We start from the raw sequence: 55629 nt of genomic DNA, 5'->3' as shown, positions 1-55629 counted from the left end.
CTGCTGGGCCTGGCCCTGGCCATCAAGTTCACCAGCCCGGGGCCGGTGCTGTTCGTGCAGAAACGCACCGGTTATCGCGGGCGCAAGTTCGGCATGTTCAAGTTCCGCACCATGGTCAGCAACGCCGAAGAGCTCAAAGAGTCGCTGCGCCACCTGAACAAGCACGGGGCAGACGCCATCGACTTCAAGATCGACAAAGACCCGCGCATCACCGGCATCGGCAGTTTTCTGCGGCGCACCAGCCTCGATGAGCTGCCGAATCTGATCAACGTGGTGACCGGCGACATGCGCCTGGTCGGCCCTCGCCCGACCTCGTTCAACGCTTACCGCTACAAGGACAATCACCTCGCGCGTCTGGCGATCTACCCCGGTATGACCGGTCTGTGGCAGATCTCCGGACGCAGCAACATCGACTTCGACCAGCGCGTTGAGTTGGACCTCAGCTACATCGCCGAGCAGAGCCTTCTGCTTGATCTGAAGATTCTGTTGAAAACCCCCTTCAAAGTATTCAGCGGCCACGGAGCAAGCTAATGGACGGTTCAACCAATAAAAGCCTGAGCATCGCCAGCCCCAGCGAATCGAATCTGACTTCGACCGTGCTGGATCTCGATCTGCGCATTCTGTTCCTGACCGCCGCCAACCCCGGCGCCGGCACCACCACCAGCGCGCTGGCACTGGCCAGTCAACTGGCGCAGATGAGCAGCGGCCAGGTGCTGCTGGTCGATGCCAGCCAGTCGGCGAACAACCTCACCCAGCAGATGAACCTCGGCAAGGAGCGCGGCCTGCGCGACCTGCTGTTCAACCCGGGCAACCCGCCGCTGTTGCAGGACTGCGTGGTGCAGGTCTCGAGCCTGCCCTTCCATGTGCTGCCCAACGGCCGGCCGATCCGCACGCTGGAACACCTGACCGCCGAGCGCCTGAGCCCGTTGCTCGACCAGTTGGGCAGCCAGTACCGCTTTGTGGTGATCGACGGCGACGCGGTGTATTCCGCCGCCGACACCCTGGTCATCAGCACTCAGGTCGACGGCGTGGTGTTTGTCGTGCGCGCCGAAGACACCCGCTGGGAAGTCGCCCAGGCCGCTGTGCAACGCCTGACTCAGGCCGGGGCGAAAGTGGTCGGCAGCGTGTTCAACCGGCGCAAGTACTACATGCCCAAATGGCTTTACAAAAACCTGTAAGCGAACGCAAAGGATGACGCCATGAACGCCAGAATGCTTGTCCTGCTGTTGCTGCCGCTTGCGGGCTGCTCCAGCACTTCCGACACCCAGAACATGCCGGTGAATATTCTCACCGCCTCCCCGGCCAACGCCCAGGCGACCGATATGCCGAAGATCGAGCAGACCCTGCGCCCGCAGGATGTGCTGGACGTGATCTTCCATATCAGCACCAGCGGTTCGGACGCCTACCGCGTGCAATCGGGCGACCAGATCGGCCTGAATTTCACCGCCGCCAGCCAGCTCAACGGCAATCAACTGGTGCTGCCCGACGGCACCATCGAACTGCCGGGCGCCAACACCTCGGTGAAAATCGCCGGGCTGACCAGCGAAGAAGCGCGCCAGGAAATCCAGCGCGTCTATCAGCGCAAACAGCTGTTCCAGCCCAACCGCAACCAGCTCACCGTGCAGATCATCAGCCCGCTGAGCAACGAGCAGAACCTGAAAAGCGCCCTCAATCACCCGGCCACCGGCATGAGCCGGGAGATCACCGTCGGCACTGACGGCTACGCGAGTTTTCCGGAAATCGGCGCCGTGCCGCTGCAAGGCATGACCGTCAATCAACTGGAGACCTTCCTCAACAAAAAGTACGCGCAACTGCCGGGCCGCATGACCGTGGACGTGCTGCTCAAGTCCACCGCAGGCAACGAGATCTACGTGCTCGGCGAGGTCGCACAACCGGGCTCGTATCCGATCCGCCGGCCGGTGTCGGTGCTCGAGGCGCTGACTCTGGCGCGCGGTACCAACGTCAAGGCCCGGCTGGATTCGGTAGTGATCATGCGGCGCAACGGCAATCAGGTGAAAGCGGTGCGCTACGACGTCGAAAAAGCCCTGTCCGGCGATGCCCCGCAAATCGCTTACCTGCAACCGGACGACATGCTCTACGTGCCAAAAACCAAACTGGCCAGCGCCGGCGAACTCGCCCGCCAACTGGCTGATGTGGTGCTGTTCCAGGGCGTCGGTTTCAGCTTCGGCTACCGCGTCGACAACAAAGACAGTGACAACTAACTCACAGGTGACCGACATGAACCCAAAGGAAAACTACCTGCATGAGTTCTTCAGGATTTTCTTCGCCAACAAGCAACTGGTGAAGCGCGTCTTCCTGACCTTTGCAGTCATCGCCCTGCTCCTGCCGCTGCTGCTCAAACAGAGCTTCGATATCACCGCGCAGGTCATCGTGCAGTCGAAAAAACTCTCTCAGGGTGACGCCACCACGTCGCTCACGGTGGACAACGCCACGTTCATTCCGCCGTCGCTGGCGGACATGGAAACCGAGAGCAATATCCTCCGTTCGCCAGCGCTGATCCGTCAGACCATCAGCGAACTGCGCGACAACGGTGAATACAGCCCGCCACCCGGGGTGTTCGCCAAGTTGCTTGGCGAACCGTTCAAGCGCTACGTCTCGACACCGCTGCGCGAGTACGTCATCAACCCGCTGCGCAACGGGCTCGGCATGGAAACCGATCCGGTGCGTGACACCACCCTCGACGCCCTGACCCAGCAAGCCGTCGACAGCCTGAAAATCGAGACCCTGCCCGGCTCCAACGTGATCTCGATCACCTACAGCTTCCCGGATCCGCAGCAAGGCACGACGTTTGTCAGCGCCCTGCTGCAGAACTATCTGGTCAGCCGTCAGGCGTTGCAATCGATCGACTTGCCGCAGTCGTTCTACGAGACCAAAAAACACCAGTATCAAGTGCGGCTCGATGGTCTGGAAGGTAACCGCCAAGCGCTGCTGGAAAATGTCGGCGCGGCGGATCCGAAGGAAGAAATCACCTTCCGCCTCAACGCCATCAACACTGAAGAACAGGCGCTGAACCTGTATCAGGATCGCCTGCTGCAAAGCCAGCGTTGGCTCGAGTATCTGAAAACCGCGCTCGCCGCCGCCAGCAGCAGCAAGCTCAACGACTACACCTTCCCCTACACCTTCACCACCACCGTCGACAACGTGGCGTTCGAGGACCGGGAAATCAAACAGATGGGCGAGCAACTGACCAGCCAGGTCAGCCGTTACATGAACGATCTGGCGGTGTTCCAGCCCGGCAGCGAACCGATGCTGTTGACCCGCGAGCAGATCGCCCGCACCCGTCAGCAGTTTCTCAAAGTGGTGAGCAACCGCATCCAGGAACGCACCGCCGACCTGGCCGTGGTCAAGCAGGTGATCGAGCAGAAAACCGCACGCATCGCCGAGTTCAAGAACCGCATCCGCGACTTGCAGCAGACCCAGAGCAAACTGCGCCAGATGGACACCGAGATCGATGCGTTGCACGCAGCGTTTTCGACCTATGCCCAGCGCTTCGCCGAAAGCAGCACCACGCGCTCGCTCAACGATGACCTGTCCAACGCCCGGGTGCTCAGCCCACCGTTCGAACCGACCGAGCCGGCGTTCCCAAAACCACTGCTGATCATTCCGTTCGGGCTGTTCACCGGTTTGCTGCTGGCAATCGCGTTCGTCTACGTGCGTGAGTTCTTCGACCATCGGTTCAAGCATCCGGCGCAAATCAGCCATGAGCTGGGCCTGCCAGTGCTGTTGGTGCTCAACGAAGAAACGTCGCAGCCGGGCAATCCGCACAAGAACTGGACCATGCCGAGCCTGGTTCACTGGGTGCGCAATTGAACGCGGTGTCCACCCCAATCGTCGCCCTGCCGATCATTCACTTGCTCAGCAGCGGCGGCTTCTACGGGGCCGAGCGGATGTTGCTGGATCATTGCCTGGCCACGCCGGGGCAGCACCAAGTGCTGTTCCTCGACGCACCGCCTGAGCTGATCTCGCGCTTTCGTGAAGCCGGGGTGGACGCTCGCGCTTGTGCCGGGCTCGGCGAATTGCTGCGGCACTTGCGTCAGCGCCGTGGCGACAAGCCGTTGCTCAACACCCACAACTTCAAAGGGCTGTTGTTCGGCTGGGTCGGCGCCACGCTGTTGCGCCTGCCGCTGGTGATCACCCAGCACGGCTTCACCCCGCGCAGCCGCAAGCAGAAGTTCTACACCTGGCTGAGCCTGCAACTGTGCCGCACGGCGTCGGTGAAACGGGTGGTTTGCGTGGCGCACAGCATCGCCACGCTGCATCTGAAGGCCAGCGTGAGCGCGGAGAAGTTGCAGGTGATTCCCAACGGTTTGCCAGCAGCACCGGCAATGCAGCCGGTGGCAGAGCGGCAACGCTGGCTGGCCGGTTACGTCGGCCGGTTGAGCAGCGAAAAAGGCCCGGATCTGTTTCTCGATGCGCTGATCGGCCTGTGTCACCAGCATCCGCAACTGGACGCGGTGATGCTCGGCGACGGCCCGGAACGCGAGGCCTTGCAGGCGCGCATCGATGCTGCCGGGTTGCAGCGGCGGATTCGCTTGCCGGGCTACCAGACGGCGATGCAAGGCTGGTGGCAGCAACTCGATGCGCTGGTGATCAGCTCGCGCACCGAGGGCACGCCGATGATTCTGCTCGAAGCGATGCAGGCCGGCGTGCCGGTGGTGGCGTTCGCGGTCGGCGGCATTCCCGATGTCTTGCAGGACCGCCACAACGGCCTGCTCGCCGCGCCGACGGATACCGCCGCCCTCGCCCGCCAGCTCGACACCTTGCTGGCCGAACCGAAGCTGGCCGCGCAGTTGCGCGACAACGCCAGACGCACCCAACAGGAGCGCTACGACCTCAAGGCTTTGGCCGAACGCTGGTCGCAGCTGTACATCCAAACGGCACGGGAGACACGCGCATGATTTTCCCGCTCTCGATCGTCAGTCTGTTCGCCCTGGTCAGCCTCGGTTTGCTGGCCAGTCCCTGGCCGTATCTGGCACCGGGGGCGGTTATTGGTCTGGTCGGTTTCACCGTTCTGTACCGCAAGCCGACCTGGGGCCTGCTCGGCATTGCCGCGCTGGTGCCGTTCGAAGGGTTCTTCAAGGACAGCTCGGTGTCGGGCAGCAAGTTGCTCGGCGCCTCGCTGGCAGTGATCGTGATGCTGCAATTGGCGCTGCACCAGATTCCGTCGCAGCGCCTGCGCAGCAATCTGTGGCACTGCCTGATCGGCTTCATGGTTTTGTATTTTCTCAGCCTGCTCAATACCGATGACATGGGCATGTCGCTGGGGCACCTGCGCGAACTCAGCGTTGGTCTGGTGCTGTTTGTCATTACGTTGTTGATCGGCCGCGAACTGAACCTCGACCTGTTCGCCCGGCTGGTGACCCTCGCCGTCACGGCGACCTGCGCCATGGCGATGTTCTCGGCGAAGTTTCAGGATCAGGGCCGCGCCGCCGGCCTGCTCGAAGACCCCAACGCCTTCGCCATGCTGATCGCCTTCGCCATTCCTCTTGGACTGCTGCTGGTGATCCGCAGTCCGAACCTGCTGCACCGCTTGTTCTGGGGTACTTGCTGCCTGCTGTTGCTCGGTGGCATGACCAAGACCGAATCGCGCTCAGGCCTGGTGGTATTGGCGTTGAGTCTGCTCATCGGCATCTGGCACTACCGCGCGCAACTGACCCACATCCGCCCACGGCACCTGGGTTTCGTCATGCTCGGTGCGGCCATCGTGATTCCGCTGGCGATCTACGCCATGCCGGCCGGTTACATGGCGCGGATCCAGTCATTGAGCATCCTCAGCGCCGGCTCCAAGGCGCAGGACGAATCCCTCGGCCGCCGTGCTTCCTACATCGTCGTCGGCAGCCAGATGATCCGCGAGCACCCGGTACTCGGCTCCGGCCCCGGCACCTTCCCGTTGCATTACGCGACCACCGGTTACGCCAAGGCGTTTTCCGCCAACCGCAAGATCGGCGATCTGTACCGCCGCGCCCACAACACCTATCTGGAAATCTTCAGCGAACTGGGCGTTCCCGCCGGGCTGTTCTTCGTCGGCATGCTCGGGCTCGGTCTGTACAACCTGATCCGCGCGCGAGCGGCGTGGATGCTGCGCGGTGACGGATATCGGGCTGACATGATGACCCACCTGGGGGTGAGCTTTCTGTCGCTGACCCTGTTCCTGATGTTCCTCAGCGCGCCGAACCAGAAATACGTGTGGATCATGCTGGCGCTGACCAGCGTGCTGCGCATCAAGGCCGAGCAGGCGCCACTGACTACGGAGACGCAGGCATGAAGCGGATCAGCATCGTCATCCCGATGTACAACGAGGCGCGGCACATTGGCCGTACCCTGCTCGCCGCGCAGAAAGCCGCACACGCGGCCAATGTCGAGTGCGAGCTGATCGTGGTCGACAACGGCTCGACCGATCAGGGTCCGCAGATTGCCCGGCAGTTCGGCGCAACCGTGCTGAGCTTGCCGGGGCTGTTGATCGGCGCGCTGCGCAATCGCGGCACGGCGATCGCCAGCGGGGAATGGCTGGCCTTCATCGACGCCGACGTAGAAATGCCGGAAACCTGGTTGCAGCCGTTATTCGACATCGAAGCCGGTGGCCAGGCCGATGTGTTCGGCCTGGACCTGCACACCCCGGCCGAAGCGCCATGGTTCGCCACAGCCTGGCAGCGCCGCACTTCGCAGGCGTCGCACCGCGTCAGCCACAGCGTCGATTGGCTGCCCAGTTCCAATCTGCTGATGCGTCGCGAATGGTTCGACAAGGTCGGCGGTTTCAACGAGACCCTGCGCACTGGCGAAGACAAGGAATTCACCCTGCGCCTGCACGAACAGGGCGCGCGCCTGCTGTCGGTCAATGACCTTGTTGCCCTGCACTGGGGTTATGAAATGAACTGGCGCGAATGGATGGGCAAAGAAATGTGGCGTCAGGGCAGCCACCTGCAACTGCTGCGCACCCATGGCATGAGCCTGCGCCTGCTGCGCTTCCCGATGCTGTCGTTATTCGTCTGGCTGCTGGACTTTCTGGCGATTTCGGCGCTGCTCGACGGTTTTCCGCACCACGCAGCGCTAATGGTGACGCTGACCCTGGTGCCGGGGCTGGTACTGAGCGTTCGCCAGAGTCTCAAGCACCGTGATCCGCTCCTGACCCTGCAACTGTGGGGCCTGCACTGGCTGCGCCTGCACCTGGCCGGCGCGGCGTTCATTTTGAGTCTGTGTCAGTGGAACGCAAGGAGGCCTGCCCGTGGCTGAGTTCATTTTCTGGATGTGCCTGTTGCTGCCGGTCTATGCCTACATCGGCTACCCGCTTTTGCTGACGATTCTCGCGCCGCTGTTTCCGGCGTGGCGACACACGCCGGCGCCACCGCTGAACGTCAGCATCGTCATCGCCGCGCACAACGAGGCGCGGCATATCGAGCACAAGCTGCGCACGCTGCTGGCGCAGGATTATCAACCGGCGACGCTGCAGATCATTCTCGCCAGCGACGGCTCGACCGATGACACCGTGGCCTGCGCACACAAGGTGATAGATCCGCGCATCACCGTGCTCGACCTGCCGCGTCAGGGCAAAGCCGCCACGCTGAATGCCGGCGCGGCCCTGAGCAGAGGCGACATTCTGGTGTTCACCGATGCCGACAACCAATGGTCGCGCGACACCCTCGGCCACTTGCTCGCGCCGCTGAGCGATCCGCAGGTCGGCGCTTGCGCCGGGCACATGGTGATCCCGGTTACTGGTGCCGGCCTGAGCATCGGCGACAGCCTGTACCGGCATTACGAAGGCTGGCTGCGCCGGGTCGAGAACCGCACCGGCTGCATGGTCTCCGCTGACGGCGCCCTGCTCGCCCTGCGCCGCGAGTTGTTCCAGAACGTACCGGCCGAGGTCAACGACGATTTCTTCATCAGCACCTGCGCACCGGTGGCCGGCAAGCGCATCGTCTACGTGCCCGAAGCGCAGGTTATCGACCATGGCGTCGACGAAGCGGACAAGCAGTTTCGCCGTCGTCAGCGCGTCACCGTCGGCGGCCTGCAAAGCTTGGCCCAGCGCCGCGAGCTGCTCAATCCGCTCAAGCATGGCCTGTATTCACTGGCGTTGATCAGCCACAAACTGATCCGCCGCCTAGCGCCGGTTCTTCTTCTGCCATTGCTGCTGAGCAATTGCTGGCTGTGGGACGAGCACGCCTTCTATCGCCTGAGCCTGATCGCGCAACTGTTCGGCTACAGCGTGGCAATTGCCGGCCTGCTGGATGCGCAACACCGCTTGCCGAAACCGTTCCGCCTCGCCGCGTTTCTGCTGGTCACCCTCGCCGGGATGAGTCTCGGCCTGTGGCAGTTCCTGCGCGGCCAGCGGTATGCCCAGTGGAATCCGGAACAGAACCGTTAAGAGGACCGAAGCCATGGCGATCAAACAACTGATAAAAAGCACCAGTGGCTGGCTCTACCTCAACTCGCCGGTGGGCCGTCAGCAGTTGCAGGGCGCGGGGGTGATTCTGATGCTGCATCGCGTGCTGTCCAACGACCGCGCCGCCGACCTGCCGCACCGCAATGAACTGTGCGTCGGACCGAAAGCGTTCGAGCATTTGCTGGTGTGGCTGCGCAAGCATTTCGACTGCGTGCCGCTGATGGAAATTCTCCAGCCCAACGCCCTGCGCAGCGAGCGCCCACGGGTGGCGCTGACCTTTGACGATGGCTGGCGTGACAACGCCGTCAACGCCTTCGCGCTGCTGCAGAAACACCAGGTGCCGGCGAGCATTTTCCTCTCCACTGATTTCATCGGCAGCCGCCAGCGCTTCTGGTGGGAAAGCCTCGGCGAAACCCTTTGGGGCAGCCATGGCGATAAAGCCCGCATGCACCTGATCGAATGCCTGCATGCGCGCAAGCATCCGCTGCCGGTGCTGCTTGATGACATCGATGTCGAGCGCCGCAGTCTGGCGCTGCTGCATTATCTGCAAGGGCTGAAAAGCCTGGCTCCGCAGGAACTGGAAGAGCTCACCGACGAATGCCCGAAGGACTCGCTGCCACAGGCACTGGACTGGCATCAGGTGCGGGCGATGGAAGCCTCCGGTCTGGTGCGGTTCGGCCCACACGGCGCCAGCCACGCAATCCTCACCGGTCTCGATGATGTACGCCTGAGTGAAGAAATCCGCCGCAGCCGAGAGGCCTTGAGCAACGGCTGCAATCGGCCTCTACCGGTGTATTGCTACCCCAACGGCGACAACGATGATCGCGTTCGCCAGCAGGTCGCCGATCACGATTACCCGTTTGCGCTGGGCACCGGCACCGGAATCTATCGCGGCGACGGCGATCCGCTGAACCTGCCGCGTTTCGGCGTCAGCCAGCGCACCGCGCGCCATCCGCAATTGCTGTCGTGGCGGATTTACCGGGGAGCGCGGCCATGAGCCGAGGCAACTACCTCAAGCATCTGGCGCTGAGCATGGGCACCAAACTGGCGATGATCGCCTTGCGTTTGCTGCGCAACGTGTTGCTCGCGCGTATTCTCGGCCCCAGCGAACGCGGCCTGTTCGCCCTGCTCAGCACCCTGCCGGATCTGATCAGTGCGGCCACCAGCGGCGGTCTGAATTCGGCGGTCGGTTATCAGGCGGCGAAGCAGCGGCCGATGGGTTTGTTGCTCAGCCAGGTGCTGGTGTTCGGTTGTCTGCTGGCCGGTTTGCTGACTTTGCTGGTGGTGGCGCTGGTGCGCGAATTCGGCACGCAGCTGGACGTGACCATGCAACTGGGCCTGCTCGCCTGGCTGTTGCTGCTGGCGGTGCCGTTGACCGTGTTGAAAAGCGGCCTGCTGACCCTGCACAACGCCTCAGGTGGCGTGGTCGCGTTCAACGTCTTGCGCCTGATCGAATCGCTGGCGCCGCTGTTGCTGTTCGTCGCACTGTTCTGGATGTGGCAGAGCGCGGCGCTGGAGGCAGCGCTGATCAGTTGGCTGGCCGGGATCAGTCTGGTGGTACTCGCCGGTTGGGTCTGGCTGAAGCGGGCGCAGCCATTGCAGCTGCAATGGGATCGCGCCAGCCAGAAGGAGCTGCTGCGCTACAGCGCGCGCAGCCATCCCGATCTGCTGTTCCAGCAAGTGATCCTGCGCTCCGATTACCTGTTCATCGGCGCCCTGCTCGGCAGCACCGCGCTGGGCCATTACGCCATGGCCAGTGCTGCTGCCGAATTGCTGTTGATCGTCCCCGAAGCGGTGACCACACCGCTGATGAAACGCCTGCTGCAACAGGATGAAGGCATGGACAAGGTCACTCCGCTGGCGCTGCGCCTGACCGCGACGGTGATGCTCGGCGCCTGCCTGAGTATGGCCGTGATCGGCGAATGGTTGATCGTTACTCTGTTTGGCGCTGCCTATCAACCGGCGTACCCGGCGCTGCTGGCGTTGCTGCCGGGGCTGTTGGGTCTGTGCTACGCGAGCATTCTGCGCCTGGACTTGCTGGGCAAGAATCGCCCCGGCTCGGTGTCGTTGTTGATGGGCCTGGGCGCGCTACTCAATCTGGCCCTGAACCTGGTGCTGATTCCGGCCTACGGCATCGTCGGCGCCGCCGCCGCCTCATCGATCGCCTATCTGGCGGTGACCGTGGCCATGCTGGTGCTGTATTGCCGTTTGAGCGCTGTGCCGTTCTGGCAAACCCTGATCATCCTGCCCCGCGACGTGCTGCCGATGTGGTCGATGCTGCAGAGGAAGCCCGCATGAAAGGCCTGTACCTGCTGTTCGGTCTCGGCTTGTCGCTGGACGCTTTGGCGGCGTCGATGCGCTGGGGTGAGATTCGTGACGGCAGTCTGTTTCTGCAAACCGATCAGCCTGACAGCGTGACCGTGCGCTGGACCCCGGCGTGGCAAGCGGACGCCAACGAAGAGCAGCTGTACCTGCTCGACGGTCGCGGTAAATTGCTCGGCGAACGCTTGATCAAGGCCAGCGAAACCCGCGGCAGTCAGACCTGGCCGCTGCTGCCCGGCGCGGCGAGTTATCGACTGGAAATTCCCGGCTACAGCTTCCGCCACTACCGCATCGAACACGATGCGCGCACCGTCGCCCTGTTTGCCCCGGCCAAAGTGCACTTCAGTGCCGAAAGCAAAAATGGCGACGTGCTGTATTTCAAAGTTGCAGCCGGTGAGCGCGCAGTGCTCGCCGGCAAATTCCATGGCGGTGTCACCGCGTTGCAGGCGCAGCGGATCGGCGACCACCAGGCGCTGACCCTCGCACTGAAGCCTTATCGCGCCTATTGGCAGTTCGATCAGATTGCATTGCCAGTCAGCCCCCGCGAGCAGGTCTGGCGTCTGCAACTGCAAGGCAGCGGCAAAGCGGCGTTCTGGCTCGACGGCACGGCCAATCTGTTTGCGCAGAATCCGCAGCAACTGCAACCGCTGCGTGAAGAGGTCGCAGAGGTGCGGCTGGTACTGCATGACAAAGTCCTCGGACGCACGCCGGATCTTGGCATCGCTCTGCCTTACGTGATGCCGCCAGCGGCCAGCCACGCGCTGCTCGATGCGCTGAAGCCGACGGCGGCGAGCTATTACAGTTTTGTCGACGTCACGGCGCAGAATCCGCAGTTCGAGGACGCATTCCGCCGGGTGTACCAGCAGCGTTTCGGCATCCGCAACGACATCACCTTGTTGGCCGGCAGTCAGCGCCAGGCCGATCTGCGCGCCGACGTGCAGAGCAACAGCGGCCTCGACGCCTGGCTGGCGAGCACCCGCGCCCTCGGCGGCAACGGCACGCATTACATCGGCTTTGCCGACGAGCCCAATCTCAACTACTCCAGCTACGAGCAATATCTGGCGATTTTCACCAGCATGGCGCGTCAGGTGCGCAGCGACCCGGCGAATGCCCGCGCCGGTGTGCGCATCGCCATGCCGGCCAGCTCGCGACTGGTCAACGGCCCGTTCGCCGATAATGCGGCAGACAAGCGCGGAATCGATTGGGCACGGCGCCTGCTCAGCGAGTCAGCCGACCAGATCGATGCACTGGCCTGGCATGAATGGATGATTCGCGATCTGCTCGCCACCCGCGTCTACCGCGACAGTGTGCGGCGCGCCGCCGAACTGGTCGGCCTCGACGCCAATGGTCAGCCGCGCAAGGCCTTGCTGCTCGATCAGACCAACCTGTCCAGCGGCTCCAGCCTCAGCCCCTACGATCAGGAAACCCACTACACCTCGCTGTGGTGGGCCTCAGTGGTGATCAATGCCTCGCAGGACGGCTTGCTGAGCATGCTCAACTGGTTTCAGGCCGCCGATGAGCCGCAATACCCCAAAGGCATGTTGCGCATATTGGGCGAGGATCGCTTCGAGCTGAAACCGGTCGGTCTGGCCCAGCAATTCATCGCCCGCCACTGGCTGCGCCAAGTGCTGCAACTGGATAACGACGCCTTCGAGGTGGATGTGCTGGCGATGGCCGGCGACGCGCAGCGCACGTTGCTCGGAGTGAACAAAGGGACGCGCCTGCAACGCGTCGATCTGAGCGGCGCCAGGTGCCCGCTGAACCGTGGCGCCCTGCGTTACTTCGGCGCCGACAATCGCAGCCGCGACGCACCGTTTGCCTGCGACAACGGGCGCCTGCGTTTCGAACTGCCGGGACAAACCCTGTTTGCCCTGAGCTGGAGCGCTTCATGAGCCGCCCTTCGATGCTCTGCCGCGCGGGCTTGATGCCGCGCATGGCACCCTCATCAGGAGAAGAGACCATGGATGTTTTGCAAAAACTCAGCGGACATATTCGTCGTAAAGGCCTGCGAGCGACCTTGGGCAAGATCCGCAAACTGTACATTTTTTCCCATCAGCAACTGCTATGGATGGAGCGCGACCTGGTCAGCCCGGTGCCGCCGCACCGCCTCAAACCCTATCCGCCACTGCGCGTTATCAGGATTACGGCGGACAACGCCAGCGCTTTCGCGCGTTACTTTGGTGACCGTGTCGGCACGATGGCCGAGCTGGCCAAAGAGGGCCACACCGGGCACATGCATGTCGACGAGCAAGGCGATGCCGTAGCGTTTATCTGGGGCACGCCGCGGGATTATTTCGACCGGCATTACTACGGCTGCCGGTTCCCGGTGAAACCCGGTGAGTTCTTCGAGTTCGGTGGCGAACTGGCCCGGGCCTACTGGGGTACAGAGCTGTCGGTAGACCTGCAATTGCGTCTCTGGGAAGCCATGGCCGCCCAAGGCTGCCGCAAAGTGGTCGATGTCTGTGAGTCGACCAACATACCGGCGCTCAAGCTGCACCTGCGCATGAGCTATACCGAACAACGGCGGATCACAAATATCTACACGCTGTTCGGCCGCTGGCGCTTCTATCGCGAAACCCGTTATAGCGGTTCGCGCCTGGCGGCGCTGGGTAAAACTTCCCGTCCACCTGTCAACGCAACGGCGGCCTGAACCTATGGTGATGCGATTCGAATGGCGCACGTCCCTGTGCGCCGCCGACTTCCCGGCAACCGCGTATGAAACGCTGCGCCTGGGCGTGAGCGACCATACGCCGTTCAACAATCTCGGCTGGTTATGTGCGGCGGAACAGGCCCTGGGTGAGGATCAGCACCTGCACATTCTGCTCGGTTGGGAAGCCGCAGAACTACGCCTGTGCCTGCCGCTGGTGGCCAGCCGCGAGCGCTTCGCCGGCGTGCCGTTTCGGGTCTTGCATCACTTGGGTTATCCGCTGGCCGATCGTCTGGCTTTGCTGTCGCTGCTCGGCGGCGAGGACATGCACGAGGCGCTACTGCTGATTCGCCAGCGCCTGCCCCATGCGCTGTTGCAACTCAATGAATTGTCGGAGCCTGCGGGTGAAGAAAGTGCCGTCACCGCATGGATGGCGCGCAGTTCCACTGCCGAACGGCGCCTGAGCTGCCGGGTGCCGGTGCATCTGATCAGCGAAGCCGACCATCAGGAAGTCTCCGGCGACCCGCGCTACAAACTGCGCCGGGCTCGCAAACGGATCGCCGCGTGCGGTGCGCAGATCCGCCGGATCACTCCAGATGCGCTGAGCATGGCTGCCTTGTTGCAGACCATCAGCGAAGTCGAGGCGGTGAGCTGGAAAGGCGATGAAGGCGTCGGTATTTTCGCCACACCGCGCAGCCGCCAATGGATCGAACGCGCCTTCACCGCCCTCGCCGGCCAAGGCCTGGTCCGCGTGGTGATGCTTGAGCTGAACGGCCGCTGCATCAGCTATCGCCTCGGCCTGCTCGAACAGGGCCGGCTCTACGATTACAACCTCGCCTTCCTGCCGCAATACGCCGACCTTGGCAGTGGCCGGGTGTTGCTGGAGGAATGGATTCGCTGGGGCCTGGATGAGCACTGGCACTGGATCGATGCCTCGCGGGTCAGCCTGGAAAACTCCAGCCATCAACTGCACGAACGCATGACCGGGCAGCTGGAACACTGGCGCTGGAGTTTCTATTCGTGGCGCCCAAGTGGGCTGGCATTGGGTCTGGCGCTGCGCATCTGGTATCGCTGCAAGCCCGCCGTGCAACAGTGGCGGGCCCGCCGTGCAAACAAAAAACCTGCAGCGCTGGTGCAACCTGTCGCAATCACTCCGGAGGGCGGCCATGCCTCGCCAAGTCATAGTCAACGCTGATGACTTCGGTCTCAGCGCCAACGAAAACGCAGTGATCTTCGCTGCCTTCCAGGCCGGCCTGATCAGCTCAGCCACGTCCATGGCCAACATGCCGGCGTTTGAAGCCGCCTGCACCATGGCTCGCCATCCGGCGCTGCAAGGGCGGATCGGCCTGCACTTCAACCTGACCTACGGACGCCCGCTGAGCCAGGCGATCCTGGGGCGGCGGACCTTCTGCGATGGCAACGGCGTGTTCGACCTCAACCTGCCCCGCCACAGCCTGTGGCTGGGCCGCGCAGACCGTGACGCGGTGCGCGCCGAGTTGCAGGCGCAATGGCAACGCTGCGTTGATCACGACATGCGCCCGAGCCATATCGACTCGCACCAGCACGTACACAACATCTGGCCGATCGGCGAAATCGTCGCGAAGTTTGCCGCCGAGCAAGGCGTACCGATCCGGCTGGCGCGCAACCTCGGGCTCAACCTCACGCTGCCCAAGCGCCTATTCAAGGGTTTGCTCAATGGCCGTTTGCAGAGCCTGGCGCGGGTCACCGCCGACTACGTCTGCACCCCGGTCGACGTGCGCAATGCCAGCGTCCCCAGCGACGGCGTGCTGGAAATCGTCGCCCACCCGACCCGCCTCGGCGTCGATTTCGGTGATGCCTATCTCGACTCCGGCGAGTCGTTGAGCGAGGTACTCGAACAGGGTTTGAGGGGCGTCGCGCGAGTCTCGTATGCCGACCTCAGCCGAGAAGAAACACAGGGTGCCACGGCGCTCGAATGAATCACCGCTGTAACGACACTCACCACAACATCCGGGCCAAGACCCTGGAGGGGCATCATGAGCATCATCACCAAAGTGCAAGATCGCATCAGACACAAAGGCCTGAGCCGCACCGTCGGGACGTTGTGGAAACGCTACGTGTTCTTCCACTGGGAACTGCTGTGGATGGAGCGCGACCTGGTCAGCCCGGTGCCGCCGCACAAACTGCGCCCGTATGAAGGTCTGCGCAAAGTCGACATCACCGCGCAGAATGCCGTGGCGTTCAGCAAACACTTCGGCGACCGTGTCGGCACCATGGCGGAACTGGCTGCCGAAGGCCACACCGGGCACATGTACCTGGACGCCGATGGCCACGCCGTGGGCTTTATCTGGGGCAGCATTCGCGACTACCACGACCGCCACTATTACGGCTGCACTTTCCCGGTCAAACCCGGCGAGTTCTTCGAATTCGGCGGCGAAATGATCCGCGCCTACTTTGGCAGCAGTCTGTCGGTGGACGTGCAGGTCGCACTGTGGCAAGCGATGGCGGCGCAGGGTTGCACCAAGGTGGTCGACGTCTGTGAAACCCATAACATCCCGGCGCTGAAACTGCATATCCGCATGGGTTATCAGGAACAGGGCCGGGTGACCCACGTCTACTGCCTGTTCGGCCGCTGGAAATTCTTCCGCGAAACCCGCTATGAAGGGTCACGCCTGGATCCGCTGCGCAAACCGGGCCGGCCGGTGGTGAGTGCCGCGGCGCAGGCTTGATCCGGTCTTGTGAAATGTGGCGGTAGCAAGGCCGCCATCGCGAGCAGGCTCGCTCCGACATTGGAATGCAATTCCCTGTGGGAGCGAGCCTGCTCGCGATGAGGCCAGTAGCTGCACCCGCAGCTCTCACAAGCGATTGGCTGGTTGCCTACAAACTGTGACGACACTTCCAACATTCGGAAAAGACTTGGCCGACTGTTTATCTTTATCCACTTGGATAGAGTCAAGCACGACATCGGGCGCGACAAATCCTCACAAAGCGCAGACATCCGACGCGCACAAAAAATGGCAAAGGAGGTTTAACCATGAGCCAGACTTTGACGAATTTCGACATGGTCGCGCTGCTCGACAGTGATGAAGCCATCAGTGAGTATCTGTCACAGGTGCTTGCAGACGGAGACAGCGAAGAATTCCTTCGCGCAATCGGCTACGTGTTAAAGGCGCGAGGAATGACGCAGATCGCCAAGGATTCAGGCATGGGTCGTGAAAGTTTGTACAAGGCTTTTGCTCCCGGAGCGAAGCCGCGCTTTGACACAGTGTTGAAGGTGATTCATGCGTTGGGCATTGATCTTTATGCGCAGCCGGGGCACGTACTCAATCGCGCCGTTACCTGAATTTTGTAGCGGTCGCAAGGCCGCCATCGCGAGCAGCCTCGCTCCTACACTGGATAGTCGCCGTACGCGAAACCAATGTGGGAGCGAGCCTGCTCGCGAAGAGGCCAGCCGTCGCAAAAAAGGTTCTCAGGCCTTGCTCGCCACCAGGCTAAAGCACATCGGCAGCTGCGCCTGCTGGTTCAGGTAGCAGTCATACACCTCTTCCCGATTCGAATGCGCATATTCCTGAAAATCCACAATGCTCAGCCCCGCTCCAATGGCGCCGCTGAAGATCGCGCCCAGCGTATGCACGAACCAGTACGACTTTGCCGCCGGCTGCTCGACTTTACCTACGTAAACGATCGGCTCTTGCTGCACAAACGGCTCGGCACGGAAATACGAGCTGGCGAGGCGGTAGGGATCTTCAGCCTGCGGATCAACCATTTCCAGAAACGGATGGGTTTCGTAGATCACCAGTTTGCCGCCCGGCTTCAGCACCTGCGCGACATGACGGAAGAATTCGCCGATGTCAGGCATCCAGTTGAGTACCCCGATGGTGATCAAGGCTACGTCGAAGCGGTTATGCAGCGATGCGGGCAGATGGTGGATGTCGCTCTCGACGAATTCGGCAGTATGCGGCGAGCGGCTTTTGAGCTCGCGGGCCTGCTCAAGAAACGCTGCGGATTGATCGACGCCGACGACACTGCGCGCACCCAGCGCAAACAGCGACAGGCTTTCCCGACCGTTATTGCAGCCCAGTTGAATCACGTCTTTGCCGTCGACGTCCAGCAAGCCGCGCAAAGTGTCATCAAGGCAGCAAAACTCTGCCTGCGCGACATCGTTGAGCAATGCCTGCCAGTCCGGCGAATCCTGATGATGACGGGCGGAATCGTTCCACGCCTGTCGATTGCTTTCGATGGCGGTTTTGGGGGTGGGCACTTCCATGGCGCTACTCCGGGTGAGGCTCGTGATTGAGCGGCGTGAGTCTAGAACAGACCCGGAGTTGGGGTTGTTGCGATGTTGTAAGCGCGATTCTGGCGATGAATTATCGTTCTTCGCGAGTGTGCCAAAGGCGCAGCAGGTAGATAGTCGAATCGACAATTTCGTAGCGCATTTCGTAGTGCCCGACCAGAATCCTTCGAACATCTCGCGGTTCAAATTCTTCCAGACGTTCACCCAAGCGCGGATTGGCTAGCAGCATTATCGGAGCGGCGGTCAGCTGTTGCACAGTGCGCGCAGCGGCAGGTTGATTAACTGCTGCCAAAAACTCATAAAGCCTGGTCAGGTCGGAAAGCCCTTTGCTGGTCCACTTCAACTCCATATCAAAGTGGAGCCTTGAGAGGCGTATCGGAACTCAAGCTGTCCGCCCATGCCTGCACTGATTGATGATCGATAACGTGCCCGGCGTCCACATCAGCCAAGGCTTCGCGCGTCAAACGGCTGCGCTCTTCCTCTTGATCAATCCAGGCGCTCAGGGCCTGTTTCACAATCCAGTTACGCGAGCGTTCCAGACGCTCAGCCATCAGATCGACCTTTTCGGCCAATTGCACGGGTACATGGGCAGTCACGGATCGGGTTTTCATTGGCGCGGCCATGTCAGTTGACTCCTTGAGATTGCGGGCAGCGGGGGTTCACCGTTGATCAGAGTAATCCTGCCCCCTTGTGTTCGCTCAGCTTTGATACAAATTGAATCAAAGTTAATCATAACTGCCCATGCACCGCTATTTGGCCCGACAGAACGCGATACTCGACGGTAAATAAAATCAAAGATTCACATGACTCTGGTTAAGCCGCTCACGCAAAAACTCCACCAGCGCCTGCACCGGCCGCGAAGCCTGGCGATGCTGCGGATAAACCGCCGACAGGGTCAGTGGCTCCGGGCGTAAATCATCCAGCACTGGCACCAGCCGCCCGTCCTTCAACGCCGCGCCGACGATGAAGGTTGGCAGATAAGTAATTCCCATCCCCTGCACCGCGGCGTCCCGCAGCAGTTCGCCGTTGTTGACGCGCATGCGCCCGGTGACGTTGATCAGCAGCGGTTTGCCCGGTGCTTCGTTGAAGCGCCATTGCACCGAGCGACCGTGGCCGTAAGGCAGGCAATCGTGGCTGTGCAGGTCTTCGGGTTTGAGTGGTGTGCCGCGTTCGGCGAGGTAGGCCGGGCTGGCGCAGTAGACCCGTTCGATACTGGCGATGCGCCGGGCGATCAGTGTCGAGTCTTCCAGCACGCCGATGCGCAGGGCCAGGTCGTAACCTTCGCCGAGCAGGTCGACCGGGCGATCGCTTAAATCGACCTCGACGGTGACTTCGCGATAACGCTGCAGGAACAACGGCAGCAGACAACCCAGATGCGCCACCGCGAACGACAGCGGCGCGCTGAGGCGAATCGTGCCGCGCGGCTCGGCGGTTTCGCCGGCGATGCCCTGCTCGACCTGCTCGACTTCTCCGAGCAAACGCAACGCCGATTCGTAATAGCTCTGCCCCAGGGGGGTGACGTCGAGGCGGCGGGTCGAGCGGTTCAACAAGCGCACACCGAGGCGCTCTTCCAGTTGCATCAAACGGCGGCTGACGAACTGCTTGGACAGCCCCAACTGATCGGCCGCAGCGGTGAAGCTGCCGGAGTCCATGACCTGGCAAAAAATACGCATGTCTTCGAACGGGTTCATTGTCACTCTCTGGTGGACAGTTAAACGCTTTATAGCCGCTTTTTCGCTTTTCAGCAGCCCATTAATCTGTGCTCACGGTTTGAAAACAACCCTGAACACAAAGAGCTGCCGAAGGCAGCCATCTGATCGTTGGGACGCGGAGCGTCCCCGGCTGCATTCCCACGCAGAGCGTGGGAACGATCAGAAAATCAAAACCATTCAAAAGGATTTCCACCATGAACATCGTCAAGAAAACCCTCGCCGCGTCGCTCCTCGCCCTGTCCGTCAGCAGCGCTTTCGCCGCTGGCAGCCCTGGCGTCGAACACAACACCCAAGCGTTCCTCGATGCCCTCGCCGCTGGCGGTGGTCGTCCGCTGGAGCAACTGAGCCCGAAAGACGCCCGTGCGGTGCTGACCGGTGCGCAGGCTTCGGTGAAGGTTGATCTGTCCGGTGTGGAAGTCAGCGACAAGGCGATCAAGGTCGATGGCCAGACCCTCAACCTGAAAGTGGTGCGCCCGGCCAAGGTCAAGGGCGAGTTGCCGGTGTTCATGTTCTTCCACGGGGGCGGCTGGGTGCTGGGCGATTTCCCGACGCACCAGCGCCTGATTCGTGATCTGGTGGTCGGCTCGGGCGCTGTTGCGGTGTATGTCGATTACACGCCATCGCCGGAAGCGCAGTACCCGACCGCGATCAACCAGGCGTACGCCGCGACGAAATGGGTGGCCGAGCACGGCAAGGACATCGGTGTCGATGGCAAGCGTCTGGCGGTGGCCGGCAACAGCGTCGGCGGCAACATGGCGGCGGTCGTGGCGTTGATGGCCAAGGAGCAGAAAACCCCTGCCCTGCGCTTCCAGCTGTTGATGTGGCCGGTGACCAATGCGCAGTTCGACGACGGTTCGTACCAGCAATTTGCCGAGGGCCATTTCCTCACCAAGGGCATGATGCAGTGGTTCTGGGACAACTACACCACCAACCCGGCCGAGCGTGCGCAGATCCATGCCTCGCCGCTCAACGCCAGCAGCGAACAGCTCAAGGGCCTGCCCGCTGCGCTGGTGCAGACCGCCGAGTTCGACGTGCTGCGTGATGAAGGTGAAGGTTATGCGCGGCATCTGGATGCGGCCGGCGTGCCGGTGACCTCGGTGCGTTACAACGGGATGATTCATGACTTTGGCCTGCTCAATCCGCTGAGCCAGATTCCGGAAGTCAAAGCAGCGGTGCGTCAAGCGGCGGCCGAGCTGAAGACTCATCTGAATCCATAAAAGCGAAAGATCGCAGCCTGCGGCAGCGCCTACCCTGGAATACGATTCCCTGTAGGAACTGCCGCAGGCTGCGATCTTTTTTCTCACCAGCGTCGCGGAGTACCGGTCATGACTCTTTTCTACGCCCACCTGCTGTCCTGGAGCGCCGTCCTGCTCCTGCTGGACGCCGCACTCTGGCACTTCTCGCCCTTCAGCCACCGCGCGCCGCGAGTCGGCGTGCGTCTGGCGCTGTTTCTGGCGTTCAGCGCGCTGGTGATCAATGCCGGTGTCAGCCCGTTGCAGGCTCCGCTGTTCGCTGATGATCGCGTGGCACAACTGGGGGCGACCGCGCTGGGGATTCTCTGGTGGTTGTACGCAGCACGGGTGCTGACCGAAGTGATCGGCCTGGCGCTGATGCGCCGCATCGGTCACAGCGGACGCTTGTTGCAGGATGTCATCGGCGCGCTGGTGTTTCTGGTCGCCATTGTTGCGGCAGCCGGTTACGTGCTGGAGCTGCCGGTCAAAGGTCTGCTGGCCACTTCCGGGGTAGTCGCCATCGTGGTCGGTCTGGCGCTGCAAAGCACCCTCGCCGACGTGTTTTCCGGCATCGTCCTCAACACCACCAAGCCGTATCAGGTGGACGATCTGGTGATGATCGACGGCGTCGAAGGCAAGGTCTTCGATATCGACTGGCGCGCCACGCACCTGCTGACCAGCGCCGGCACCATGGCCGTCGTACCGAACTCGGTGGCGGCCAAGGCAAAGATCGTCAATCTCAGCCGGCCGAACAACATGCACGGCGTCTCGATCAGTATCAAGGTGCCGAATCACATTCGTCCGCGGCGGGTATTGGATGCCCTTGATCGCACCTTGCAGGGCAGCAGTTCTCTGCTGCTCAGCCCGGCGCCGAAAGCCGTGCTCAAAGAGGCCGGCGAAACCATGTCGGAATACGTTGCCAGCGGTTTCATCGCCGAGCTGGGCAAGAAGAGCGAAGTGCGCAATCAACTGTTCGACCTCGCCCACCGCCATCTCGAAGCGGCGGGTATTTCCCGGCATCCCGACGGCGTGATCGAACCGTCGAGCCGTGCTCGTGCGTTGCTGGACGAGGTGAAGATTTTCCGCTCGCTGAGCAGTGAAGAACGCGATCGCCTCGCTGAGTCGATGATCGCGCAGCAGTACACGGCCGGTCAGGTGGTGCTGGATCTGGACGAGGTGCCGGACAGTCTGTTCGTGATCGCCACGGGCGTGGTCAGCGCGACGGTGCCGGACGGCAATGGCCAAACCGAGGCCGGGCGCATGGGGCCGAGCGAAGTCATGGGCGAACAGAGCATTCTTGCCGATACACCGTCGCAGGCGACGTTCACAGCACTGACGTCGAGCATCATTTATCGTCTCGACAAACAGTTGACCCGTGAGTGCATGGACAAGCGCAGCGAAGTCGGCCGGGCCTTGAACAAGTTGCAGGCGGTGCGTCAGCAGAACAGTCGCCTCGCGTTGATGGCCAAACCGGTGGCGGTGAAAAAAGGTGGTTTCTTGGGTTGGTTGCAAAAACGCTGATCTGAAACTTTGAAGATCAAAAGCTCACCCCCTCACCCCAGCCCTCTCCCCCTAAGGGGGCGAGGGTGAAAGGGAGCCGATCTCCATGCGTTTCAAGAGCGGAGCTCGGCTCGGTATTGCAGGTCGATGCAACTCTAGCAAACAACGCGGTCAGTCCCCTCTCCCTCCGGGAGAGGGCTAGGGTGAGGGGCTTTTGACTTTCGACCAGATTACTTGGCAGTGAACTTGGTGTAGCTGTTGATCAGGTTGCGATAGTTAGGCAGACGCTCGGACAGCAGATGCGCCAGACCTTCCATGTCGTTGCGCCAGTCGCCTTGCAGCTCGCAGGCCACAGCGAACCAGTTCATCAGGTGTGCACCGGCGGCGGACATCCGCGCCCACGCTGCTTGTTGCACGGTGGTGTTGAAGGTACCCGACGAGTCGGTGACGACGAACACTTCGAAGCCTTCAGCGATCGCCGACAGGGTCGGGAAAGCTACGCAAACGTCGGTCACGACACCGGCGATGATCAGTTGCTTGCGGCCGGTGGCCTTGATCGCTTTGACAAAGTCTTCGTTGTCCCAGGCGTTGATCTGGCCTGGACGCTGAATGAACGGCGCGTCTGGGAATTGCTCGAGCAGCTCAGGCACGATCGGGCCGTTTGGACCTGCGTCGAAGCTGGTGGTCAGAATGGTCGGCAGCTTGAAGAACTTGGCGATGTCGCCCAGTGCCAGCACGTTGTTCTTGAACTCGTTCGGCGAGAAATCCTGCACCAGCGAGATCAGACCGGTCTGGTGGTCGACCAGCAGGACGACGGCATCATCTTTGTTCAGACGCTTGTAAGGAACGCTCATGGCAAAACTCCTGGATGGATGGTTGTTGCGGGAAGCGCCGGCCCTGATGACCGGCGCTTTTTTCAAACTCAGAACGCGAAGCAGGAACAGCCGAACGCGCCCCAGAAACCGGCGAAATCGCTGACCGGCGCATTCGACATCCGCGCTTTTTCATGGCTGTGGGTGTGCACGGCGCATGGCCCGCTGCACTGGTGAACCTGCGCTTGCAACGGCGAGTTCGGGCGCCAGTGGCCCGGGACTTTGACTACCGGCGACCAGTCCGGCAGCACCGGAATCGAGCGCGGGCCGAGGTCTTCGAAGTCGCCGGCGGCGTAGACAATCTTGCCGCCGACCACGGTCATCACCGACTCGATCCACTTGATCGCTTCTTCTTCAACGCTGAAGAAGTCCGCGCTCAGTGCAGCGAGGTCTGCCAGTTGGCCGACACGGATCTGGCCTTTTTTGCCCTGCTCCGAGGAGAACCAGGCGCTGCCGTGGGTGAACAGTTCCAGCGCGGTGCTGCGTGGCAAGCCTTCTTCGTAGAGGGCCAGACCGCCAACGGTGCGGCCGCTGACCATCCAGTACAGCGAGGTCCACGGGTTGTAGCTGGACACGCGCGTGGCGTCGGTACCAGCGCCGACCGGTACACCTTCGGCGAGCATGCGCTTGATCGGTGGCGTGGCTTCGGCGGCTTGTTTGCCGTAGCGATCGACGAAGTATTCACCCTGGAACGCCATGCGATCCTGAATCGCGATGCCGCCGCCCAGCGCTTTCACGCGCTCGATGTTTTGCGGAGTGATGGTTTCAGCGTGGTCGAAGAACCACGGTAGACCGTTGAACGGAATGTCGCGGTTGACCTTCTCGAACACATCGAGCATACGGCTGATCGATTCGTTGTACGTGGCGTGCAGACGGAACGGCCAGCGCTGCTCAACGAGGTGGCGCACCACCGGTTCCAGTTCCTGTTCCATGGTCTGCGGCAGGTCCGGGCGCGGTTCGAGGAAGTCTTCGAAGTCGGCGGCGGAGAACACCAGCATTTCGCCGGCGCCGTTGTGGCGCAGGTAGTCGTCGCCCTGATGCAACTTGACGCTGCCGGTCCAGTTCTGAAAATCGGTCAGCTCTTCTTTCGGCTTCTGGGTGAACAGGTTGTAGGCGATGCGTACGGTCAACTGATCGTCTTTGGCCAGTTGCTCGATCACCTGGTAATCGTCCGGATAGTTCTGGAAACCACCACCGGCGTCGATCGCACTGGTCAGGCCGAGACGATTGAGTTCACGCATGAACTGGCGGGTCGAGTTGACCTGGTATTCCAGTGGCAGCTTCGGCCCCTTGGCCAGTGTGGAGTAGAGAATCATCGCGTTCGGCCGCGCGACCAGCATGCCGGTCGGGTTGCCGTTGCTGTCGCGCACGATCTCGCCGCCCGGCGGGTTCGGCGTGTCGCGGGTGTAACCGGCCACGCGCAGGGCGGCGCGGTTGAGCAGCGCACGGTCGTAGAGGTGCAGGATGAACACCGGAGTATCCGGCGCGGCCTGGTTGATTTCTTCCAGGGTCGGCATGCGTTTTTCGGCGAACTGGAATTCGTTCCAGCCACCGACCACGCGCACCCACTGCGGGGTCGGCGTGCGATCGGCCTGGTCTTTGAGCATACGCAGCGCGTCGGCGAGCGATGGCACACCTTCCCAGCGCAGTTCGAGGTTGTAGTTCAAACCGCCGCGAATCAGATGCAGGTGCGAGTCGTTGAGGCCAGGGATGACGCAGCGGCCCTTCATGTCGACTACTTGTGTGGCGCTGCCTTTGAGAGCCATGGCCTCGGCATCGTTACCGACGGCAACGAAGCGACCGTCCTTGATCGCCACCGCACTGGCCAGTGGTTTTTCCCGGTCTACGGTATGAAACTGGCCATTGAATAAAATCAGATCGGCGCTCATCGCAGTTCCTCAAGCGAAAGTGAAAAGAAGCAAACCCCGCTCAACGCGGCGAGGTTTCTTGGGAATCGAGGTGTTCATGGGCCTGGCTGGCTTCCAGCCACGGGGTGAACAAACGGGTAACCGGCGGCATCACCACGTAGACCACCGAGAGGACGATGGTCAGGGTGATCAGGAACGTGGCGACCACGTAGTTGGACAGAAACGGATGCAGCGCCAGAAGCGGGCCCCAGATCAGCGGCACCAGCAGGGTGTGCGGCAGAATCACCAACAGGGTGACAACGGCCTGCTTCCAGCGCGGCGGTGGCGAGCCGGCTTCGGCCAGCGGTGTGAACCAGAATTCATTGACCGGCGCGACTTCGGTCTGATCGCCATCGGCCAGCATCGGTGCGGCTTCAGCCACCAGCGCCTGACGCTCGGAGGATTCCAACCAGCCCTGCATCGCTTCGGTGGAGCTGAAGCGCAATACGCACGTGTAAAAATCCAGACGCCCGCGCTTGCCGCGCACCACGTCCACACCCAAATGCCCTTCGCGCTGCCCGGCGACGTGCACGATGTTGCGCAGCCATGCTTCATACGCCGATTCGAAACCGGTTTTGACCGAGTGTTTGATGATCAACGTGACGGTCTCATCGGCCCCCGGTGCTTGTGAATTGAGGACTTCAGGCATAACGCAGCACTCCGGGCAAACGAACAGGAATCGCCAGCCGTCCGGGCCCGGCGATCAATACGGTGGTGAAAAGAATCAATAGCAACCAGCCAAACTGCCCTTCAGCCACACTCCATTGCGGATGCACGACCAGCAGCGCCACGAGCAGTACAAAGAGAATAGGCAAGCAGGCCAAACGCGCCAGCACACCGGCGACGATCAGCAACGGGCAGAGGACTTCGGCGAAGATCGCCAGGATCAGGGTCAGGTGGGCGCCGAGATGGAACGGGTCTTCGATCAGTTGCAACTGCGCGGTGAAGTCCAGCAACTTCGGCAAGCCGTGCACCCACAACAGAAACAACCCGCCGCTGACCCGCAGGAACAGCAACCCGATGTCGCGCGCCTGTTCATCCCTCGTAGCAATCATGACCCGACCCTTTGAATGTCATTGACGGGAATCATGCCAAGGCCGGCGCGGGAGAAATTGGATGGGTGTGCTTAGTTGCTTTTCAGACCACAGAATTCCCTGTGCTTGATCGTTCCCACGCTCTGCGTGGGAATGCAGCTCGGGACGCTCCGCGTCCCATCCAACGCCGAACGCGGAGCGTCCGTTGAGGCATTCCTTTGCTGCGCGTGGGAACGATCAGCATCGGAGATCGGCGCTGGGATCTAGATCGCCGGAATATCCAGCGGCGCGGCCATGAACTGGCTGATCCGCGAGCGCAGCCATTTCTCTGCCGGGTCGTTGTCGTGCACCCCGCTCCAGGCCATCGACAATTGCGCGGCATCGATCGGGAATGGCGGGTCTTCGGCACGCAGGGCGCAGCCTTCGACCAAGGCACAGGCGGCGTAATCCGGCACCGTGGCGATCATCTCGGTACCGGCGAGCAAGGCGCGCAAGCCGCTGAACTGCGGCACACCAAGAACCACCCGGCGGCAGCGGCCGATCTTGGCCAGATCCAGGTCGATGTTGCCGCTCAGATCACCGGAGAACGACACCATCGCATGCGGACGCTCGCAATATTCGTCCAGCGTCAGCGGCCCCGGACGGTCGTCGCCGCGCAGCACTTTGCAGGGAATATCACGCAGCTTCTTGCGCTTGGCATTGGCCGGCAGATCCGTGGTGTAGCTGACGCCCACGGAGATTTCTCCAGAGGCCAACAGCGCCGGCATCAACAGGTAGTTGGCGCGGCGTACCACCACGACAATCCCCGGCGCCTCCTGCTGAAGCTGGCGCAACAGCGGCGGAAACAGACCGAACTCGGCATCGTCCGACAGACCGATGCGAAACACGTCGCAACTGCTCGCCGGTTCGAATTCCTTGGCGCGGCTGACCGCGCCGGAAATCACGTCCATCGCCGGTTGCAGCTCCTTGAGGATCGCCAGCGCCCGCGCCGTCGGTTCCATACCGCGACCGTTGCGCAGCAGCAACGGATCGTCGAACAGATCACGCAAGCGCCCCAGCGCAGCACTGACCGCCGGTTGGCCCATGAACAGTTTTTCGGCAACGCGGGTCAGGTTCTTTTCGAACATCAACGCTTCGAAAATCACCAGCAGGTTCATGTCGACGCGGCGCAGATCGTTACGGTTCATGGGCGTGGTTTCCTTATCGGTGTCAGACGCTTTTTGCCACTGGCGCTGGGCACTTTACTCGATCAACGGCACTTTCGCCGCGCGTTTGTAGGGGCCGTACTCCACCGGCACCCACTGGAAATGTTTGCCCTCGGCGGCGATGTGGCCGATGCCCGGGAACGGCAGATGCGCTGCCGTCACCCAGGTCTTGCTCGCTGCCGCAGCACTGAACACTGCCTGCCGACTGGCGATCGCTTGCTGACTGTTCACGTCGAAACCGATCGAGACTTCCGGGTGCAAGAACTGCACCGCGAGGTTGTGCACCAGATCGCCCATGAACACGATGCTCTGCTGCTGCGAGGTGAAGCGGTACGTGGTGCTGCCCGGCGTATGCCCGGCTTCGAGGGTTGCTTCGACCAGTCCCGGCAATGGCGACTGCCCGGCGGCAAAAGTCTTGAAGCGACCGGCGGCAACGTAGGGCGCCGTCGAATCCTGGGCAATTTTGAAAAACTCTTTGGCGCCGGCCGGAGCCTTGGCCAGTGCTGCCGGATCGAGCCAGTAGTCGGCCTCGGCTTTGGCTGCAAACACGGTGGCGTTGGCGAACACCGGTTTCTTTTCGGCATCGACCAGACCGCAGACGTGATCGAGGTGCAGGTGGGTCAGCAAAATTGTGTCGACCTGCTCAGGCTTGTAACCGGCGGCCTGCATGTTGGCCGAGAGTTGGCCTGCGGTGGCGCCGATGCACTGCCCTGCGCCGGTGTCGACCAGAATCAGTTGCGCGCCGGTGTTGACCAGAAAGGCATTGAACGCCGTCTGCACGCCCGGGGTTTCAATCGAACGGCGTGCGAGCAGCGCGCGAATCTGACTCTGGCTCATGCCCTGCAACAACTTCGGCGACAAATCGTTGTAACCGTCGAACAACGCGGTGACTTCGTAATCGCCCACCGCCAAGCGGAAATAACCCGGCGCCTGAGTGCCCACCTGCGGTGCCTGCGCCATAGCGCCGGACATTGCCAGCATGACCGCCAGGGTCGTTGCTGCTTTCACCAAGCCTTTCATTGCATTCCCCTTTGAAACTGGCCAACGGCGGCCGTGCTTTGTCGACATCGTCGCGCAAAGCACCGGGCGCTGACTTGCAAGGATGTGCTGAGTTCCAGCCTGAGCGAGGAAATTAACAACGATTAACTCGTCAGCCTCACGCCCTCACCCAACAATGAAGCCCTCTGCGCAGCGTTGCTTTTTTGACCTGAGGGAATGCGCCGACCGTGCCTTCCCCACCGACACGGACCTTGGCCATGGCTTATCTACAGCAAACCGTCGCCCTCGCCCCTGCCTGCGAACCGCGGAAAAACACGACTGGCGGACTCAGTCCACAGCGTGAACGCCAGATCAAACAGTTGATCCTCGATCGACTAGGCGAAAGCCTGGAAGTGGCGGAACTGGCCCGTGCCTGCTCACTGTCGCGCAGTCATTTCTCCCGCGCATTCAAGTGCAGCACCGGCCTGTCGCCACAGGACTGGATCCGCGCCCAGCGCCTGGCCCGGGCCAAGTTGCTGATCCAGCACACCGACTTGAGCCTGACGCAAATCAGCCTCGAATGCGGCTTCTGCGATCAGGCGCACTTCTGCCACATGTTCACCCGCAGCGAGGGCATCAATCCCTTCGCCTGGCGCTGTCGAGTCATGGGCAGACCGAAAAACAACGCAGCGCAGCCTGCGGTGTTTTGACTGCTGCCGTTACGCCACCCGTTGCACTGATGCTCAAACCTGAGGATTATGCCCGGACACCCCGGATCAGACGGCCTGCGCATGCGCCAGGCACTGATTCGCCCTGTCCGCCGCATCACCGCAGGAGCGCGCTGTTGAGCTTTTCCCCGAATCAGGCCATTGCGTTTGGCCCCTATCGGATTCATCCCGGGCAACGACTGCTACTTGAAGGCCAACAGCCTCTGCGCCTGGGACGGCGGGCGATGGACATCCTCCTGATTTTGCTGGCCCACGCCGGTGAAGTGGTGAGCAAACAGCAATTGATGGCCGGGGTCTGGCCAGACAGCGTCGTCGAAGACATCAATCTGCGCGTGCACATGGCGGCCCTGCGCAAAGCGCTTGGCGACGGGCAGAACGGCCAGCGCTACATCGTCACCGTGGCGCAGCGCGGCTACAGTTTTGTCGCACCGATCGTGCTCGACAGCATCGAACAAAAACCGGCGACGCCCGTCGCCAGACACAACCTGCCGCTGCGCCGTACGCGAATGATTGGGCGCCAGCCCGTGATCGATCACCTGATCGCGCAACTGCCGCGCCGACGCTGCATCACTCTGGTCGGTCCCGGCGGCATCGGCAAGACCACCGTCGCCCTGCGCGTCGCCGAACAATTGCTCGACCAGTATCGCGACGGCATCCGCCTGGTGGACTTGGCGCCCATCGCCGATCCCGCGCTGATCGGCTCGCATCTGGCGACGCTGCTTGATCTGTCCGCGCCAGAAGGCGATGCGCAGGCTGGTCTGGTCGACGGCCTGCGAGAACGGCAAATGTTGTTGGTGATCGACAACTGCGAGCACTTGATCGATGCGGTCGCGTCGCTCAGCGAGCAGATTCTGCGGGGGGCGCCAAAGGTGCATATCCTCGCGACCAGCCGCGAGAGCCTGCGCGCGGAGGGCGAGTTCGTGCAGCGTCTGGAATCGCTCGAATGCCCGTCCATGTCGACGCCGATGGAGCCGGCCGAGGCGCTGGGCTTTGCTGCGCTGCAACTGTTTGTCGAGCGCGCGACCGCGGCGCGGGAAAGCTTTGAACTGAGCCCTGCACAGCTGCCGCAAGCGATTGAAATCTGCCAGCGTCTGGACGGCATCCCGCTGGCGCTGGAACTGGCCGCCGCGCAGGTCAGCGAATTGGGCATGGACGGATTGCTCAAGCAATTGCGCGAGGGTTTGCCGCCATTGTCGGCCGGAGACCACAGCAGCGCCGAGCGCCACCTGACCCTGCGCGCAACGATGGACTGGAGCTTCAACCTGCTCAACGCCTGCGAACAAACCTGTCTGCGGCGACTGGGGATTTTCCGCGGCAGCTTCACGCTCGCCTCGGCGGCAGCGGTGGTCATCGGCCAACAGATCGATCCCGGCGCGGTGTTCACCGCTGTCACGCAACTGGTGGCCAAATCCCTGCTGAGCGTCGAAGTGGGTGATGAAGATGTTTTCTACCGTTTGCTCGACACCACGCGCCACTACGCACTGGAAAAACTCGAACAGGCCAACGAGCTCAGCGCAACCCGCCAACGCCACGCCGAGCGCTGCCTGACACTGATGCAGCAGGCGCAGGCGGATTGGGACAATACTCCGACTGTATTGTGGATGGAGCGCTATGCCAGGGGGCTGGAGGACTTGCGCGCGGCGCTGGACTGGAGCCTCGACGGGCCGGGCCCGGATGAGCTGGGTGTGCAACTGGCAGCCGCGTCGGCACCGTTGTGGCAGGAGCTGTCGTTGCTGCGCGATTACAGCCGCTATGTGCGCCGGGCACTGAGTCTGCTGGAGGCTTCGCCAGCAGGCTCGCTCCTGCCGCCCTGCCCTCGCCTGCAAATCGCCTTGAAACTGGCGCTCGGCAGCGCCAGCTACCACACCTGGGGCGGCACGCCCAAAACCATCCAGGCCTTCATCGACGCGTGCCGCTTAGCCGAAGAACACGGTGACTTGGCCGGGCAACTGCGGGCGATATCGGGGCATATGGCGGTCAATCTGAGTTGCGGGCATTACCGCATGGCGCTGGCGCAGAGTGAGCAATTTGATCGCATCGGCGTGCACGGCGAGCCATTGCTGTCGCTGAGCACGCATCGCTTGCGGGTGCTGGCCCTGCATTATGCCGGCGACCAACCGCAGGCCCGCGTACATGCCGAGCAGGTGCTGCAACGCATGGCCCACAGCGGCCATCTCAATCGTTTCACCCATGGCTTTGGCGTGCAGTACGACCAGAGCGTCGCTTCGCTGACGGTGCTGGCTCGCGTGCTGTGGTTGCAGGGTCTGCCAGAACAGGCATGGCGCGCGGCACGGCAGGCGCTGGATATTGCCGTGCAGATCGACCATGGCACATCGATCTGTTACACCCTGGCGCTGGCCAGTTGTCTGATCGCCCATTACAACGGTGACGCCGCTAACGCCCGCGCGCTCCTGCAATTGTTGCTGGAGCAGTCGCAGAAGCATTCGGTGCTGCTGTTCAATAATTGGGCGCGGCACTACGCGCAGGTGATCGATCCGGATAATGCCGCGCCGATATCGACGCAGAGCAGCGGTTTGATCCGGGAAGTGATGGTTACGCTGGATGAGCGTTTTGTCGATGAGGCACTGGTGGAGCGCGCGCGCAATGGCGATGCGGGATGGAGTGCAGCGGAGATATTGCGGGCGCGGGCGGCGGCATTAGTGAAAGGTTCAGAGTGGCCCCTTCGCGAGCAGGCTCGCTCCCACAAGGGGTCGGTGTCGGGCGCAAATTCCGAGTTGTGCGCTGTTTCCTGTGGGAGCGAGCCTGCTCGCGAATCGGCCTGCTCAGACACCGCTGAAACCCGAGAAGCCGAACAAATCCTGCAACAAGCGCTGACCATCGCCAGAAGCCAAGGCGCGTTGGCCTGGGAACTGCGCAGCGCCACGGACCTTGCTCAGCTATGGCAACGCCAGTCCCGCCATCGCGAAGCTTTGGATTTGCTCAGCCCCCTCTACCAGCGCTTCACCGAAGGCTACGCCACACCGGACTTGCGCAAGGTCCGCCTGCTACTCGACAGCCTGCGCGAGCAGTGCCCGGCCTGACGCATTGCGCGTGCGGCTGAGATAGCGCGCATGACGCTGTTGCAGTTCGAGCCTGTCGTCGCTGCGCTCAAAGCGATCACGAGCATAGCGGCGTACGGTGTTGAGCATCCAATAGCGCGCCGTTGCCCGGTTGGGTTCTTGAATGAGCAACGACTTGCGCGCCAACCCTTCGATAATTGCGCTCAACCTGGATCCCGCCAGATCCACGCTGCTGATCACGCTAAGCGCAGCCTCCAGAGTAAAGCCCGTGCTGAACACCGACAGACGCAGCAGCACACGCTGTTCCATTTCCGTCAGGTACTGGAAGCTCCAATCGATCGCAGCGGCCATCGACTGATGGCGTGGTTCCGCGGTGCGCCGGCCTTGGCCAAGCAACTGCAGACCGTTTTCAACCTGGGCCTGTAAGCCGATCAAGCCCAGCGCGTCGATCTGCGCAGCGGCGAGCTCGATCGCCAGCGGCAGACCGTCCAGTTGGCGGCAGATTTCGCGCACACCTGGCAAATCCTGTTGACGCAAACTGAAGCCCTGTTGCCGCGCTCGCGCGCGATTGACGAACAACTGCACCGCCGGATAGCCCATGGCTTCATCGACGGAGTTCAATGTAGAGCGCTTGGGAATCGCCAGCAGCGGCACGTAATGAACGGCTTCCTGTGGAATGTGCAAGGCTTCGCGGCCGGTGACCAGAATCGACAGGCGAGGCGCGGCATGCAACAGGGTCTCTACCAGAGCCGCGCAACTGTCGCGCCGGTGATCGCAGTTATCCAGCACCAACAAGGCGTGCCGGCCGGTCAGTGTGAAAAAGTCTGTGTTCAGGGTGTGCAGCAGGTGGTCGAGCAAGAGCTTGTCATCTTCGAGCCTGGCAAGGTCGACCCACCAGGCGCCATCACGAAAGTATTGCAGCAGCAACTCCGCCACGCGCAGTGCCACAGTGGTTTTGCCAACACCCGGCGCACCGGTAATGGTCATCAAGCGGCACACCGGCATTTGTCGAACCAGACTACCGATCAGGGCGTCGCGCCCACTGACTGGCGTCAGTCGTGCGGGAAGATTGTGCAGTGGCGTGAGGGCGGCAGCGGGCATGTGCAGCGCATCACTTGTGCCCTGCTCCACCGGGGCGACAAAACTGTAGCCGCACTGCGCCACGTGAATGATGTAACGCTGGCCGTTGGTGCCGTCGCCCAGCGCGCGGCGCAACGCCGCGATGTGCACCCGCAGGTTGATCTCTTCGACGATCGAAGTCGGCCACACACGAGCAATCAACTGCTCTTTGCTGACTATCTCGCCCGCGTGTTCGAGCAGCACCTGAAGAATGTCCATGGCGCGCCCACCCATGCGCAGCGGCTGCTCGCCTTCAAGAACCAGACGCTGGCGCACATGAAAGGCGTAGGGGCCAAAACGCAGCACCGAACCTTGGCTTGTGTCGTTGTGATTATTCATGCCAAACATCTTGGCACTGTTGCGTGACGATACAACCGCCGGAGCCGACGCAGCACGGACATCCGGCTGCGTCTGACGGACAGAACCGCTCTAGCTGAACTGTTCGCGGTATTGTAACGGCGTAAGACCGAGCTTCTCGGCGAACAGCGAGCGCATGTGCCGGACACTGCCGAAACCACTTTTGTAGGCGATGGTTTTCAGTGGCAGATCGCTGGTTTCCAACAGGTTTCGCGCGCAGTCAATGCGGGCATTCTGCAGAAACTCCATCGGCGTCATGTTGATGTCACGAGCAAACAGGCGAGCAAAGTGCCGTGCGCTCATATTGGCCAATCCGGCCATGCGCTCCACTGTGAAGGGCTCATCCAAGTGTTCAAGTACGTAATTCTGCGCGCGGGTGATGGGCGTTTCTTGCGGTGAGACTGCCGCCATCAACGGGCTGAACTGCGCTTGCCCGCCCTGGCGCTTCATGACCACCAACAACACCTTGGCGACGTCCTGGGCGATTTTCTTGCCGTGATCCCTGGCCACCACCGCCAGCGCCAGATCGATGCCAGCGGTCACGCCCCCCGAAGTGATGAGATTGCGATCCTCAACGTAGATCTGGTCGGTGGTCACCGTGGTTTTCGGGAAAGCCTTGATCAGGCGCTCGGTGTAGTTCCAGTGCGTGGTGACGCGATAACCATCAAGCAGGCAGGCATGGCCGAGGATGAATGCGCCGGTACAAATCGAACCGTAACGCTCCGCGCGCGGCACGGCTTTTTTCAACCAGCCAAACAGCTCGGGAAATCTCTGGTTATAGGCGCCGGGGCCGCCGGGCACCAATAACAGGTCATAGCGCTCGGCCGCCTCGTCGATGTGCAGATCAGCCTGAACCTGTACACCATTGGAAGCCTTGAGCAAGCCGCGCTCCGTCCCTAGTGTCGTCAGTTGATAGTGCAAATCAGGTTTCAGATAACGGTTGGCGACTGAAAACACTTCCAGCGGCCCGGCCATGTCGAGCATCAGAAAGTCGGGGAACAGCACCATTGCCACGGTTTTCATGGGAGGCATCACACATATTCAAGGGTCAAGACGCACGTTACAGCCGGGGCATTATGGCCAACTGAGTCGTGATGAGCGTAATCGAATACGTGAACCATAACGCAAAACTGTCAACCTGAGCCGGACAGTCTTTCAATTTCCATCTACTTATTGCCTCCCAAGGTAACCAGTAACCTTCTCCTCACTCGGACGAATTCACGTCCAGCCAGGAGATTTCATCATGCTGACTCTTCGCAAAGCCTCCGATCGCGGCCTCGCCAATCACGGCTGGTTGAAGTCGTTTCACACCTTTTCTTTCGCCAGCTACCGCAACCCGCGTGAACAGGGGTTCTCCGATCTGCTGGTGATCAACGATGACCGGGTCGCCGCCGGCAAAGGTTTTGGCCAGCACCCGCACCGCGACATGGAGATCTTTTCCTATGTGCTCGAAGGCGCGCTGGAACACAAGGACACCCTCGGCACTGGCTCGGTGATCCGTCCCGGCGACGTGCAATTGATGAGTGCCGGCAGCGGCGTGGCGCACAGCGAGTTCAACCACTCGGCCACCAAGCCCGTGCACTTTCTGCAAATCTGGATCGTGCCGGACGTCAGTGGCGCCAAGCCGCGCTATCAACAGGAACACTTCAGCGCGCAGAAAAAACGTGGTCGCCTGCAACTGATCATCTCGCCGGACGGTAGCAACGGTTCTCTGAAAGTCCGTCAGGATGCGCGGGTCTATGCCGGATTATTCGACGGCAACGAGAGTGCCACGCTGAAATTGCCGGCCAATCGTTACGCCTACGTCCACGTTGCGCGTGGCAGCGTCGAACTCAATGGCCAAGCCTTGCAGGAAGGCGACGGCGTGCGGGTTCGTGAAGAACAGCTGCTCACTTTGAGCAATGGTACCGATGCAGAAGTGCTGGTGTTCGACTTGCGCCCTCAGGAGTTGCCGGAAATGCCATGATCTGGCTCGATGCAGAACGGCCTTCCAATGAAGGCCGTTTTTTTATTGCGGCGGCACTATTGAGGGTTGTATGACAGGTTCGGGTGACGATACCTCTTTGCCAATCTGAATCGCTGCCAGCGTGGTTTGTATCGTGGTCAACACCGCCGCCTGATTGGCGAAATGTGCGCCAACCAGCAAGGAAGCCACGCCGAGGAAATGCACAGTGGTGGCAGCCCAGTAATTGGCCTTGACCGTCGATGCCTGTCTGATCGCTTCCCGCGATTCGTCGGCAATTTTCTGCACGCCCATCCACATCAGGTCATAACGCTTGTCCCGTTCCTGTAGTGCCTTGTCCCGTTCAAGATAGACCTTGTCCCGCTCTGCCTGAGCAGCCAGGAACCCGCGAATGTCGGCGCGCATTTCTGCCACGCGGCCATCCATCCTGGTCTCGATGGTTTCTATCCTGGCATCGAATTCTTCGCGACTTATGCTGCTCATGATTTGCCTGTCCCGCCCCGCGTCCGATCTGTCCGTGACTGCATATTGATTCACTTCCCTGATTTTCAATTCGACACCTTTCTGCGGCTACGCGGCCTTCCCTGGCTCTCCGTTTCGATGCGTCACTGAGGTCTGCATCGAGCTGTAGTGACAATAGAACTCATCACGGACTACAACAAGCCGGCCCATTCTGTCTCGGACGTAGGCTGTTTCGTCAGCAGTTGTAGCCTCGGGCAAAACCCTGAACCACTTATTCGTTTTCCAGCGCAAACGCCTCCACGATCTGCTCGATTACGGCCCGTACCCGCGCGGTGTGGCGCAAGTCGGCGTGGGTGACCAGCCAGACTTCATACGGCTGCGGCCGGGTCCGCTCCGGCCAGAGTCTGACCAGGCCATCGCGTTCGCCCATGTAAACAGGTATCTCGCCTACCCCGAGGCCAGCGGCAATCGAGCGGCGCACCAGAAGGCTGGAGCTGAGCGTGGTGACGATGCGTCCGCGGGTCAACGGTTCAGAGACCAGCGTTAGGTCTTTTTTGCTCTGTAAGTACGGCTGATAGACCACCAGATCATGGCCCTCGAAAGCGCTGCCGGGCTGCGGTTCTCCATGGCGATCGACATAGGCCTGTGCTGCGAAAAGTCCTACAGGCCAACGGGCGATTCGTCGAGCGATCAGATCAGGGTTATCCGGCCGGGTATTGCGCACCGCGATATCGGCCTCGCGCTTGGCCAGACTGAGGATTTGCGTCGACGCATCCAGCTGGATCTGCACATCTGGATGTTGATCATGCAGGCGCGCCATCGCCGGAATGATGAAGTCAATGGCCATCGAGTCGGTGGTGCTGACCCGTACGTTACCGGTCAGACGGTCATCCAGCCCGTGGATGTGTCGCTCCAGTTCCAGCGCCGAATGCTCCATTTTTTCCACACTTTTACGCGCCGTTTCACCAACGGCGGTCAGCGCATAACCGTCGGAGGTACGCAGGAACAGCGTCGCGCTCAATGCCTTCTCCAGCGCAGTAATGCGCCGTCCGACCGTGGCCTGATCGACGCCCAGAACACGCGCAGCCCCGCGCAATGTCGACTCGCGACAGACCGCCAGAAATACTCGCGCATCATCCCAATTCATACGGATCCTCTTTGAAGCATTTTTGCATCACTCTGCCGCTTAATCGCTGCGTATGCGCAGCAAAGATAGCCGATAAGCTGAGCGCCATACACCTCTTGTGAGATCGCGATCATGCGTACTGCAAACTCTACCGGCATCTGGCTGCCGATCTTCGCCGGGCTTTGCGCCAGCCTGGTCAGCATTGGCCTGGCGCGTTTCGCCTACACGCCGCTGATCCCTTCGCTGATTCAGGCGCAGTGGTTTTCCGCCAATGATGTCGTCTACCTCGGCGCGGCCAATCTGGTCGGCTACTTGATCGGCGCCCTGCTCGGTCGGCCCATGGCTCACCGAACAGGCAACCGCAACGCCTTGCGCCTGATGATGCTCGCGGTCACGGGAGCATTTTTTGCCTGTGCTTATCCGCTGTCGGTGAGCTGGTTCTTCGGCTGGCGTTTGCTCTCCGGGATTGCTGGTGGCGCGATCATGGTGCTGGTGGCGGCAACCGTGCTGCCTCACGTTCCGGCTGCTCGCAGAGGCTTGGCCAGTGGCGCAATCTTCCTCGGCATCGGCCTGGGGATTGCCGGCTCCGGCACCATCGTGCCGCCACTGCTGACTCTTGGCTTGCAGGCAACATGGCTGGGACTGGGCGCGCTGGCGTTGTTGCTGACCGCAGTGAGCTGGTTCGGCTGGCCTGCGGATACCACGCATGCCGTGGCTGCGCACGCAACGTCGGCTGATGAGCCAACACCGTCGGGCGTTTACCTGTTATTCGCTCAATACGCGTTCATGGCCGCCGGGCTGGTGCCTGCAATGGTGTTTCTGGTGGATTACGTAGCGCGTGGATTGGGTGCCGGGGCGCATATCGGCGCAATGGTCTGGGTCATGTATGGCCTGGGGGCGATTGTCGGACCGGTGACTTACGGGTTTCTGGCTGACCAGCTTGGCGCCCGTACTGGTATTCGACTGGTGTTGGTAGTACAAGCCATCGCCCTCGGTTTGCTTGCCGTCTCCCATTCATTTCTGGCGCTGGCTTTACTGGCGGTGATTCTCGGCTCTTTCCCGCCGGGCATCGTGCCGCTGGCCTTGGCCCGGGTGCATGAACTGGTGCCGTCGCATCACCGTCAGCAGATCGCCTGGAGCCGTGCCACTGTGTCATTCGCAACCTTTCAGGCGCTGGCCGGGTTTGCCTATTCGGCATTGTTCAATGCCTCGGGCGGCCAGCACACGCTGCTGTTTGTGATCGCCGCTGGCGCGATCGTCGTCGCTCTACTGCTGGAGCAAGCCATGCGCTGGCTGCCCTCTACAACTGAACCCCGTTGCGCGGCGAACTGAAGGGAATCATTGCGCGCTGCCAGCGTTCCCATCTACACGACCTTTTTCACAGGAATCGACAATGTCACTGCCCAACGAAATGACCCGTATTGAAATCACCGAACCCGGCGGCCCTGAAGTATTGCAAGCCAGGCGCGTGCCTCTGCCGACCGTTGCCGAAGGCCAAGTGCTTATCCGCGTTCACGCTGCCGGCATCAATCGTCCGGATGCCTTGCAGCGCGCCGGCAAATATCCGATGAAACCCGGGATGGACCCGATTCCCGGCCTGGAAGTGGCTGGCGAAGTGGTTGCACTGGGTCCCGGAGTTACGCGGTTCGCTGTGGGCGATCGTGTGTGCGCACTGACCAATGGCGGCGGATACGCCGAGTATTGCGCGGTACCCGCCGGCCAGACTTTGCCTGTGCCGGATGGAGTCGATTGGGTCCAGGCCGCCGCGATTCCGGAAACGTTTTTCACCGTCTGGGCCAACCTGTTTGGCCTCGGCGGTGCCAAGGCCGGCCAGCGCGTGCTGATTCACGGCGGCACCAGCGGCATCGGTACCACCGCGCTGATGCTCTGTCGTGAATTCGGTATTGAGGCGTTCGCCACCGCCGGCAGTCCTGAAAAATGCGCCGCAATCAGTAAACTTGGCGGGCAGCCGATCAACTATCGGGAAGAAGATTTTGCCAAAGTCATTGCCGAGAAGACCGCAGATCAAGGCGTGAACGTGATTCTCGACATCATGGGTGGCTCGTATCTGAACGGCAACATCAGCGCACTGGCGATGGACGGCCGACTGGTGATGCTCGGTTTTCTCGGCGGCGCCCGCGCCAACGACATCGATCTGCTGGCGATCCTCGGCAAACGCGCGGTGGTCACCGGTTCGCTGCTGCGCGCGCGTACCGCTGCGGAGAAAGCCGCGATCGCCGATCAACTGCAAGAACACGTTTGGCCTGCCCTCGGCGCCGGGCGCTGCCTGCCGATCATCGACAAGGTTTACCCGCTGGCTGACGCGGCTCAGGCCCATGCCCGCATGGAGGGCGGCGATCATATCGGCAAGATCGTCCTGCAAGTGGCGTGAGTGATTGCAGCATCTTGTAATCGTTGCACGTGCACGGTGGTCGAAAATAATCACGCGCAGACCGAGGCATCTGGTAAAAAGCGTTCTTTGTCTGCGCCGTGGTGAAACGATTAATGTTCCTGTCCTTGCTGACTCGTCTGCGACGCCGCCGCCTGGCGTTCGCCATGATGGCCGCGCTGATCATTGGCGTGCCGACGAGTTGTGCGGTGCTGGAACACACCGAGCGCAAACTGCTGTTCCGTATCGAGCCGGGCACCGCCGGCTGGTATCGCGGACTGCCCGGCAGCGTTCAGGAACTCGATCTGCAACCGAAGAGTTTCAAGGCCGGGCAGAACATCCATGCCTGGTGGTGGCCGGCGGAACGTGCCAATGCCCCGGCAATCCTTTACTTGCATGGCGTGCGCTGGAACCTCACCGGGCAACTGTTTCGCATCGAACAACTGCGAGCGGCGGGTTATTCAGTGCTGGCCATCGATTATCGAGGGTTCGGACAAAGCAAGGGTGATTTACCATCCGAAAGCAGCGTTTATGAAGATGCCCGCGTGGCGTGGGAGCGCTTCCAGTTGCTGCAACCGGACCCGAACAAGCGCCTGATCTACGGCCACTCTCTCGGTGGCGCGGTGGCGATTGATCTGGCGGCCGAACTGGGACAGAACGCGGCCCGCAACCACACACCTCTGCCGGTTCGCGGTCTGGTCATCGAATCAACCTTCACTTCCTTGGCCGATGTGGCTGCCGCCGTGGCGAACACCTCGCTCCCGGTGCGCTGGTTGCTATCGCAGAAATTCGATTCCATCGACAAGATCGCCGATATTCATATGCCGCTTTTGGTGGTGCATGGCCTGGCTGATGCCTTCGTGCCGCCGCGCTTCAGCGAGCAGCTGTTCAATGCCGCCGAGCAGCCCAAGCGCCTGTTGCTGGTGCCCGGAGCAACGCACAACAACAGCATGGCGCTTGGCGGTCAGGGGTATCGCAAGGCACTGGATGCGTTGATGCAGAGCAAGCCGTTGCCGCGGGTGGCCGGGCCGGCAGTCGCCAAGGGTTCTGGCGATTCCTAAGCTGTGTTACCAGTGCTGGATAAAGAGGCATCAGCGCCGAGCCAACTCATGGCGTACGCATTGCTCATAATAGGTCTGCTTGACCGCTGCCGGTTTGAGCTTGGAACTGCTGTTGTAGGTCTGCTCGGTAATCCCCATCGCGGTCATGCGCATCCATGGCTGCTGGAACCGGCGAACCTGCAATTGCTTGCGCGCGCCATACAGTGAAACTCCTGACAATTTTGATCGCTGCGCCCCGGCAGCGATATCCGAGCCCCAAGTGCAGGCAAAGCGATGGCCCTTGCTTAACTCTTTTGCCTGCACTCCCGAGGCGATCAAAGCCAGGGAAAGCATCGCAACGGTGATGACAATCGTCCGCATAAGCCAACCTAACCTTTTGAAAAAAGGCGATTTTGCCGGGGCGAAATGTCTCTGGGGGCCAGCAATTTGCCTGCTCTCAGGATTTTTCTCATCAGGGTGAAATTCGCCGTTCGTCCAGTACCGCGCACCTTCGCCAGACAGGCCTATCCAACGCTGTACATCCCACCGCGCAGAAGGCCCACGTGATGAACAAGAAAATTTTCGCCTTGTCGTTTTTCAGCCTGTGCCTGATCGGCCCGATTCACGTTTCGGCAGCCGAATCCACGGCGGGTGCCGCCACCCCTGCCACGGCCCTGCCCGGTGTCAATCATGCAGAAAGCTCTCGCGACCATGACGAGAAGGCGAACAAGAAAGGCGAAGAGTCCTCAGGCGCCAACGCGGGATCAGAGCCGCATGAGACAGAGAAGGATGCGGCGACGTCGAGCGATTCCGAAGACTTGGATAAAAAACCCGCTCAGTAAGAGTGGTTTCGCTTTTAGTAACGAAAATCCGACACCGAAACTAGCGCAACACCGGGTGATATCAATATGATGCGCGCACTGGCCGCCATAGAGGGCGGCCAGAGGAAAATACATCCAAGGAATGCAAATGAAAGATTTCGTCATCGGCGTCAACAACATCGTTCTCTACATCGCATTGGCGGTCATCCTGATCGTTTCCCTCTTCATGATGAGCCAGAGCTTTCTCTCGGGTTTCGGTATGTTCGTAGGCGGTACCCTGGGCTGGTGCATCGTCTCCGGCTTCTGGTTCGTGCAATCGGCAACCTATGAAGAACTGCGCAAGTTGAACTCGAAAACCAACTGATCTGCGCCGAGTATTCGTTAAAGAGAAAAGGCCAATGTCATCGACATTGGCCTTTTTTAGCGGCAAAGAGACTGGTTCGTCATTGCTTGGTGCACTGAGCGCCCAGTCCCATGCCCATGGAACCCAGAGCTACCATCGGGCCGCTCGGCAGCTCGCACATATACTCACCGCTTTCGGTTTGAGCGGTATAGAAAGTTGTATTGAAGTCACTGCGGATGTTGGAAACCTTGATCACGGGTTTGCCGATGGTGGTCTGTGCGCGATTCTTGAGATCACTCTCCCCGGGCTTTACGGTCTGGCATCCAGTGACCGCGAGGACCAGTGTTGCGATTAAAGCGAGAACCGGAATAGTCCTTGATGAGTTCATTGCAGATCGACCTTTTTGATTTTGTACCGGAAAAATTTGACAGTCAGCTGCCAAGCGACAGGACTTTAAGGTCGAGCCGGAACAGGGGCAATTAGGTCGGATGTGCTAATGGCTGAAGGCTAGTGGCGCTCTCAGTGAAGTTTTGCGACTGCCTTCGGGATCGCAGGTCGCTACTAATGAGTTTGTGAAACTGCTATCCGCAAGCGATCACTGCCCTCCTCCTGGCAATCGATACGGACGGGCAAAAACAGCTGGATGACTTCAATGTTGCTGCGCAAATGATCAGTCATGCGCGGCGTGGTGAACGATCCACCACCGGCCAGCGCCATCGGCAACAGCAACTGATCGGCCAGATGCTCAGCCACCGCAGCACCACTACGCAGCCAGTCAGCAGCCTGATTGATCGCGGCATCCGCTACTTTCTCAGCGCGTAACGACACTTGGCCAAATGCGCTGAACACTTCAGTGACGTGTTCGAAAACGTACTCCAGCAATAATACATTGCCCGGGCCGCGCGCCGGATCAAGCGTCACCGCTTGCAGCGCCTCCGCAAGCCAGTTCAACCGCTTGGCCACTTGGCTCAGTTCTCGCTGAGCGACGGTAGGCGCAAGTCCGACAGTCAGCGCCAGAGCCTGCCGTGAAATCGCCTCGCCGCGCTCACACACATCCAGTCGCGTCAGGCGCGACGGCTGCACCGTCACGGCAATCTCGCCACCGCCAGCCGGTACGAAACCATGACGCAGCAACTCCAGCTCGACATCGCCGCCCATGCGCCGCAGCAGCGGTAGCCAACTGCGCGAGAGGAAATCCGTCGGCGGTGCCAGCGGATTGTGGGTGCCACCGGAGATCGTCACTCGGCTGGCCTGCGGCGCCTGCAACAAGGCTGGCAACAGCGTCTGTAGCACCAGCGTGCAACTGCCCGCCGTGCCAATAGCGAACTGAAAGTTGCCTCCGCGAATTTCGCCCGGTTCGAAGCTCAGGGCTTGCGACCCCAGATGCGCACCAGATATCTCTGCACCACAAACCTCGGCCGCCGCCATCACGGCTGTCAGATGCTGACGCAGCAATCCCGGACGGCTGCGTCTGGCGCGGATCTGTTTAATACAAAACGCCCGGCCTGTCACCATCGACAGGCTCAGCGCACTGCGCAATACCTGGCCACCACCAATGGCGCCGTCCAGTTCAATTACATCCTTTTTCATTGCAATTCCTTACGCGTACAGCCCGACGGTGTTCCTGAGGTACCGTTTAGCCGTCGTGGGTCTTCCTGAGTTTTGACCAAAGTTCGTCATTCGCGCTTCAGCTCAGCCGTGATGAACCGGCGTATTGAACGATGACGTGCTCTCGCCAGCGCCGCAGTTCCTTATCCTTTGACGCACACCACTTGACGCAGGGTGTGCAGCACTTCCACCAGCTCACGCTGGGCGTGCATGACTTTGTCGATGTCCTTGTAGGCCATCGGAATTTCGTCAATCACCGCTTCGTCCTTGCGGCATTCCACGTGGGCCGTGGCGCGAATCTGATCGGCGACGGTGAAGGTATTCTTCGCCTTTGTGCGGCTCATGGTGCGCCCGGCGCCGTGGCTGCAGGAATTGAACGACTCTGGATTGCCCAGACCGCGCACAATAAAACTCTTGGCGCCCATCGAGCCCGGAATAATCCCCAGCTCGCCCTTCTTCGCTGACACGGCGCCTTTGCGGGTAATCAGCACGTCTTCACCGTAATGCCGTTCCTTCTGCACGTAGTTGTGATGGCAATTGACCGCTTCGAGCGCGACCTCGAAAGGCTTATGGATGATCTGCCGCGTGGCCTGAATCACTGCGCGCATCATCAGTTCACGGTTCTGTCTGGCGAAGTCCTGCGCCCAGCCAACCGCCTCGACGTAATCATCAAAATGCTGACTGCCCTCTTCGAAATAGGCCAGGTCACGGTCCGGCAGGTTGGCAATGTGCTGACGCATATCGGCTTGGGCCATCTGGATGAACAGGTTGCCGATAGCGTTGCCGACGCCACGCGAACCGCTGTGCAACATGAACCAGACACGGTTGGCTTCATCCAGGCACACTTCGACGAAGTGGTTGCCACTGCCGAGCGTCCCCAAATGTGCCCGGTTGTTGGTATTGGCCAGTTTCGGATACTTGTCGGTGATCAATTTGAAGCGCGGCTGCAACCCCGCCCAGGCCTGATCGGCTTGCTGCGGAACCTCGTCCCAAGCGCCTTTGTCTCGCCGCGAACGATTCGAACTGCGGCCGTGCGGCACCGCTTGTTCGATTGCAGTACGCAATCCATGCAGGTTGTCTGGCAGATCTGCAGCCGTCAGCGACGTATGCGCAGCGATCATGCCGCAACCGATGTCGACGCCCACCGCTGCGGGAATGATCGCGCCGACCGTTGGAATCACGCTGCCAATTGTCGAGCCCTTGCCCAAGTGCACATCGGGCATGACCGCCAGATGCTTGAAGATGAACGGCATTTTTGCCGTGTTCATCAACTGTGCGCGGGCTTCGTTTTCAACCGGGACACCTTCGGTCCAGAGTTTGATGGGCTTGCCGTTGGCGACTTCGAGAAGCTGGTAGGTTCGGTCTTTCATATCTCGGTGTCCATGTTCGTTTCCATCAGCATTGCAGCCGCTGTGCCAGCTTTGGATGCGGCAATGGTTCTTTCTGCTATGTTTTTGATTTCATTAGCTTTTATTCTCTGATGCGACGAGTCTCGGTAATCCATGGAAGACAAATCAGACCAGCAAAATTATCATTGCATATCGTCATTTATCTTATGAGATAAGCATGCCCAACAAACGCACGGTCGCCATCGGATTTATCGGAGCCACCCTGGATCGTGTCGGCAAAGGCGCCAGCCGGTGGAATTATTGGCGACCAAGCGTAGGTCTGTGCCAACAAACAGACCTCCCTATCCATCGGCTTGAATTGATTCACGGCCTCGACGCGCGCGACGTCAGCCTCGCCGAGCGCGTCCGAGCGGACATCCAGCAGATTTCTCCAAGCACCGAAGTACGCCTGCATCCAATGTCGCTGCGCAACCCTTGGGATTTCGAAGAGGTGTACGGCGCCCTGCACGACTTCACCACTGCTTACAACTTTGACACCGAGCACGAGGATTACCTCGTCCACATCACCACCGGCACCCACGTCGCACAGATCTGCTGGTTTCTGCTCGCCGAGGCGCGCTACCTGCCGGCCCGACTGATCCAGACCTCCCCCGCCAAGCGCAAGAGAGAGAACGAGCCCGCCTGTGGCACTCACGCGCTGATCGATCTCGATCTGTCGCGCTATGATCGGATTGCTTCACGCTTCGCCAGCAAACGTCTGGAAGGCCTGGAATTTCTCAAGTCCGGCATCGCCACGCGCAACCCGGCCTTCAACCGCTCCATTGAACAGATCGAGCGCGTTGCGCTGCGCTCCAAAGCCCCCATGCTGCTGATCGGCCCGACCGGCGCCGGCAAATCCTTCCTGGCGCGGCGCATCTACGAACTCAAACGCAATCGCCATCAGATGCAGGGACGCTTTGTCGAAGTCAACTGCGCCACTTTGCGTGGCGACGGCGCGATGTCGGCCTTGTTCGGCCACGTCAAAGGCGCCTTCACCGGCGCGCAGAACTCTCGCGATGGCCTGCTGCGCGCCGCCGATGGTGGCATGTTGTTTCTCGATGAAATCGGTGAGCTCGGCGCAGACGAACAAGCGATGCTGTTAAAAGCAATCGAAGAGAAACGCTTCTTCCCGCTGGGCTCGGACAAGGAAGTCGAGAGTGATTTTTTGATCATTGCTGGCACCCACCGCGACCTGCGCAGCCGGGTCGCCGAAGGCCTTTTTCGCGAGGACCTATACGCAAGGATCAACCTCTGGACATTCGACCTGCCCGGCCTCGCAGGGCGCCGCGAAGACATCGAGCCGAACATCGACTTCGAACTGGAACGCCATGCTCGAGAACAGGGTGAACGGGTGCGCTTCAATCTCGAAGCACGCCGACGCTACCTGGCCTTCGCCAGCTCACCTGCAGCAGCCTGGCTGGGCAACTTTCGCGAGCTGTCCGCATCGATTACGCGGATGGCGACTTTGGCCGACAGCGGGCGCATCGATGAAGCGCAGGTCGATGATGAGATCGAACGATTGCGATATGCGTGGGGCTTGGCGCATCCCTCTGCGCTATCGACTGAGTTGCCAGGAGATGGCGAGAGCATGGACTTGTTCGATCGGTTGCAATTGAAGGCTGTCATTGAGGTGTGCCAGCAGGCGGACAGCCTGTCGGATGCCGGCCGACAGTTATTCGGGGTTTCCCGGCAGGCCAAGGCGCAACCCAATGATGCCGATCGCTTGAGGAAGTATCTGGGGCGGTTCGGGCTTGAATGGGGTGAGGTAGTTGGCGCGAAGTAACGCTGTGTTCCTGCTTATGCGGCGCTAATGACTACTGTAGAAAAAATGAATTAGCCGCCTGATCTCTCGGTCAAGAATTATGAACGCAGTAAATCTGACGAGGTGACAGCAATGACTATCCAGGCAGAGACACTCGTACAACTGACCGAAGCGCTTCAAGAGCGCGGCATGAAGATGGTTTCAGATGTTCATTTCACTCGCGCGCCGTACCGATACAACCACCGTTGGATCTGCATAGTCGAGTAAACACGCTTGTTGCCGGCGCCTGGATTGATCATTCAGGTGCCGGCGCCGCTCGGCTTCGCCCTTAAAACCCAGATAACCGTCCCCACATAAATCTCGGCTACGTTGGGAGCGGATTCGGTGGCAATAAAAAACCCGGCGCGATGGCCGGGTCTCGTACACGATATGAATTCCATGCGCCTATTTTGCGCCGCCGTTATCGCGACCGGTCTGGGCATCTTGATCTGAACCAGGATTGCCGGGTGGCGGATTCCAGTCCTCTGGTCGTTCGTCGGTACCTTGCTTTGGCTCAGAGTCAGCTTGCTCCAGGCCGGAATCATGGCCCTCGCCAGTGTCAGGGTTTTGCTCACTTGGTCCCGGATATGGCGCTTCAGGGCCATTATTGTCGTCGATCATCATTCTCTCCCATCAGTGGCGCAGGGACTGCGCTTAATAAGTGAGAGGAGATCGGCGCACAGAGAGTGCTATTGGCTCGACGAGCGGACATTCTGACTAACCCAAACACTTGGTGATGCGAGTCGCAGGCGTGATCGAGTAGCCCCGCAAATCTCACACACATGAAAAAGGCCAATGCTGTGAACATTGGCCTAAGTCATTGAAAAATATGGTCGGGACGGAGTGATTCGAACACTCGACCCCTAGCACCCCATGCTAGTGCGCTACCGGACTGCGCTACGCCCCGACTGATACTGCATCTCGCTCTTCACCTCGAAGAGCGCTCAAGAATATATCGCAAGCGTTTGAAAACTGGAAGTATTCAAACGCCGCTTTTTATTTCTTGAGCACCACCAGGACGTCTTCCAATTCGGCAATCATCTGCCGAATCATTTGTTTGTACTGGGTGGTATCGTCTTTGGCTTCGTCGCCGGACAGACGCAGACGTGCGCCGCCGATGGTGAAACCCTGATCGTAAAGGAGCGCGCGGATCTGCCGGATCATCAGCACGTCCTGGCGCTGATAATACCGGCGGTTCCCGCGGCGTTTGACGGGGTTGAGCTGAGGAAACTCCTGCTCCCAATAGCGCAGCACGTGTGGCTTTACGGCACACAGCTCGCTGACTTCACCAATGGTGAAGTAGCGTTTGCCCGGGATGACGGGTAGTTCGTCGTTATGACTTGGTTCCAGCATAAGCCTCAACTCGGGCCTTCAACTTCTGCCCTGGACGAAAGGTGACCACACGGCGAGCCGTGATCGGGATTTCTTCCCCCGTTTTCGGGTTGCGGCCAGGCCGCTGGCGTTTGTCCCGAAGGTCGAAATTGCCGAAACCGGACAATTTGACCTGCTCGTTGTCTTCAAGAGCGTGCCTGATTTCCTCGAAAAACAGTTCTACCAATTCCTTGGCTTCCCGCTTGTTCAGGCCCAGCTCTTCATACAGACGTTCCGCCATCTCAGCTTTCGTCAAAGCCCCCATACGTCACTTCCTTAACGTGGCGTTCAACCTTTGTTCGAGCGAGGTGAGGATATTTTGCGTCGTCGAATTCACCTCATCGTCATTAAGAGTGCGCGATGGATGCTGCCAGGTCAAGCCAACTGCAAGGCTTTTTCTATCAGGATCAATACCTTTACCCTGATACACGTCAAACAGCCTGAGCTCTGTGAGCCATTCGCCTGCATTTTCACGGATTACGTCCAGTACAGCCGAGGCCGCGACGTCTTTGTGCGCGATCAGCGCAAGGTCACGACGCACTTCAGGAAAGCGCGACAACTCGTGGAATTTCGGCATTTTACCGAGCGCCACTTCCGCCAGAACCAGTTCGAAGACGAACACCGGACGATCCAGCCCCAAGGCTTTCGACAATTCTGGGTGGATCGCACCAATGAAGCCTACTTCGCGACCTTCACGCTCGATGCGCGCGGTCTGCCCCGGATGCAGCGCCGGGTGTTTGCCTGGAGCAAAGGTGAACGAATCCAAGGCACCAGCGAAACCCAGTACAGCCTCCACGTCAGCCTTTACGTCGAAGAAGTCGACGGCATCCCGACCCTGCGCCCAGCCTTCCGGCAAGCGGCTGCCGCAAACAACCCCGGACAGCATCGGCTCTTGCTTCAGGCCTTCAAGCTGACCGACGAAGCGCAGGCCGCTCTCGAACAGACGCACGCGATCCTGCTGACGATTGAGGTTGTGTTGCAGCGCTTTGACCAGTCCTGGCCACAGCGACGAACGCATGGCCGCCATGTCATTGGAGATAGGGTTGGCCAGCAACAGCGGCTCGACGCCTGGATTGAACAGTTCGAACTGACGCGGATCGATGAAGCTGTAAGTGATCGCTTCCTGATAACCACGAGCAACCAGCAGACGACGCAGCTCAGGCAGATCACTACGCGCTTCGGCCTTGGCTTGTGGCGCCAGACGCGCTTGCGGGTAGCGAACCGGCAGACGGTTGTAACCGTACAGGCGAGCCAGCTCTTCGATCAGGTCGACTTCCAGGCTGATATCGAAGCGATGGCTTGGCACTTCAACGCGCCATTGGCCTTCGCCATCAGCGGTAATGCTAAGGCCCAAGGCACTGAGCAGACGCTCGACCTGTGCCGAATCCATCTCCATGCCGAGCATCTGAGTGATGCGCTGAGCACGCAAAGTGATCGGTGCAATCGATGGCAGATGTTGTTCGCTGACGGTCTCGATGATCGGACCAGCTTCGCCGCCAGTGATTTCCAGCAGCAGGCCAGTGGCGCGCTCCATGGCTTCACGTGCCAGCTGCCAGTCAACGCCACGCTCGTAGCGATGCGAAGCGTCGGTATGCAAGCCGTAAGAACGTGCCTTGCCGGCAACCGCAATCTGATCAAAGAACGCAGATTCGAGGAACACATCACGGGTGGTCGCGGAAACACCGCTGTGCTCGCCACCCATGACGCCGGCGATCGCCAGTGCACGAGTGTGGTCAGCGATGACCAGCGTATCGCTGCGCAGGCTGACTTCCTGACCATCAAGCAGAACCAGCTTCTCGCCCTCTTCAGCCATGCGCACACGAATGCCGCCATTGATTTCGGCGAGATCGAAAGCGTGCAGTGGCTGGCCGAGCTCGAGCATCACGTAGTTGGTGATGTCGACGGCAGCGTCGATGCTGCGCACGTCGGCGCGACGCAGACGCTCAACCATCCACAGCGGGGTTGGCTTGGACAGGTCGACGTTACGGATGACACGACCCAGGTAACGTGGGCAGGCAGCCGGGGCCAGCACCTCGACCGAGCGGACTTCGTCGTGTACCGCTGCAATCGCAGCCACCACAGGACGGGTTACCGGCACGGCGTACAGCGCGCCGACTTCACGGGCCAGACCGGCCAGGGACAGGCAGTCACCACGGTTGGGAGTCAGGTCAACCTCGATGCTGGCGTCTTCCAGATCCAGATACACACGGAAATCTTCGCCCACCGGCGCATCTGCCGGCAGCTCCATCAGACCGTCATTGCCTTCACCGACCTGCAGCTCGGCCTGCGAGCACAGCATGCCGTTGGACTCGATGCCACGCAGCTTGGCCTTCTTGATCTTGAAGTCGCCCGGCAGCTCTGCGCCAATCATGGCGAACGGAATCTTCAGGCCCGGGCGCACATTTGGCGCACCGCATACGACCTGGAAAGTTTCCGCGCCATTGCTGACCTGGCACACGCGCAACTTGTCGGCGTCCGGATGCTGCTCGGTGCTCAGCACCTCGCCCACCACAACACCACTGAATACGCCGGCGGCCGGCGTAACGCTATCGACCTCAAGACCGGCCATCGACAGACGAGCAACCAGCTCATCGCGATCTACCTGCGGGCTAACCCAGCCACGCAGCCATTGTTCACTGAATTTCATCCTGCTCTCCTAAGAATTCGTTACGACTAGCGAAATTGCGCGAGGAACCGCAAGTCGTTGTCGAAGAACAGACGCAAGTCGTTCACGCCGTAACGGAGCATGGCCAGACGCTCGACGCCCATGCCGAAGGCAAAGCCGGAGAACTCTTCCGGGTCGATGCCGGACATGCGCAGCACGTTCGGGTGAACCATGCCGCAGCCCATCACTTCCAGCCAGCCGGTCTGCTTGCAGACGCGGCAGCCTTTGCCACTGCACATCACGCATTCCATATCGACTTCAGCGGATGGCTCGGTGAACGGGAAGTACGAAGGACGGAAACGCACGGCCAGTTCTTTCTCGAAGAACACCCGCAGGAATTCTTCGATGGTGCCTTTGAGATCGGCAAAATTGATATCGCGATCAACCAGCAGGCCTTCAACCTGGTGGAACATCGGCGAATGGGTGATATCGGAGTCGCTGCGATAGACGCGGCCCGGGCAGACGATGCGGATCGGCGGCTGCTTGGATTCCATGGTGCGGACCTGTACCGGCGAGGTATGGGTGCGCAGCAACATGTTGGCATTGAAATAGAAGGTGTCATGCATCGACCGGGCCGGGTGATGGCCTGGGATGTTGAGCGCTTCAAAGTTGTGGTAGTCGTCTTCGACCTCTGGGCCTTCGGCAATGCCGTAGCCAATGCGGGTGAAGAACTGCTCGACGCGCTCCAGAGTCCGGGTGACCGGATGCAGACCGCCGGAGGTCTGGCCACGGCCCGGCAACGTCACGTCGATGGATTCGGCAGACAGTTTGGCAGCCAGCTCGGCTTCTTCAAACAATGCCATGCGCGCATTGAGAACGCCTGTAACACGTTCCTTGGCAACGTTGATCAGCGCACCGACTTGCGGACGCTCTTCGGCCGGCAGATTCCCCAGGGTCTTCATCACCTGAGTCAATTCGCCCTTCTTGCCAAGGTATTGAACCCGGATTTGCTCCAGGGCATTGATATCTTCAGCGCTTTGCACAGCCTCTAGTGCTTGAGAGACCAGCGCATCCAGGTTTTCCATGTACAGACTCCAGATACAAAATAGGGGAAGAGCTTGAAGGCTCTTCCCCTATTTATGACGTTTAACACCTGGCCCCACAGAGGTGAGGCCGGGTGACTGTCGGGGGTACTTAAGCCAAGGTGGCTTTAGCTTTCTCGACAATCGCAGCAAACGCCGCTTTTTCGTTCACTGCCAGATCAGCCAGAACCTTGCGGTCGATCTCGATGGACGCTTTTTTCAGGCCAGCGATGAAACGGCTGTAGGACAGACCGTTAACACGAGCACCAGCGTTGATACGAGCGATCCACAGAGCGCGGAACTGACGTTTTTTCTGACGACGGTCACGGTAGGCGTACTGGCCTGCCTTGATTACCGCTTGCTTGGCAACACGGAATACGCGGGAGCGTGCGCCGTAGTAGCCTTTAGCAAGTTTCAGAATTTTTTTGTGACGCTTACGGGCAATGACGCCACGCTTTACACGAGCCATGAGTTACTTCCTCTATTCTTGACTAAATTAACGAAGGCGCAGCATGCGCTCGACTTTTGCCACGTCAGACGGATGCAGCAAGCTGCTACCGCGCAGTTGACGCTTACGCTTGGTCGACATTTTAGTCAGGATGTGGCTCTTGAAAGCGTGCTTGTGCTTGATGCCGTTAGCAGTTTTCAGAAACCGCTTGGCAGCACCACTTTTGGTTTTCATTTTTGGCATGTTCGGATACTCCGCATTCAGTTGATAAACATAATCAGAAGGCCTGCCGTGCCCTGTTGATTACTTCTTCTTTTTCGGGGCGATGACCATGATCAGCTGGCGTCCTTCCATCTTAGGATGCTGTTCGACCGAACCGTACTCGAGCAGGTCTTGTTCAACCCGCTTGAGGAGTTCCATCCCCAGCTCCTGGTGGGCCATCTCACGGCCGCGGAATCGCAAGGATACCTTGGCCCTGTCCCCGTCACTCAGGAAACGTACCAGGTTGCGCAGTTTTACCTGGTAATCCCCTTCCTCCGTCCCTGGACGAAACTTGATTTCTTTAACCTGAATCTGCTTCTGGTTTTTCTTCGCCGCGGCAATCTGCTTCTTCTTCTCGAAGATCGACTTGCCGTAGTCCATCACCCGGCAAACAGGCGGGACTGCATCGGCGGAGATTTCCACCAGATCAAGCTTTGCTTCTTCAGCGATACGAAGCGCTTCATCAATCGAGACGATGCCAATCTGCTCGCCATCAGCGCCAATTAACCGAACCTCGCGTGCCGAGATATTCTCGTTGATCGGGGCTTTCGGTGCAGCTCGTTTATCTTGTCTCATTTCACGCTTAATAATAATTACTCCGAATCTGGGCGACCACGCCGGGAAACCGCTTGCGCGAGAAACTCAGCGAACTGGGCGACGGGCATCGAGCCCAGGTCAGCACCTTCACGAGTACGCACAGCGACAGTCTGCATCTCGACTTCCTTATCTCCGATAACCAAAAGATAGGGAACCTTGAGCAAAGTATGCTCGCGGATTTTAAAGCCGATCTTTTCATTTCTCAAGTCGGACTTGGCACGAAATCCGCTTTCGTTGAGAGTTTTTTCAACCTCTGCAACAAAATCTGCCTGTTTATCAGTGATATTCATGATCACCGCCTGGGTTGGCGCGAGCCACGCAGGGAAAGCACCTTCGTAGTGCTCGATCAGAATCCCGACGAAACGCTCGAACGAACCGAGGATCGCGCGGTGCAACATCACTGGGTGTTTGCGGCTGTTGTCTTCGGAGACGTATTCAGCGCCCAAACGGACAGGCAGGTTAAAATCGAGCTGCAAGGTACCACACTGCCAGACGCGACCGAGACAATCTTTCAGCGAGAACTCGATCTTCGGCCCGTAGAAAGCACCCTCGCCCGGCTGCAGATCGTACGGCAGGCCAGCAGAATCAAGGGCTGCAGCCAATGCTGCTTCAGCGCGATCCCAAAGCTCATCGGAGCCGACACGCTTTTCCGGACGAGTGGACAGCTTCATCTCGACTTCGGTAAAGCCGAAATCGCGATAGACGTCCATGGTCAGTTTGATGAACGCAGCGGACTCGGCCTGCATCTGCTCTTCGGTGCAGAAAATGTGCGCGTCGTCCTGGGTGAACGCTCGCACACGCATGATGCCGTGCAACGCACCCGACGGTTCGTTACGGTGGCAGGCGCCGAACTCGGCCAGACGCATTGGCAACTCACGGTAGCTTTTCAGGCCCTGATTGAACACCTGCACGTGGCATGGGCAGTTCATCGGCTTGATGGCGTAGTCGCGGTTTTCCGACTGAGTGGTGAACATGTTGTCGGCGTAGTTGGCCCAGTGTCCGGATTTCTCCCACAGGCTGCGGTCGACGACTTGAGGAGTCTTGATCTCAAGGTAGCCGTTGTCGCGCTGGATCTTGCGCATGTACTGCTCGAGCACCTGATACAGAGTCCAGCCATTCGGGTGCCAGAACACCATGCCCGGCGACTCTTCCTGAGTGTGGAACAGGCCCAGGCGCTTGCCGATCTTGCGGTGATCGCGCTTCTCGGCTTCTTCGATGCGCTGGATGTATGCCGCCAGTTGCTTCTTGTCGGCCCAGGCAGTGCCGTAAACGCGCTGCAACTGCTCGTTCTTGGCGTCGCCACGCCAGTAGGCGCCCGACAGCTTGGTCAGCTTGAAGGATTTCAGGAAACGCGTGTTCGGCACGTGCGGACCGCGGCACATGTCGACGTACTCTTCGTGATAGTACAGACCCATGGCCTGCTCGTTCGGCATGTCTTCGACCAGGCGCAGCTTGTAGTCTTCGCCACGGGCCTTGAACACTTCGATCACTTCGGCGCGCGGAGTGACTTTCTTGATGACGTCGTAATCCTTCTCGATCAGCTGCTGCATGCGCTGTTCGATGGCCGCCATGTCTTCCGGCGTGAAAGGACGCTCGTAGGCGATGTCGTAATAGAAGCCTTCGTCGATGACCGGGCCGATGACCATCTTCGCGGTCGGATACAGCTGTTTGACCGCGTGGCCAACCAAGTGCGCGCAAGAGTGGCGAATGATCTCCAGCCCCTCTTCATCCTTTGGCGTAATGATTTGCAGGGTCGCGTCGCTGCTGATGATGTCGCTGGCGTCGACCAGTTGGCCATTGACCTTGCCCGCGAGCGTGGCTTTGGCCAGGCCTGCACCAATGGATGCGGCGACCTCGGCTACGGAAACCGGGTGATCGAATGAACGTTGACTGCCGTCGGGAAGAGTAATAGTTGGCATGGCGCCTCCTCTCCTAGTGGTGACCCCTACCAAAGGTCACGTGGGTTGGGATGAGCCAGTACAAGATCCGATCCAGGCCATTCAATGACGAACGCCTGCCTTACAGCGGCAGGAGCCTTGCGGCCAACCGGAAAACCGAACCAGAGTGACTGGGATTCAAATCGGAAAAATTCGCACGCCGACCGCTTCGGGACTGAAGGTCATCCGAAGCCTGAGAACGCTTGAGCCCGGCATGCTAGCACAGATGAGCGGTCGCTCACGCCCTGATTTGGCAGAAGGCGAAATGTCCGATTTTATGCCAGAGTGCTGAACTTGATCGGCCCTTGCGCCCTCAGATAACAAGACATTGACCCACAAGGAGCATCCTCGCATGCGTCTGAAAAGCTTATTCGCCGTCCTCGCCCCCGTCGTCCTGCTGCTGCCACTGAGCGCCCATGCCGACTGGCCGAAAGGCGAGCGCGAAAAGTACATGGCCCAGTGCACTCAGGCTGCGACCCAGCAAATCGGTGCTGCAGCGGCGAAATCCCACTGCGCTTGCGGTGCTGACGCCATCAAGTCCTATCCGGCCAGCGACATTCAGGCGCTGATGGACAACAAGGCGACTCCTGAATTGCAACAGAAAGCCCTTGGCCAGATCGCCAAATGCAAGGCAAATACCGCCCCGAAAAAATAAGAAAACCGGGCATTAACATCGGCTGAAAGGCGGAAAAAAGTGCTGGAAATGAGCCTTTTCAGACGATTTATGCAGGTTTTACAGGTTTTTTTATCGTCTTTACGTTTCGCTGAAAGCCTTTCAAACCGGGGCTTTCAGCAGAAACGGGTGGTAAAGAAAACACGACTGATTGGCAAACAGCACGTCCGGGGGGCTCCCAAAGCGAACATTTCGACTATGATACCCGGGTGTGCCCAGTTGGCCTGAGCAGCACAGTACACTGAAAATATATGTTTCTTGGAGATACACCATGTCTAATCGCCAAACCGGCACCGTTAAATGGTTCAACGATGAAAAAGGCTTCGGCTTCATCACTCCTCAAGGTGGCGGTGACGACCTGTTCGTACACTTCAAAGCTATCGAATCCGACGGTTTCAAAAGCCTGAAAG

The 55629-nt window shown here is 60.3% G+C and carries 56 protein-coding genes and 1 tRNA gene (2 of these 57 running past the window's edge); 29 read left to right on the top strand and 28 right to left on the bottom strand.

Annotated elements, in window-relative coordinates; all coding sequences use genetic code 11:
- From AAEZ10_RS05250 to AAEZ10_RS05175, 16 genes are all read left to right on the top strand, one after another.
- Positions 1-531: the 3' portion of a sugar transferase gene (locus AAEZ10_RS05250; protein WP_122506407.1), read on the top strand. It extends 216 nt beyond the left edge of the window; 531 of the gene's 747 nt are visible here — the last part of the coding sequence; the start codon falls outside the window, past its left edge; its stop codon occupies positions 529-531.
- Complete coding sequence (locus tag AAEZ10_RS05245; protein WP_024012451.1) at positions 531-1178, top strand: CpsD/CapB family tyrosine-protein kinase; 648 nt, start codon at positions 531-533, stop codon at positions 1176-1178. The genes AAEZ10_RS05250 and AAEZ10_RS05245 overlap by 1 nt, the downstream gene beginning before the upstream one ends.
- Positions 1179-1199: 21 nt before the next feature.
- The gene (locus AAEZ10_RS05240; protein WP_041478599.1) at positions 1200-2222 is read left to right on the top strand and encodes a polysaccharide biosynthesis/export family protein; all 1023 of its coding nucleotides are present in this window, start codon (positions 1200-1202) and stop codon (positions 2220-2222) included.
- A gap of 16 nt (positions 2223-2238) precedes the next feature.
- Positions 2239-3831, top strand: a complete 1593-nt coding sequence (locus tag AAEZ10_RS05235; RefSeq protein WP_071171770.1) for a GumC family protein — start codon at positions 2239-2241, stop codon at positions 3829-3831.
- Complete coding sequence (locus AAEZ10_RS05230) at positions 3828-4919, top strand: glycosyltransferase family 4 protein (protein WP_350568213.1); 1092 nt, start codon at positions 3828-3830, stop codon at positions 4917-4919. The genes AAEZ10_RS05235 and AAEZ10_RS05230 overlap by 4 nt, the downstream gene beginning before the upstream one ends.
- On the top strand, positions 4916-6286 hold the full coding sequence (locus tag AAEZ10_RS05225) for an O-antigen ligase family protein (protein WP_350568210.1): 1371 nt from the start codon (positions 4916-4918) through the stop codon (positions 6284-6286). The genes AAEZ10_RS05230 and AAEZ10_RS05225 overlap by 4 nt, the downstream gene beginning before the upstream one ends.
- On the top strand, positions 6283-7251 hold the full coding sequence (locus tag AAEZ10_RS05220) for a glycosyltransferase (protein ID WP_350568208.1): 969 nt from the start codon (positions 6283-6285) through the stop codon (positions 7249-7251). Before AAEZ10_RS05225 ends, AAEZ10_RS05220 begins: the two co-directional genes overlap by 4 nt.
- Complete coding sequence (locus AAEZ10_RS05215) at positions 7244-8380, top strand: glycosyltransferase family 2 protein (protein ID WP_350568206.1); 1137 nt, start codon at positions 7244-7246, stop codon at positions 8378-8380. Before AAEZ10_RS05220 ends, AAEZ10_RS05215 begins: the two co-directional genes overlap by 8 nt.
- Before the next feature lie 13 nt (positions 8381-8393).
- Positions 8394-9395, top strand: coding sequence for a polysaccharide deacetylase family protein (locus tag AAEZ10_RS05210; RefSeq protein ID WP_122747233.1), 1002 nt, complete (start codon positions 8394-8396; stop codon positions 9393-9395).
- Positions 9392-10696 carry an oligosaccharide flippase family protein gene (locus tag AAEZ10_RS05205; protein ID WP_095179530.1) on the top strand — a complete coding sequence of 435 codons (1305 nt, stop codon included), beginning with the start codon at positions 9392-9394 and terminating at the stop codon, positions 10694-10696. Before AAEZ10_RS05210 ends, AAEZ10_RS05205 begins: the two co-directional genes overlap by 4 nt.
- On the top strand, positions 10693-12612 hold the full coding sequence (locus tag AAEZ10_RS05200; protein WP_350568201.1) for a hypothetical protein: 1920 nt from the start codon (positions 10693-10695) through the stop codon (positions 12610-12612). The genes AAEZ10_RS05205 and AAEZ10_RS05200 overlap by 4 nt, the downstream gene beginning before the upstream one ends.
- 68 nt (positions 12613-12680) lie before the next feature.
- Positions 12681-13370 (top strand): GNAT family N-acetyltransferase, encoded by a 690-nt coding sequence (locus AAEZ10_RS05195; protein ID WP_122751105.1) that lies wholly within the window; start codon positions 12681-12683, stop codon positions 13368-13370.
- Between the two features lie 4 nt (positions 13371-13374).
- On the top strand, positions 13375-14562 hold the full coding sequence (locus AAEZ10_RS05190) for a GNAT family N-acetyltransferase (protein WP_130926459.1): 1188 nt from the start codon (positions 13375-13377) through the stop codon (positions 14560-14562).
- A complete protein-coding gene (locus AAEZ10_RS05185) occupies positions 14534-15325 on the top strand; it encodes a carbohydrate deacetylase (RefSeq protein WP_071171761.1) in 792 nt (263 codons plus the stop codon). The genes AAEZ10_RS05190 and AAEZ10_RS05185 overlap by 29 nt, the downstream gene beginning before the upstream one ends.
- A gap of 57 nt (positions 15326-15382) precedes the next feature.
- A complete protein-coding gene (locus tag AAEZ10_RS05180; protein ID WP_071171760.1) occupies positions 15383-16075 on the top strand; it encodes a GNAT family N-acetyltransferase in 693 nt (230 codons plus the stop codon).
- 305 nt (positions 16076-16380) lie between these two features.
- The gene (locus tag AAEZ10_RS05175) at positions 16381-16689 is read left to right on the top strand and encodes an addiction module antidote protein (protein ID WP_071171759.1); all 309 of its coding nucleotides are present in this window, start codon (positions 16381-16383) and stop codon (positions 16687-16689) included.
- A gap of 126 nt (positions 16690-16815) precedes the next feature.
- Here AAEZ10_RS05175 and AAEZ10_RS05170 read toward each other — a convergent pair whose 3' ends face one another.
- From AAEZ10_RS05170 to AAEZ10_RS05155, 4 genes are all read right to left on the bottom strand, one after another.
- A complete protein-coding gene (locus tag AAEZ10_RS05170) occupies positions 16816-17613 on the bottom strand; it encodes a class I SAM-dependent methyltransferase (protein WP_350568195.1) in 798 nt (265 codons plus the stop codon).
- A gap of 100 nt (positions 17614-17713) precedes the next feature.
- On the bottom strand, positions 17714-17989 hold the full coding sequence (locus tag AAEZ10_RS05165; RefSeq protein ID WP_041478585.1) for a type II toxin-antitoxin system RelE/ParE family toxin: 276 nt from the start codon (positions 17987-17989) through the stop codon (positions 17714-17716).
- 1 nt (position 17990) lies between these two features.
- On the bottom strand, positions 17991-18263 hold the full coding sequence (locus AAEZ10_RS05160) for a CopG family ribbon-helix-helix protein (RefSeq protein WP_350568191.1): 273 nt from the start codon (positions 18261-18263) through the stop codon (positions 17991-17993).
- A 168-nt stretch (positions 18264-18431) separates the two neighbouring features.
- On the bottom strand, positions 18432-19331 hold the full coding sequence (locus AAEZ10_RS05155) for a LysR family transcriptional regulator (protein ID WP_024012435.1): 900 nt from the start codon (positions 19329-19331) through the stop codon (positions 18432-18434).
- 215 nt (positions 19332-19546) lie between these two features.
- Here AAEZ10_RS05155 and AAEZ10_RS05150 point away from each other — a divergent pair, with 215 nt between their 5' ends.
- Positions 19547-20569: an alpha/beta hydrolase gene (locus tag AAEZ10_RS05150; protein ID WP_122700538.1), complete on the top strand. Its 1023-nt coding sequence runs from the start codon at positions 19547-19549 to the stop codon at positions 20567-20569.
- 108 nt (positions 20570-20677) lie between these two features.
- Positions 20678-22105 (top strand): mechanosensitive ion channel family protein, encoded by a 1428-nt coding sequence (locus AAEZ10_RS05145; RefSeq protein WP_350568187.1) that lies wholly within the window; start codon positions 20678-20680, stop codon positions 22103-22105.
- Positions 22106-22314: 209 nt separating this feature from the next.
- Here the strand turns inward: AAEZ10_RS05145 and ycaC are convergent, their stop codons facing one another.
- From ycaC to AAEZ10_RS05115, 6 genes are all read right to left on the bottom strand, one after another.
- Positions 22315-22938 carry an isochorismate family cysteine hydrolase YcaC gene (gene ycaC / locus AAEZ10_RS05140; protein ID WP_016774080.1) on the bottom strand — a complete coding sequence of 208 codons (624 nt, stop codon included), beginning with the start codon at positions 22936-22938 and terminating at the stop codon, positions 22315-22317.
- 68 nt (positions 22939-23006) lie between these two features.
- Positions 23007-24845 (bottom strand): amidohydrolase, encoded by a 1839-nt coding sequence (locus AAEZ10_RS05135; RefSeq protein WP_042609477.1) that lies wholly within the window; start codon positions 24843-24845, stop codon positions 23007-23009.
- A 40-nt stretch (positions 24846-24885) separates the two neighbouring features.
- Positions 24886-25512 (bottom strand): antibiotic biosynthesis monooxygenase, encoded by a 627-nt coding sequence (locus AAEZ10_RS05130; protein ID WP_350568183.1) that lies wholly within the window; start codon positions 25510-25512, stop codon positions 24886-24888.
- Complete coding sequence (locus AAEZ10_RS05125; protein ID WP_024012430.1) at positions 25505-25918, bottom strand: DoxX family protein; 414 nt, start codon at positions 25916-25918, stop codon at positions 25505-25507. Before AAEZ10_RS05125 ends, AAEZ10_RS05130 begins: the two co-directional genes overlap by 8 nt.
- A gap of 242 nt (positions 25919-26160) precedes the next feature.
- Positions 26161-27084, bottom strand: a complete 924-nt coding sequence (locus tag AAEZ10_RS05120; protein WP_122707082.1) for a LysR family transcriptional regulator — start codon at positions 27082-27084, stop codon at positions 26161-26163.
- Positions 27085-27138: 54 nt separating this feature from the next.
- Complete coding sequence (locus AAEZ10_RS05115; protein ID WP_122747229.1) at positions 27139-28122, bottom strand: MBL fold metallo-hydrolase; 984 nt, start codon at positions 28120-28122, stop codon at positions 27139-27141.
- Positions 28123-28358: 236 nt separating this feature from the next.
- On the opposite strand from AAEZ10_RS05115, the gene AAEZ10_RS05110 reads away from it, so the two are divergent.
- Complete coding sequence (locus tag AAEZ10_RS05110; RefSeq protein WP_071171751.1) at positions 28359-28790, top strand: helix-turn-helix domain-containing protein; 432 nt, start codon at positions 28359-28361, stop codon at positions 28788-28790.
- A gap of 134 nt (positions 28791-28924) precedes the next feature.
- On the top strand, positions 28925-31849 hold the full coding sequence (locus AAEZ10_RS05105; RefSeq protein ID WP_350568178.1) for an ATP-binding protein: 2925 nt from the start codon (positions 28925-28927) through the stop codon (positions 31847-31849).
- Here AAEZ10_RS05105 and AAEZ10_RS05100 read toward each other — a convergent pair.
- Entirely contained in the window at positions 31814-33286 is a 1473-nt protein-coding gene (locus AAEZ10_RS05100) for an ATP-binding protein (protein ID WP_350568174.1), read from the bottom strand. The two genes, AAEZ10_RS05105 and AAEZ10_RS05100, sit on opposite strands and share 36 nt — an antisense overlap.
- A gap of 90 nt (positions 33287-33376) precedes the next feature.
- A complete protein-coding gene (locus tag AAEZ10_RS05095) occupies positions 33377-34327 on the bottom strand; it encodes a GlxA family transcriptional regulator (RefSeq protein ID WP_125916447.1) in 951 nt (316 codons plus the stop codon).
- A gap of 220 nt (positions 34328-34547) precedes the next feature.
- Here AAEZ10_RS05095 and AAEZ10_RS05090 point away from each other — a divergent pair, with 220 nt between their 5' ends.
- Positions 34548-35270, top strand: coding sequence for a pirin family protein (locus AAEZ10_RS05090; protein WP_350568171.1), 723 nt, complete (start codon positions 34548-34550; stop codon positions 35268-35270).
- Between the two features lie 42 nt (positions 35271-35312).
- Here AAEZ10_RS05090 and AAEZ10_RS05085 read toward each other — a convergent pair whose 3' ends face one another.
- Complete coding sequence (locus AAEZ10_RS05085) at positions 35313-35819, bottom strand: hypothetical protein (RefSeq protein ID WP_350568168.1); 507 nt, start codon at positions 35817-35819, stop codon at positions 35313-35315.
- 181 nt (positions 35820-36000) lie between these two features.
- On the bottom strand, positions 36001-36876 hold the full coding sequence (locus AAEZ10_RS05080; protein ID WP_130929170.1) for a LysR family transcriptional regulator: 876 nt from the start codon (positions 36874-36876) through the stop codon (positions 36001-36003).
- Between the two features lie 111 nt (positions 36877-36987).
- Here AAEZ10_RS05080 and AAEZ10_RS05075 point away from each other — a divergent pair, with 111 nt between their 5' ends.
- The 3 genes from AAEZ10_RS05075 to AAEZ10_RS05065 all read left to right on the top strand — a co-directional run bounded on the left by AAEZ10_RS05075 (position 36988) and on the right by AAEZ10_RS05065 (position 40305).
- A complete protein-coding gene (locus AAEZ10_RS05075; protein ID WP_122751111.1) occupies positions 36988-38187 on the top strand; it encodes a YbfB/YjiJ family MFS transporter in 1200 nt (399 codons plus the stop codon).
- Between the two features lie 61 nt (positions 38188-38248).
- Positions 38249-39247, top strand: a complete 999-nt coding sequence (locus AAEZ10_RS05070) for an NAD(P)H-quinone oxidoreductase (RefSeq protein WP_339100137.1) — start codon at positions 38249-38251, stop codon at positions 39245-39247.
- Between the two features lie 113 nt (positions 39248-39360).
- Entirely contained in the window at positions 39361-40305 is a 945-nt protein-coding gene (locus tag AAEZ10_RS05065) for an alpha/beta hydrolase (RefSeq protein WP_016774066.1), read from the top strand.
- 30 nt (positions 40306-40335) lie between these two features.
- Here the strand turns inward: AAEZ10_RS05065 and AAEZ10_RS05060 are convergent, their stop codons facing one another.
- Positions 40336-40665 (bottom strand): hypothetical protein, encoded by a 330-nt coding sequence (locus AAEZ10_RS05060; RefSeq protein WP_024012417.1) that lies wholly within the window; start codon positions 40663-40665, stop codon positions 40336-40338.
- Positions 40666-40850: 185 nt separating this feature from the next.
- Here AAEZ10_RS05060 and AAEZ10_RS05055 point away from each other — a divergent pair, with 185 nt between their 5' ends.
- Positions 40851-41126: a hypothetical protein gene (locus AAEZ10_RS05055; protein WP_206420609.1), complete on the top strand. Its 276-nt coding sequence runs from the start codon at positions 40851-40853 to the stop codon at positions 41124-41126.
- A 127-nt stretch (positions 41127-41253) separates the two neighbouring features.
- Positions 41254-41469 (top strand): hypothetical protein, encoded by a 216-nt coding sequence (locus AAEZ10_RS05050; RefSeq protein ID WP_151550663.1) that lies wholly within the window; start codon positions 41254-41256, stop codon positions 41467-41469.
- A gap of 79 nt (positions 41470-41548) precedes the next feature.
- Here the strand turns inward: AAEZ10_RS05050 and AAEZ10_RS05045 are convergent, their stop codons facing one another.
- The 3 genes from AAEZ10_RS05045 to AAEZ10_RS05035 all read right to left on the bottom strand — a co-directional run bounded on the left by AAEZ10_RS05045 (position 41549) and on the right by AAEZ10_RS05035 (position 44426).
- The gene (locus tag AAEZ10_RS05045) at positions 41549-41836 is read right to left on the bottom strand and encodes a hypothetical protein (RefSeq protein WP_122707059.1); all 288 of its coding nucleotides are present in this window, start codon (positions 41834-41836) and stop codon (positions 41549-41551) included.
- 173 nt (positions 41837-42009) lie between these two features.
- A complete protein-coding gene (gene rtcA, locus AAEZ10_RS05040) occupies positions 42010-43038 on the bottom strand; it encodes an RNA 3'-terminal phosphate cyclase (protein WP_350568161.1) in 1029 nt (342 codons plus the stop codon).
- A 161-nt stretch (positions 43039-43199) separates the two neighbouring features.
- Positions 43200-44426, bottom strand: a complete 1227-nt coding sequence (locus tag AAEZ10_RS05035) for an RtcB family protein (RefSeq protein ID WP_350568158.1) — start codon at positions 44424-44426, stop codon at positions 43200-43202.
- 196 nt (positions 44427-44622) lie between these two features.
- On the opposite strand from AAEZ10_RS05035, the gene rtcR reads away from it, so the two are divergent.
- Complete coding sequence (gene rtcR, locus AAEZ10_RS05030) at positions 44623-46227, top strand: RNA repair transcriptional activator RtcR (protein WP_350568155.1); 1605 nt, start codon at positions 44623-44625, stop codon at positions 46225-46227.
- 423 nt (positions 46228-46650) lie between these two features.
- Here the strand turns inward: rtcR and AAEZ10_RS05025 are convergent, their stop codons facing one another.
- The 10 genes from AAEZ10_RS05025 to thrS all read right to left on the bottom strand — a co-directional run bounded on the left by AAEZ10_RS05025 (position 46651) and on the right by thrS (position 54528).
- A complete protein-coding gene (locus AAEZ10_RS05025) occupies positions 46651-46866 on the bottom strand; it encodes a hypothetical protein (RefSeq protein ID WP_073474334.1) in 216 nt (71 codons plus the stop codon).
- 209 nt (positions 46867-47075) lie between these two features.
- Positions 47076-47152, bottom strand: a tRNA-Pro gene (locus AAEZ10_RS05020).
- Positions 47153-47241: 89 nt separating this feature from the next.
- Entirely contained in the window at positions 47242-47598 is a 357-nt protein-coding gene (locus tag AAEZ10_RS05015) for a MerR family transcriptional regulator (protein WP_003179985.1), read from the bottom strand.
- Complete coding sequence (gene ihfA, locus AAEZ10_RS05010) at positions 47579-47881, bottom strand: integration host factor subunit alpha (protein WP_002553164.1); 303 nt, start codon at positions 47879-47881, stop codon at positions 47579-47581. Before ihfA ends, AAEZ10_RS05015 begins: the two co-directional genes overlap by 20 nt.
- Before the next feature lie 3 nt (positions 47882-47884).
- Positions 47885-50263 (bottom strand): phenylalanine--tRNA ligase subunit beta, encoded by a 2379-nt coding sequence (pheT, locus tag AAEZ10_RS05005; protein ID WP_350568149.1) that lies wholly within the window; start codon positions 50261-50263, stop codon positions 47885-47887.
- A 26-nt stretch (positions 50264-50289) separates the two neighbouring features.
- On the bottom strand, positions 50290-51306 hold the full coding sequence (pheS, locus tag AAEZ10_RS05000; RefSeq protein WP_003226365.1) for a phenylalanine--tRNA ligase subunit alpha: 1017 nt from the start codon (positions 51304-51306) through the stop codon (positions 50290-50292).
- A 109-nt stretch (positions 51307-51415) separates the two neighbouring features.
- Positions 51416-51772 carry a 50S ribosomal protein L20 gene (gene rplT / locus AAEZ10_RS04995; RefSeq protein ID WP_002553161.1) on the bottom strand — a complete coding sequence of 119 codons (357 nt, stop codon included), beginning with the start codon at positions 51770-51772 and terminating at the stop codon, positions 51416-51418.
- 27 nt (positions 51773-51799) lie between these two features.
- The gene (gene rpmI, locus AAEZ10_RS04990; protein ID WP_002553160.1) at positions 51800-51994 is read right to left on the bottom strand and encodes a 50S ribosomal protein L35; all 195 of its coding nucleotides are present in this window, start codon (positions 51992-51994) and stop codon (positions 51800-51802) included.
- 60 nt (positions 51995-52054) lie between these two features.
- Complete coding sequence (gene infC / locus AAEZ10_RS04985) at positions 52055-52606, bottom strand: translation initiation factor IF-3 (protein ID WP_169432615.1); 552 nt, start codon at positions 52604-52606, stop codon at positions 52055-52057.
- Entirely contained in the window at positions 52606-54528 is a 1923-nt protein-coding gene (thrS, locus tag AAEZ10_RS04980) for a threonine--tRNA ligase (protein WP_024012407.1), read from the bottom strand. The genes infC and thrS overlap by 1 nt, the downstream gene beginning before the upstream one ends.
- Before the next feature lie 370 nt (positions 54529-54898).
- Here thrS and AAEZ10_RS04975 point away from each other — a divergent pair, with 370 nt between their 5' ends.
- A complete protein-coding gene (locus AAEZ10_RS04975; protein WP_071171736.1) occupies positions 54899-55201 on the top strand; it encodes a hypothetical protein in 303 nt (100 codons plus the stop codon).
- Positions 55202-55490: 289 nt separating this feature from the next.
- Positions 55491-55629, top strand: the 5' portion of a protein-coding gene (locus AAEZ10_RS04970; protein ID WP_003179963.1) for a cold-shock protein. The gene runs 74 nt beyond the window's last position; 139 of the gene's 213 nt are visible here — the first part of the coding sequence; it begins with the start codon at positions 55491-55493; its stop codon lies beyond the right edge, outside the window.

The organism is Pseudomonas sp. H26/SER47-MNA-CIBAN-0231 (genome assembly GCF_040310465.1).
In the GTDB taxonomy this organism is placed as follows: Bacteria; Pseudomonadota; Gammaproteobacteria; order Pseudomonadales; family Pseudomonadaceae; genus Aquipseudomonas; species Aquipseudomonas atacamensis.
This window is presented reverse-complemented; position numbering and strand designations above follow the sequence as displayed.

Excerpts from the sequence above, each read along its gene's own strand:
- AAEZ10_RS05245 (WP_024012451.1), top strand. The coding sequence starts at position 531 with ATGGACGGTTCAACCAATAAAAGCCTGAGCATCGCCAGCCCCAGCGAA.
- AAEZ10_RS05240 (WP_041478599.1), top strand. The coding sequence starts at position 1,200 with ATGAACGCCAGAATGCTTGTCCTGCTGTTGCTGCCGCTTGCGGGCTGC.
- AAEZ10_RS05235 (WP_071171770.1), top strand. The coding sequence starts at position 2,239 with ATGAACCCAAAGGAAAACTACCTGCATGAGTTCTTCAGGATTTTCTTC.
- AAEZ10_RS05225 (WP_350568210.1), top strand. The coding sequence starts at position 4,916 with ATGATTTTCCCGCTCTCGATCGTCAGTCTGTTCGCCCTGGTCAGCCTC.
- AAEZ10_RS05220 (WP_350568208.1), top strand. The coding sequence starts at position 6,283 with ATGAAGCGGATCAGCATCGTCATCCCGATGTACAACGAGGCGCGGCAC.
- AAEZ10_RS05210 (WP_122747233.1), top strand. The coding sequence starts at position 8,394 with ATGGCGATCAAACAACTGATAAAAAGCACCAGTGGCTGGCTCTACCTC.
- AAEZ10_RS05205 (WP_095179530.1), top strand. The coding sequence starts at position 9,392 with ATGAGCCGAGGCAACTACCTCAAGCATCTGGCGCTGAGCATGGGCACC.
- AAEZ10_RS05200 (WP_350568201.1), top strand. The coding sequence starts at position 10,693 with ATGAAAGGCCTGTACCTGCTGTTCGGTCTCGGCTTGTCGCTGGACGCT.
- AAEZ10_RS05195 (WP_122751105.1), top strand. The coding sequence starts at position 12,681 with ATGGATGTTTTGCAAAAACTCAGCGGACATATTCGTCGTAAAGGCCTG.
- AAEZ10_RS05190 (WP_130926459.1), top strand. The coding sequence starts at position 13,375 with ATGGTGATGCGATTCGAATGGCGCACGTCCCTGTGCGCCGCCGACTTC.
- AAEZ10_RS05185 (WP_071171761.1), top strand. The coding sequence starts at position 14,534 with ATGCCTCGCCAAGTCATAGTCAACGCTGATGACTTCGGTCTCAGCGCC.
- AAEZ10_RS05180 (WP_071171760.1), top strand. The coding sequence starts at position 15,383 with ATGAGCATCATCACCAAAGTGCAAGATCGCATCAGACACAAAGGCCTG.
- AAEZ10_RS05175 (WP_071171759.1), top strand. The coding sequence starts at position 16,381 with ATGAGCCAGACTTTGACGAATTTCGACATGGTCGCGCTGCTCGACAGT.
- AAEZ10_RS05170 (WP_350568195.1), bottom strand. The coding sequence starts at position 17,613 with ATGGAAGTGCCCACCCCCAAAACCGCCATCGAAAGCAATCGACAGGCG.
- AAEZ10_RS05165 (WP_041478585.1), bottom strand. The coding sequence starts at position 17,989 with ATGGAGTTGAAGTGGACCAGCAAAGGGCTTTCCGACCTGACCAGGCTT.
- AAEZ10_RS05160 (WP_350568191.1), bottom strand. The coding sequence starts at position 18,263 with ATGGCCGCGCCAATGAAAACCCGATCCGTGACTGCCCATGTACCCGTG.
- AAEZ10_RS05155 (WP_024012435.1), bottom strand. The coding sequence starts at position 19,331 with ATGAACCCGTTCGAAGACATGCGTATTTTTTGCCAGGTCATGGACTCC.
- AAEZ10_RS05150 (WP_122700538.1), top strand. The coding sequence starts at position 19,547 with ATGAACATCGTCAAGAAAACCCTCGCCGCGTCGCTCCTCGCCCTGTCC.
- AAEZ10_RS05145 (WP_350568187.1), top strand. The coding sequence starts at position 20,678 with ATGACTCTTTTCTACGCCCACCTGCTGTCCTGGAGCGCCGTCCTGCTC.
- ycaC (WP_016774080.1), bottom strand. The coding sequence starts at position 22,938 with ATGAGCGTTCCTTACAAGCGTCTGAACAAAGATGATGCCGTCGTCCTG.
- AAEZ10_RS05135 (WP_042609477.1), bottom strand. The coding sequence starts at position 24,845 with ATGAGCGCCGATCTGATTTTATTCAATGGCCAGTTTCATACCGTAGAC.
- AAEZ10_RS05130 (WP_350568183.1), bottom strand. The coding sequence starts at position 25,512 with ATGCCTGAAGTCCTCAATTCACAAGCACCGGGGGCCGATGAGACCGTC.
- AAEZ10_RS05125 (WP_024012430.1), bottom strand. The coding sequence starts at position 25,918 with ATGATTGCTACGAGGGATGAACAGGCGCGCGACATCGGGTTGCTGTTC.
- AAEZ10_RS05120 (WP_122707082.1), bottom strand. The coding sequence starts at position 27,084 with ATGAACCGTAACGATCTGCGCCGCGTCGACATGAACCTGCTGGTGATT.
- AAEZ10_RS05115 (WP_122747229.1), bottom strand. The coding sequence starts at position 28,122 with ATGAAAGGCTTGGTGAAAGCAGCAACGACCCTGGCGGTCATGCTGGCA.
- AAEZ10_RS05110 (WP_071171751.1), top strand. The coding sequence starts at position 28,359 with ATGGCTTATCTACAGCAAACCGTCGCCCTCGCCCCTGCCTGCGAACCG.
- AAEZ10_RS05100 (WP_350568174.1), bottom strand. The coding sequence starts at position 33,286 with ATGAATAATCACAACGACACAAGCCAAGGTTCGGTGCTGCGTTTTGGC.
- AAEZ10_RS05095 (WP_125916447.1), bottom strand. The coding sequence starts at position 34,327 with ATGAAAACCGTGGCAATGGTGCTGTTCCCCGACTTTCTGATGCTCGAC.
- AAEZ10_RS05090 (WP_350568171.1), top strand. The coding sequence starts at position 34,548 with ATGCTGACTCTTCGCAAAGCCTCCGATCGCGGCCTCGCCAATCACGGC.
- AAEZ10_RS05080 (WP_130929170.1), bottom strand. The coding sequence starts at position 36,876 with ATGAATTGGGATGATGCGCGAGTATTTCTGGCGGTCTGTCGCGAGTCG.
- AAEZ10_RS05075 (WP_122751111.1), top strand. The coding sequence starts at position 36,988 with ATGCGTACTGCAAACTCTACCGGCATCTGGCTGCCGATCTTCGCCGGG.
- AAEZ10_RS05070 (WP_339100137.1), top strand. The coding sequence starts at position 38,249 with ATGTCACTGCCCAACGAAATGACCCGTATTGAAATCACCGAACCCGGC.
- AAEZ10_RS05065 (WP_016774066.1), top strand. The coding sequence starts at position 39,361 with ATGTTCCTGTCCTTGCTGACTCGTCTGCGACGCCGCCGCCTGGCGTTC.
- AAEZ10_RS05060 (WP_024012417.1), bottom strand. The coding sequence starts at position 40,665 with ATGCGGACGATTGTCATCACCGTTGCGATGCTTTCCCTGGCTTTGATC.
- AAEZ10_RS05055 (WP_206420609.1), top strand. The coding sequence starts at position 40,851 with ATGAACAAGAAAATTTTCGCCTTGTCGTTTTTCAGCCTGTGCCTGATC.
- AAEZ10_RS05050 (WP_151550663.1), top strand. The coding sequence starts at position 41,254 with ATGAAAGATTTCGTCATCGGCGTCAACAACATCGTTCTCTACATCGCA.
- AAEZ10_RS05045 (WP_122707059.1), bottom strand. The coding sequence starts at position 41,836 with ATGAACTCATCAAGGACTATTCCGGTTCTCGCTTTAATCGCAACACTG.
- rtcA (WP_350568161.1), bottom strand. The coding sequence starts at position 43,038 with ATGAAAAAGGATGTAATTGAACTGGACGGCGCCATTGGTGGTGGCCAG.
- AAEZ10_RS05035 (WP_350568158.1), bottom strand. The coding sequence starts at position 44,426 with ATGAAAGACCGAACCTACCAGCTTCTCGAAGTCGCCAACGGCAAGCCC.
- rtcR (WP_350568155.1), top strand. The coding sequence starts at position 44,623 with ATGCCCAACAAACGCACGGTCGCCATCGGATTTATCGGAGCCACCCTG.
- AAEZ10_RS05025 (WP_073474334.1), bottom strand. The coding sequence starts at position 46,866 with ATGATCGACGACAATAATGGCCCTGAAGCGCCATATCCGGGACCAAGT.
- AAEZ10_RS05015 (WP_003179985.1), bottom strand. The coding sequence starts at position 47,598 with ATGCTGGAACCAAGTCATAACGACGAACTACCCGTCATCCCGGGCAAA.
- ihfA (WP_002553164.1), bottom strand. The coding sequence starts at position 47,881 with ATGGGGGCTTTGACGAAAGCTGAGATGGCGGAACGTCTGTATGAAGAG.
- pheT (WP_350568149.1), bottom strand. The coding sequence starts at position 50,263 with ATGAAATTCAGTGAACAATGGCTGCGTGGCTGGGTTAGCCCGCAGGTA.
- pheS (WP_003226365.1), bottom strand. The coding sequence starts at position 51,306 with ATGGAAAACCTGGATGCGCTGGTCTCTCAAGCACTAGAGGCTGTGCAA.
- rplT (WP_002553161.1), bottom strand. The coding sequence starts at position 51,772 with ATGGCTCGTGTAAAGCGTGGCGTCATTGCCCGTAAGCGTCACAAAAAA.
- rpmI (WP_002553160.1), bottom strand. The coding sequence starts at position 51,994 with ATGCCAAAAATGAAAACCAAAAGTGGTGCTGCCAAGCGGTTTCTGAAA.
- thrS (WP_024012407.1), bottom strand. The coding sequence starts at position 54,528 with ATGCCAACTATTACTCTTCCCGACGGCAGTCAACGTTCATTCGATCAC.
- AAEZ10_RS04975 (WP_071171736.1), top strand. The coding sequence starts at position 54,899 with ATGCGTCTGAAAAGCTTATTCGCCGTCCTCGCCCCCGTCGTCCTGCTG.